The sequence below is a fragment of the Hypnocyclicus thermotrophus genome (assembly GCF_004365575.1).
In the GTDB taxonomy this organism is placed as follows: Bacteria; Fusobacteriota; Fusobacteriia; order Fusobacteriales; family Fusobacteriaceae; genus Hypnocyclicus; species Hypnocyclicus thermotrophus.
Genome location: NZ_SOBG01000006.1, coordinates 1 through 57,671, shown reverse-complemented (window position 1 = coordinate 57,671; position 57,671 = coordinate 1). Strand labels below are relative to the sequence as shown.

Annotated in this window: 63 protein-coding genes and 1 riboswitch (1 of these 64 running past the window's edge); of the genes, 53 read left to right on the top strand and 10 right to left on the bottom strand. The window is 24.8% G+C overall.

The window, feature by feature from the left end:
- The 8 genes from EV215_RS07430 to rpsP form a co-directional block, all read left to right on the top strand.
- A protein-coding gene (locus EV215_RS07430; RefSeq protein ID WP_134113373.1) for a divergent polysaccharide deacetylase family protein crosses the window boundary here: on the top strand, positions 1-361 show its end. The gene continues 662 nt to the left of window position 1, outside the view; the window shows 361 of its 1,023 coding nt (coding positions 663-1,023); the start codon falls outside the window, past its left edge; the stop codon is at positions 359-361.
- A 69-nt stretch (positions 362-430) separates the two neighbouring features.
- Positions 431-706, top strand: coding sequence for an HU family DNA-binding protein (locus EV215_RS07425; protein WP_134113372.1), 276 nt, complete (start codon positions 431-433; stop codon positions 704-706).
- Positions 707-817: 111 nt separating this feature from the next.
- The gene (locus tag EV215_RS07420) at positions 818-1,678 is read left to right on the top strand and encodes a DMT family transporter (protein ID WP_134113371.1); all 861 of its coding nucleotides are present in this window, start codon (positions 818-820) and stop codon (positions 1,676-1,678) included.
- A complete protein-coding gene (locus EV215_RS07415) occupies positions 1,675-2,868 on the top strand; it encodes a 3-deoxy-D-manno-octulosonic acid transferase (protein WP_134113370.1) in 1,194 nt (397 codons plus the stop codon). Before EV215_RS07420 ends, EV215_RS07415 begins: the two co-directional genes overlap by 4 nt.
- A 63-nt stretch (positions 2,869-2,931) precedes the next feature.
- Positions 2,932-3,606 (top strand): tRNA (guanosine(46)-N7)-methyltransferase TrmB, encoded by a 675-nt coding sequence (gene trmB, locus EV215_RS07410; RefSeq protein WP_134113369.1) that lies wholly within the window; start codon positions 2,932-2,934, stop codon positions 3,604-3,606.
- A gap of 59 nt (positions 3,607-3,665) precedes the next feature.
- Complete coding sequence (ylxM, locus tag EV215_RS07405; RefSeq protein ID WP_134113368.1) at positions 3,666-3,983, top strand: YlxM family DNA-binding protein; 318 nt, start codon at positions 3,666-3,668, stop codon at positions 3,981-3,983.
- Positions 3,984-3,996: 13 nt separating this feature from the next.
- Positions 3,997-5,319: a signal recognition particle protein gene (gene ffh, locus EV215_RS07400; RefSeq protein ID WP_134113367.1), complete on the top strand. Its 1,323-nt coding sequence runs from the start codon at positions 3,997-3,999 to the stop codon at positions 5,317-5,319.
- A gap of 45 nt (positions 5,320-5,364) precedes the next feature.
- The gene (gene rpsP / locus EV215_RS07395) at positions 5,365-5,634 is read left to right on the top strand and encodes a 30S ribosomal protein S16 (protein WP_134113366.1); all 270 of its coding nucleotides are present in this window, start codon (positions 5,365-5,367) and stop codon (positions 5,632-5,634) included.
- A gap of 35 nt (positions 5,635-5,669) precedes the next feature.
- On the opposite strand, the gene EV215_RS07390 is transcribed toward rpsP, so the two are convergent.
- Positions 5,670-6,791, bottom strand: a complete 1,122-nt coding sequence (locus EV215_RS07390) for a type III PLP-dependent enzyme (RefSeq protein ID WP_134113365.1) — start codon at positions 6,789-6,791, stop codon at positions 5,670-5,672.
- Between the two features lie 189 nt (positions 6,792-6,980).
- On the opposite strand from EV215_RS07390, the gene EV215_RS07385 reads away from it, so the two are divergent.
- The 25 genes from EV215_RS07385 (at position 6,981) to EV215_RS07265 (ending at position 28,500) form a co-directional block, all read left to right on the top strand.
- Positions 6,981-7,250 carry a co-chaperone GroES gene (locus EV215_RS07385; RefSeq protein WP_134113364.1) on the top strand — a complete coding sequence of 90 codons (270 nt, stop codon included), beginning with the start codon at positions 6,981-6,983 and terminating at the stop codon, positions 7,248-7,250.
- A gap of 40 nt (positions 7,251-7,290) precedes the next feature.
- Positions 7,291-8,922, top strand: coding sequence for a chaperonin GroEL (groL, locus tag EV215_RS07380; protein WP_134113363.1), 1,632 nt, complete (start codon positions 7,291-7,293; stop codon positions 8,920-8,922).
- A 100-nt stretch (positions 8,923-9,022) separates the two neighbouring features.
- Entirely contained in the window at positions 9,023-9,817 is a 795-nt protein-coding gene (gene mreC, locus EV215_RS07375) for a rod shape-determining protein MreC (RefSeq protein ID WP_134113362.1), read from the top strand.
- Positions 9,818-9,829: 12 nt separating this feature from the next.
- Positions 9,830-10,351 (top strand): hypothetical protein, encoded by a 522-nt coding sequence (locus EV215_RS07370; protein ID WP_134113361.1) that lies wholly within the window; start codon positions 9,830-9,832, stop codon positions 10,349-10,351.
- 7 nt (positions 10,352-10,358) lie between these two features.
- Positions 10,359-11,084 carry a DNA repair protein RecO gene (recO, locus tag EV215_RS07365; RefSeq protein ID WP_166667375.1) on the top strand — a complete coding sequence of 242 codons (726 nt, stop codon included), beginning with the start codon at positions 10,359-10,361 and terminating at the stop codon, positions 11,082-11,084.
- Positions 11,071-11,538, top strand: coding sequence for a PTS sugar transporter subunit IIA (locus EV215_RS07360; RefSeq protein ID WP_134113359.1), 468 nt, complete (start codon positions 11,071-11,073; stop codon positions 11,536-11,538). The genes recO and EV215_RS07360 overlap by 14 nt, the downstream gene beginning before the upstream one ends.
- A gap of 8 nt (positions 11,539-11,546) precedes the next feature.
- Positions 11,547-11,999, top strand: coding sequence for a transcriptional regulator NrdR (nrdR, locus tag EV215_RS07355; protein WP_134113358.1), 453 nt, complete (start codon positions 11,547-11,549; stop codon positions 11,997-11,999).
- A 10-nt stretch (positions 12,000-12,009) separates the two neighbouring features.
- Entirely contained in the window at positions 12,010-12,462 is a 453-nt protein-coding gene (gene aroQ, locus EV215_RS07350) for a type II 3-dehydroquinate dehydratase (protein ID WP_134113357.1), read from the top strand.
- Positions 12,449-13,252: a DUF368 domain-containing protein gene (locus EV215_RS07345; protein WP_134113356.1), complete on the top strand. Its 804-nt coding sequence runs from the start codon at positions 12,449-12,451 to the stop codon at positions 13,250-13,252. Before aroQ ends, EV215_RS07345 begins: the two co-directional genes overlap by 14 nt.
- A gap of 31 nt (positions 13,253-13,283) precedes the next feature.
- Complete coding sequence (gene flgB, locus EV215_RS07340; RefSeq protein WP_134113355.1) at positions 13,284-13,688, top strand: flagellar basal body rod protein FlgB; 405 nt, start codon at positions 13,284-13,286, stop codon at positions 13,686-13,688.
- Between the two features lie 17 nt (positions 13,689-13,705).
- Complete coding sequence (gene flgC / locus EV215_RS07335; protein WP_134113354.1) at positions 13,706-14,158, top strand: flagellar basal body rod protein FlgC; 453 nt, start codon at positions 13,706-13,708, stop codon at positions 14,156-14,158.
- Positions 14,159-14,170: 12 nt separating this feature from the next.
- Entirely contained in the window at positions 14,171-14,467 is a 297-nt protein-coding gene (gene fliE, locus EV215_RS07330; RefSeq protein WP_134113353.1) for a flagellar hook-basal body complex protein FliE, read from the top strand.
- A 22-nt stretch (positions 14,468-14,489) separates the two neighbouring features.
- Positions 14,490-16,088, top strand: coding sequence for a flagellar basal-body MS-ring/collar protein FliF (gene fliF / locus EV215_RS07325; RefSeq protein WP_134113352.1), 1,599 nt, complete (start codon positions 14,490-14,492; stop codon positions 16,086-16,088).
- Between the two features lie 12 nt (positions 16,089-16,100).
- A complete protein-coding gene (fliG, locus tag EV215_RS07320; RefSeq protein ID WP_134113351.1) occupies positions 16,101-17,105 on the top strand; it encodes a flagellar motor switch protein FliG in 1,005 nt (334 codons plus the stop codon).
- Positions 17,098-17,925: a FliH/SctL family protein gene (locus tag EV215_RS07315; protein WP_134113350.1), complete on the top strand. Its 828-nt coding sequence runs from the start codon at positions 17,098-17,100 to the stop codon at positions 17,923-17,925. Before fliG ends, EV215_RS07315 begins: the two co-directional genes overlap by 8 nt.
- Before the next feature lie 8 nt (positions 17,926-17,933).
- Positions 17,934-19,244, top strand: coding sequence for a flagellar protein export ATPase FliI (fliI, locus tag EV215_RS07310; RefSeq protein ID WP_134113349.1), 1,311 nt, complete (start codon positions 17,934-17,936; stop codon positions 19,242-19,244).
- A gap of 13 nt (positions 19,245-19,257) precedes the next feature.
- Positions 19,258-19,695 carry a flagellar export protein FliJ gene (gene fliJ, locus EV215_RS07305; protein ID WP_134113348.1) on the top strand — a complete coding sequence of 146 codons (438 nt, stop codon included), beginning with the start codon at positions 19,258-19,260 and terminating at the stop codon, positions 19,693-19,695.
- Between the two features lie 2 nt (positions 19,696-19,697).
- A complete protein-coding gene (locus EV215_RS07300) occupies positions 19,698-20,390 on the top strand; it encodes a MotE family protein (protein WP_134113347.1) in 693 nt (230 codons plus the stop codon).
- The gene (locus EV215_RS07295; RefSeq protein WP_134113346.1) at positions 20,368-20,655 is read left to right on the top strand and encodes a septum formation initiator family protein; all 288 of its coding nucleotides are present in this window, start codon (positions 20,368-20,370) and stop codon (positions 20,653-20,655) included. The genes EV215_RS07300 and EV215_RS07295 overlap by 23 nt, the downstream gene beginning before the upstream one ends.
- 8 nt (positions 20,656-20,663) lie before the next feature.
- Positions 20,664-21,686, top strand: a complete 1,023-nt coding sequence (glpX, locus tag EV215_RS07290; RefSeq protein ID WP_134113345.1) for a class II fructose-bisphosphatase — start codon at positions 20,664-20,666, stop codon at positions 21,684-21,686.
- Positions 21,687-21,760: 74 nt separating this feature from the next.
- Positions 21,761-23,812, top strand: a complete 2,052-nt coding sequence (locus tag EV215_RS07285) for a methyl-accepting chemotaxis protein (RefSeq protein ID WP_134113344.1) — start codon at positions 21,761-21,763, stop codon at positions 23,810-23,812.
- 77 nt (positions 23,813-23,889) lie between these two features.
- A riboswitch (purine riboswitch) is annotated at positions 23,890-23,988 on the top strand.
- 90 nt (positions 23,989-24,078) lie between these two features.
- Positions 24,079-25,617 carry a glutamine-hydrolyzing GMP synthase gene (guaA, locus tag EV215_RS07280; protein WP_134113343.1) on the top strand — a complete coding sequence of 513 codons (1,539 nt, stop codon included), beginning with the start codon at positions 24,079-24,081 and terminating at the stop codon, positions 25,615-25,617.
- Positions 25,618-25,680: 63 nt separating this feature from the next.
- On the top strand, positions 25,681-26,181 hold the full coding sequence (locus EV215_RS07275) for a hypothetical protein (RefSeq protein ID WP_134113342.1): 501 nt from the start codon (positions 25,681-25,683) through the stop codon (positions 26,179-26,181).
- 9 nt (positions 26,182-26,190) lie between these two features.
- Positions 26,191-27,648 carry an IMP dehydrogenase gene (guaB, locus tag EV215_RS07270; RefSeq protein WP_134113341.1) on the top strand — a complete coding sequence of 486 codons (1,458 nt, stop codon included), beginning with the start codon at positions 26,191-26,193 and terminating at the stop codon, positions 27,646-27,648.
- A 12-nt stretch (positions 27,649-27,660) separates the two neighbouring features.
- On the top strand, positions 27,661-28,500 hold the full coding sequence (locus tag EV215_RS07265) for a fumarate hydratase (protein ID WP_134113340.1): 840 nt from the start codon (positions 27,661-27,663) through the stop codon (positions 28,498-28,500).
- A gap of 68 nt (positions 28,501-28,568) precedes the next feature.
- Here the strand turns inward: EV215_RS07265 and EV215_RS07260 are convergent, their stop codons facing one another.
- Positions 28,569-29,360 carry a Cof-type HAD-IIB family hydrolase gene (locus tag EV215_RS07260; protein WP_134113339.1) on the bottom strand — a complete coding sequence of 264 codons (792 nt, stop codon included), beginning with the start codon at positions 29,358-29,360 and terminating at the stop codon, positions 28,569-28,571.
- 9 nt (positions 29,361-29,369) lie between these two features.
- On the bottom strand, positions 29,370-30,248 hold the full coding sequence (locus tag EV215_RS07255; protein ID WP_134113338.1) for a VIT1/CCC1 transporter family protein: 879 nt from the start codon (positions 30,246-30,248) through the stop codon (positions 29,370-29,372).
- A gap of 169 nt (positions 30,249-30,417) precedes the next feature.
- On the opposite strand from EV215_RS07255, the gene EV215_RS07250 reads away from it, so the two are divergent.
- The 3 genes from EV215_RS07250 (at position 30,418) to EV215_RS07240 (ending at position 36,357) form a co-directional block, all read left to right on the top strand.
- A complete protein-coding gene (locus EV215_RS07250; RefSeq protein ID WP_134113337.1) occupies positions 30,418-32,427 on the top strand; it encodes an FAD-dependent oxidoreductase in 2,010 nt (669 codons plus the stop codon).
- Between the two features lie 323 nt (positions 32,428-32,750).
- On the top strand, positions 32,751-35,405 hold the full coding sequence (locus tag EV215_RS07245; RefSeq protein ID WP_134113336.1) for a valine--tRNA ligase: 2,655 nt from the start codon (positions 32,751-32,753) through the stop codon (positions 35,403-35,405).
- A gap of 88 nt (positions 35,406-35,493) precedes the next feature.
- Positions 35,494-36,357: a LysR family transcriptional regulator gene (locus tag EV215_RS07240; protein ID WP_134113335.1), complete on the top strand. Its 864-nt coding sequence runs from the start codon at positions 35,494-35,496 to the stop codon at positions 36,355-36,357.
- Between the two features lie 36 nt (positions 36,358-36,393).
- On the opposite strand, the gene EV215_RS07235 is transcribed toward EV215_RS07240, so the two are convergent.
- From EV215_RS07235 to EV215_RS07225, 3 genes are read right to left on the bottom strand one after another with little or no spacing between them, the layout of a single operon-like run.
- A complete protein-coding gene (locus EV215_RS07235) occupies positions 36,394-36,909 on the bottom strand; it encodes a hypothetical protein (protein ID WP_134113334.1) in 516 nt (171 codons plus the stop codon).
- A gap of 14 nt (positions 36,910-36,923) precedes the next feature.
- Positions 36,924-37,367, bottom strand: coding sequence for a hypothetical protein (locus EV215_RS07230; protein WP_134113333.1), 444 nt, complete (start codon positions 37,365-37,367; stop codon positions 36,924-36,926).
- A gap of 2 nt (positions 37,368-37,369) precedes the next feature.
- Entirely contained in the window at positions 37,370-37,774 is a 405-nt protein-coding gene (locus tag EV215_RS07225) for a SoxR reducing system RseC family protein (protein WP_166667374.1), read from the bottom strand.
- Positions 37,775-37,930: 156 nt separating this feature from the next.
- On the opposite strand from EV215_RS07225, the gene EV215_RS07220 reads away from it, so the two are divergent.
- The 15 genes from EV215_RS07220 to gatB all read left to right on the top strand — a co-directional run bounded on the left by EV215_RS07220 (position 37,931) and on the right by gatB (position 52,401).
- Positions 37,931-39,541, top strand: coding sequence for a hypothetical protein (locus EV215_RS07220; RefSeq protein WP_134113331.1), 1,611 nt, complete (start codon positions 37,931-37,933; stop codon positions 39,539-39,541).
- The gene (locus EV215_RS07215; RefSeq protein ID WP_134113330.1) at positions 39,525-40,106 is read left to right on the top strand and encodes a nucleoside triphosphate pyrophosphatase; all 582 of its coding nucleotides are present in this window, start codon (positions 39,525-39,527) and stop codon (positions 40,104-40,106) included. The genes EV215_RS07220 and EV215_RS07215 overlap by 17 nt, the downstream gene beginning before the upstream one ends.
- Before the next feature lie 11 nt (positions 40,107-40,117).
- Complete coding sequence (locus tag EV215_RS07210; RefSeq protein WP_134113329.1) at positions 40,118-41,164, top strand: rod shape-determining protein; 1,047 nt, start codon at positions 40,118-40,120, stop codon at positions 41,162-41,164.
- 63 nt (positions 41,165-41,227) lie between these two features.
- Positions 41,228-42,499, top strand: a complete 1,272-nt coding sequence (locus EV215_RS07205; protein WP_134113328.1) for a hypothetical protein — start codon at positions 41,228-41,230, stop codon at positions 42,497-42,499.
- A complete protein-coding gene (gene scpB / locus EV215_RS07200) occupies positions 42,483-43,055 on the top strand; it encodes an SMC-Scp complex subunit ScpB (protein WP_134113327.1) in 573 nt (190 codons plus the stop codon). The genes EV215_RS07205 and scpB overlap by 17 nt, the downstream gene beginning before the upstream one ends.
- A complete protein-coding gene (locus EV215_RS07195; protein ID WP_134113454.1) occupies positions 43,045-43,743 on the top strand; it encodes a pseudouridine synthase in 699 nt (232 codons plus the stop codon). The genes scpB and EV215_RS07195 overlap by 11 nt, the downstream gene beginning before the upstream one ends.
- A gap of 7 nt (positions 43,744-43,750) precedes the next feature.
- Entirely contained in the window at positions 43,751-44,197 is a 447-nt protein-coding gene (locus EV215_RS07190) for a GtrA family protein (protein WP_134113326.1), read from the top strand.
- Positions 44,190-44,918, top strand: a complete 729-nt coding sequence (locus tag EV215_RS07185; RefSeq protein ID WP_134113325.1) for a polyprenol monophosphomannose synthase — start codon at positions 44,190-44,192, stop codon at positions 44,916-44,918. Before EV215_RS07190 ends, EV215_RS07185 begins: the two co-directional genes overlap by 8 nt.
- Before the next feature lies 1 nt (position 44,919).
- Positions 44,920-46,362: an ArnT family glycosyltransferase gene (locus EV215_RS07180; RefSeq protein ID WP_134113324.1), complete on the top strand. Its 1,443-nt coding sequence runs from the start codon at positions 44,920-44,922 to the stop codon at positions 46,360-46,362.
- Positions 46,331-46,978, top strand: coding sequence for an MtnX-like HAD-IB family phosphatase (locus EV215_RS07175; RefSeq protein ID WP_166667372.1), 648 nt, complete (start codon positions 46,331-46,333; stop codon positions 46,976-46,978). Before EV215_RS07180 ends, EV215_RS07175 begins: the two co-directional genes overlap by 32 nt.
- Positions 46,979-46,990: 12 nt before the next feature.
- Positions 46,991-47,284 (top strand): Asp-tRNA(Asn)/Glu-tRNA(Gln) amidotransferase subunit GatC, encoded by a 294-nt coding sequence (gene gatC / locus EV215_RS07170; protein WP_134113322.1) that lies wholly within the window; start codon positions 46,991-46,993, stop codon positions 47,282-47,284.
- 10 nt (positions 47,285-47,294) lie between these two features.
- Entirely contained in the window at positions 47,295-48,722 is a 1,428-nt protein-coding gene (locus EV215_RS07165) for an ArnT family glycosyltransferase (protein ID WP_134113321.1), read from the top strand.
- The gene (locus EV215_RS07160) at positions 48,719-49,405 is read left to right on the top strand and encodes a phosphatase PAP2 family protein (RefSeq protein ID WP_134113320.1); all 687 of its coding nucleotides are present in this window, start codon (positions 48,719-48,721) and stop codon (positions 49,403-49,405) included. Before EV215_RS07165 ends, EV215_RS07160 begins: the two co-directional genes overlap by 4 nt.
- A gap of 75 nt (positions 49,406-49,480) precedes the next feature.
- Positions 49,481-50,941: an Asp-tRNA(Asn)/Glu-tRNA(Gln) amidotransferase subunit GatA gene (gene gatA, locus EV215_RS07155; RefSeq protein ID WP_134113319.1), complete on the top strand. Its 1,461-nt coding sequence runs from the start codon at positions 49,481-49,483 to the stop codon at positions 50,939-50,941.
- Positions 50,942-50,958: 17 nt separating this feature from the next.
- Positions 50,959-52,401, top strand: coding sequence for an Asp-tRNA(Asn)/Glu-tRNA(Gln) amidotransferase subunit GatB (gene gatB / locus EV215_RS07150; RefSeq protein WP_134113318.1), 1,443 nt, complete (start codon positions 50,959-50,961; stop codon positions 52,399-52,401).
- A gap of 25 nt (positions 52,402-52,426) precedes the next feature.
- Here gatB and EV215_RS07145 read toward each other — a convergent pair whose 3' ends face one another.
- Together EV215_RS07145 and EV215_RS07140 are read right to left on the bottom strand one after the other, a co-directional pair.
- On the bottom strand, positions 52,427-52,843 hold the full coding sequence (locus tag EV215_RS07145) for a hypothetical protein (RefSeq protein WP_134113317.1): 417 nt from the start codon (positions 52,841-52,843) through the stop codon (positions 52,427-52,429).
- A gap of 88 nt (positions 52,844-52,931) precedes the next feature.
- Positions 52,932-53,150: a helix-turn-helix domain-containing protein gene (locus EV215_RS07140; RefSeq protein WP_134113316.1), complete on the bottom strand. Its 219-nt coding sequence runs from the start codon at positions 53,148-53,150 to the stop codon at positions 52,932-52,934.
- Positions 53,151-53,491: 341 nt separating this feature from the next.
- On the opposite strand from EV215_RS07140, the gene EV215_RS07135 reads away from it, so the two are divergent.
- Complete coding sequence (locus EV215_RS07135; protein WP_134113315.1) at positions 53,492-54,217, top strand: helix-turn-helix domain-containing protein; 726 nt, start codon at positions 53,492-53,494, stop codon at positions 54,215-54,217.
- Positions 54,218-54,287: 70 nt separating this feature from the next.
- Here EV215_RS07135 and rpsT read toward each other — a convergent pair whose 3' ends face one another.
- Positions 54,288-54,548, bottom strand: coding sequence for a 30S ribosomal protein S20 (rpsT, locus tag EV215_RS07130; RefSeq protein ID WP_134113314.1), 261 nt, complete (start codon positions 54,546-54,548; stop codon positions 54,288-54,290).
- A gap of 221 nt (positions 54,549-54,769) precedes the next feature.
- On the opposite strand from rpsT, the gene EV215_RS07125 reads away from it, so the two are divergent.
- Positions 54,770-57,205, top strand: coding sequence for an ATP-dependent DNA helicase (locus tag EV215_RS07125; protein WP_134113313.1), 2,436 nt, complete (start codon positions 54,770-54,772; stop codon positions 57,203-57,205).
- Positions 57,206-57,228: 23 nt separating this feature from the next.
- Here the strand turns inward: EV215_RS07125 and EV215_RS07120 are convergent, their stop codons facing one another.
- Positions 57,229-57,513, bottom strand: coding sequence for a hypothetical protein (locus EV215_RS07120; RefSeq protein WP_134113312.1), 285 nt, complete (start codon positions 57,511-57,513; stop codon positions 57,229-57,231).
- Positions 57,514-57,671 lie beyond the last annotated feature (158 nt).

Sequence of the window (57,671 nt, the reverse complement as noted above, 5' to 3'; positions counted from 1 at the left end):
TAATCATATGGGGTCTGTATTTACTGCGTCAAATGATAAAATGAAAGTTATATTAGATGAAGCAAAATCAAAAGGATTATTTTATTTTGATAGTAGAACTACTTCAAAATCAAAAGGATATAAATTGGCAAAAGAAATGGGAATTAAAACAAATTATTGTATGCATTTTTTAGATAATGATAAAAATATTGAAGCAATAAAAAAAGAGATCAAAAAAGCAATTGAAATAACAAAAAAAAGGAAAAAAGCTGCTTTTATTGCACATTATCATCCTAATGTAGCTAAAGCTATAAAAGAAAGTATTAATGAAATTGAAAAAGAAAATATTAAAATGGTAAGTCTTGATGAAGTACTAAATTAAAAAAAGCTTTACAAAATCAAAAAAATAAGTATAATAAGAAATTGTGACAAAGACTTAAGGAGGAAAGAAATGACTAAAAAAGAACTTATTGAAATCTACGCGGAAAATGCAGAATTAGGTAAAAAAGAAGCCACAAAACAAGTAGAAGGATTTTTAGAAGCTGTACAAACTGCCTTAATAGATAAAGGAGCTGTTCAATTTGTTGGATGGGGAACATTTGAAGTAAAACAAACAAAAGAAAGAATAGGAAGAAATCCTCAAACAGGAGAAGCTATGACAATACCAGCTAGAAAAGTAGTTAAATTTAAAGTTGGTAAAAAATTAGCTGAAAAAGTAAACGAATAACAAATTATAGAGATTCAAAGGTAAAACTTTTGAATCTCAATTTTTTTATAGAAAATAAAAAAGAAGATTAAAAAAAATTTTATAAAATTAATGTATAGTTAGGAGAAATTAATGAATGTTGATAAAATAAAAGGATACGGATATATTTTACTTTCAGTTATATTTTTTTATTTAATGTCGATTTCAGTAAAATTAATAACAAAAAATGGAAATATTCCAGGAGTAGAAGTATCTTTTTTTAGATTTTTAATAGGAATGATTATTGTATGGGGAAATAAAATAAGATATAATCAAAATATAAAACCAGTTAATAAAAAAGCTGTATATGCAAGAGCTTTTTTAAATACTTTTGCAGTTATATTATTTTTTGTAACAATACAACTTACAACTACAACAAAAGCAAATATTTATAATATGACATACCCTATATTTGTGGCTATATTTGCACCTATATTTTTAAAAAATGAAACTTTTAATTTGAAAAAAATATTTGCAGTAATTTTGGCTTTTTACGGAACATATCTTATATCAGGAATACAATTAAACAGTTTTGAGATAGCAGATGTTTTAGGAATTTTAATGGGCGTTGTCGCAGGACTTGCAATAGTTTCATTAAGAGCAGCAAGACTTACAGATAAACCTAGTACAATACTTTTTTATTTGATGAATATAGGAACTTTAGTTACACTAATAATGTTTTTTTATATGTTTAAAATGCCTAATCTAAAAGAATTATTATTATTATTAATAATGGGAATACTATCTTTTTTAGGACAATATACCATTACAAAAGGATATAAATATGTATCAGCAGTTGAAGGAAGCGTACTTTCAGCAACAAGAATATTTATTGCATCTATAATGGGAATAATATTCTTAAATGAAGCAAATAATTTTACAATTTTTTTAGGAGGAACTCTTATATTTATTGCGATATTAATATTAAATCTTAATAAAGTGGAGGAGAAATGATATATAATATTTTTTTAATGATAATATATGCTATAGGAATGCTATTTAAAAGACATAGAATTTTTTTCTTAAAAAGATTTAATTTTAATTTAAAAGAAGATAAAGAGTATATATGGTTACATTGTGCATCTGTTGGGGAAACAAATCTAATAAAACCTTTTATAAATAAAATATTAAATGAAACAAACGAAAATATACTTTTAACAGTAATTACTGAAACAGGATATGAAAATGCTAAAAAAAAGTATACAGATACTAGAATAAAATTAGAGTATTTTCCATTAGATAATCCATTTGTATTAAATAAAATATTTAAACAAATGAAAATAAAGAAAGTATTTTTAATAGAAACAGAAATATGGAAAAATTTTATAAATATTGCATATAAAAATAATGTAAAAATTTATTTGATAAATGGAAGAATATCAGATAAGTCATATAAAATATATTTGAAATTTAAATTTATTTTAAAAAAAATATTTGATAAAATAGATTTGTTTTGTATGCAAAGTAATATAGATCGAGAAAGAATTATTAAATTAGGCGCTAAAAAAGAAAAAGTAGTTAACACAGGAAATCTAAAATTTAGTATAGAACTAGAACAATATGATAAAAAAGAATTAAATGAAATAAAAGAAATGTATAAAATTGAAAATAAAAAAGTATTTGTTGCAGGTAGTACTAGAGACGGCGAGGAAGAAATTTTATTAAATATATTTGACAAACTAGAAAATACAATATTATTTATTGTACCTAGACATCTTGAAAGAGTAGAAAAAATAAAAGAATTAATAAAAAATAGAAATTATAGTTTATATAGTAAAAAAGAAAATAAAAATGTAGATATAGTAATAATAGATAAAATTGGAGTACTTAGAAAATTTTATGCACTTAGTGATATTAGTTTTGTTGGAGGAACACTAGTGAATATAGGTGGGCATAGTTTATTAGAACCATTAGGATATAATAAAACACCAATATTTGGGAAATATTTGCAAAATGTAAAATATATATCAGAAAAAATTTTAAATTATAATATTGGATATAAAGTTGAATCAGAAAAAGATTTTTTAGAGAGTATAAAAAAAATAGAAATGCAGGATAAAAAAGATGTAGCAAAAAAGATAAAAGATTTTTTTAATGAAAATACAGAAGCACTTAATAAAGTATTTAATTTAACAATTAAGTAAAGATAGAATGCTTGACAAATAGATAGAATTTTAATAAAATATAAGTCAATTTGGAGGAATATAATGTGGCAAAATTTTTTTGATAATCCTAAAAAAAACTATAATCCATATATGGAAAAATTAAAGGATTATCCCAAATATATAATGTATGATAAGAATGAGATTAATAATAAAAAAAATAAATGGAAAGATTATTTTGAGAATAAAAATCCTATATATTTAGAAATAGGAAGTGGAAATGGTAATTTTACTGTAAAAAATGCAGAAAATCATAAAAATAAAAATTTTATAGGAATAGAATTAAAATTTAAAAGACTTGTACTATCAGCGATAAAAGCTAAAAAAAGAAATTTAAATAATATTTTATTTATACGTAGATGGGGGCAAGAAATACCAGAATTTATTGGCGAAAAAGAAATTAGTGGAATGTATATTAATTTTCCAGACCCATGGGATGGACGAGAAAAAAATAGAATTATTCAAGAATCGTTATTTACAGATATAATAGATAAAATAATGATAGAAGGTGGAAAAATATTTTTTAAAACAGATCATGAGGGATATTATAAAGATACTTTAGAATTATTAAAATCTGTTAAAGGTTATAAAGTTATTTATAATACAGATGATTTGCATAATGATGAAAAAGGAATAGAAAATATTAGAACTGAATTTGAAGAACTTTTTACTAAAAAAGGGATAAAAACTAAGTATATAGAAATAGAAAAATTAAACTAGTTGTAAAGAAAAAACACTTGACAAAAAATAATAAAAATATTATAATGTAGGAGCTAAAAATGGAGCTAAAAGAGTTTATGGAAACTTCTCTATTACTTAGTTATTATAAAAATTTACTAAGTAATAGACAAAAAGAATATATGCTTAAACATTTTGAAGAAGATTATTCTTTATCAGAAATAGCTAAAGAATATGCTGTAAGTAGACAAGCTGTATATGATAATATAAAAAGAGGAATAAAAATACTTGAAGATTATGAAAAAAAACTAGGATTTTTTCATAGAGATAAAAAAATCTTAAGTATATTAAGAAAAATAGATAAAAAGTATAAAATAGATGAGATTAAAAAAATTATAGAATTATTAGAAGCTCAATAAAAGAGGTGTTTTAATGCTTGATAATTTAGGAAATAGATTTCAAGAAATATTTAAAAAAGTACGTGGAAATGGAGTACTTAATGAAAGTAATATAAAAGATGCATTAAAAGAAGTTAGGCTTGCTTTATTAGAAGCAGATGTGAATTATAAAGTTGTAAAAGAATTTGTAGGAAAAGTAAAAGAAAAAGCAGTTGGAGAAACTGTGTTAAAAGGAATTAATCCAGCGCAACAATTTATAAAAATAGTTCATGATGAATTAGTGGAACTATTAGGGGGGACAAATGCACGCTTAACAAAAGCAAATAAACCACCTACAATAATAATGCTTGCAGGACTTCAAGGAGCTGGTAAAACAACTTTTGCAGCAAAATTGGCAAAATTCTTAAAGAAAAAAGGTGAAAAACCATATTTAGTAGGAGCAGATATATATAGACCTGCTGCTATGAAACAACTTCAAGTATTAGGAGAAAGTATTGGAGTTGGAGTATTTACTATTGAAGGAAGCCAAGATGCTGTAAAAATATGTGAAGAAGGAATAACAAAATCAAAAGAAGAACATGCAACATATATAATTTTAGATACTGCTGGTAGACTTCATATAGATGAAAATTTAATGGATGAATTAAAAGAAATAAAGAAAATGGCAAGACCTCAAGAAATTTTATTAGTTGTAGATGCTATGACAGGGCAAGATGCTGTAAATGTAGCTTCAAAATTTAATGAAACTCTTAACATAGATGGCGTTGTTGTAACAAAGTTAGATGGAGATGCTAGAGGTGGAGCAGCATTATCAATAAAAGCTGTATCAGGTAAACCAATTAAATTTATTGGAGTTGGAGAGAAATTAGAAGATATAGAACTTTTTCATCCTGATAGATTAGCTTCAAGAATTTTAGGAATGGGAGATGTAGTGTCTTTAGTAGAAAAAGCACAAGAAGCTATTGATGAAGATGAAGCTAAAAGACTTGAAGAAAAAATAAAAAAACAAGAATTTGATTTGGAAGATTTTTTAAAACAATTGCAAAATATAAAGAAATTAGGGCCGATTAGTAATTTATTGAAAATGATTCCTGGAGCAAATCAAATTGGTGATTTAGCACCAGCTGAAAAAGAAATGAAAAAAGTAGAAGCTATAATTCAGTCAATGACAAAAGAAGAAAGAAGTAAACCTAAAATTATTAATGCTAGTAGAAAAAAAAGAATTGCAAAAGGAAGCGGTACTAATGTTCATGAAGTAAATAAATTACTTCAACAATTCGAACAAATGAAAAAAATGATGAAAATGTTTAGTGGAGGAAGCATGCCAAAAATTCCTGGTATGAAATTTCCTTTTTAAATAAATATATAATAAATAAATAAGAATAAAGGAGAGATAAACAGAATGGTAAAATTAAGATTAACTAGATTAGGAAGAAAAAAAGCACCTTTTTACAGAATTGCTGCGATGGAAGCTTTAAGTAAAAGAGATGGTAAAGCTATCGCTTATTTAGGTTCTTATAATCCATTAGTTGAAGAAAATGGAGTTGTATTAAATGAAGAAGAAATAATTAAATTCTTAAAAAATGGAGCACAACCTACAAGAACTGTAAAAAGTATTTTAGTTAAATCTGGTGTTTGGGCTAAATTTGAAGAAGCTAAAAAAGGTAACTAATTTAAAATAAAAAGACCTCAAATTTTGAGGTCTTTTTATATTTCATCAATAAAAAATATTTTTGGTGGTAAAATACCATTAAATTTACTTGCGTATCCAGTAGTATAAGCACCAGCATTAATAAAAAATATTTTATCATTAATTTTTATATCATTAGGTAAATGTATCTCCTCATAAAGAGTATCTACACTATCACAAGTAGGCCCAGATAGAGTATAAAGCTTTTCTTTACCTTTATTAAAGGGACAAACTATTTCATATTGAAAACCTTCTATCGCCTCCATTAAAGAATGAAAAATACCAGTATCAATATAAACCCATTCATTTTTTTCTTTTTGAGAAACGAGTATAACATTAGAGCATAAGATAGCACTATTTCCAACCATAGAACGACCTGGTTCAACGGCAACGATAAGATCTGAATAATTTGAAAAATATTCAGAGATAGTATCATTTATTATATGGCAAATATCTTTTATTTTTGGTATTTCTCTAAGATGTTGAACAGGCATTCCTCCACCAGTATTTATAAATTTTAAATGAATATCCTCATATTTTAAAGTTTCAAAGATATCAAAAACTTCTAATAAAGCCTTTTTCCACATATATTTATCATAGCATTGAGAACCCACATGAAAAGATACTCCATATGGAATAAGATTAAGTTTTTTTCCGTATCTTAATAAATCTTTTGCTTTTTCAATATTTGTGCCAAATTTTTTTGTAAGTGGCCAGTCAGAATCAGAATCACTCATTTCAATTCTTATAAATAATTTAGAATTTGGAGCAACTCTACTTATCTTTTTGACTTCATCAAATTCATCAGCAACAAACAAACGAACTCCTTTATCATATGCATATTTAATATGTTTTTCTTTTTTTATTGTATTTCCAAAACTAATATTTTCGGGTGAACTACCTAAATTTAATACTAAATCTAGTTCACCAATTGAGGCAACATCAAAACAAGAATTTAATGATATCAAAGTTTTGATTATACGTTCATGCGAATTAGCTTTTACAGCATAATAAATTTTTGAATAGTTAATATTTTCTTTTAATAAATTATAATTTTCCTTAATAATATTAGTATCAAATATAAAAAATGGTTCATCTTGAGATTTTGAAAAATTTAAAATATTTTCAGTTAATTTCATATATATCCTCCCACATTGAAATAAATAATTTTTTTTATCATAAAAATTTAAAATAATCAATAAAAATTTTCAAAAAAATTATTGACAAGAAATTAAAAATATAATATTATACATATGTAAGTATTTAGCACTCTTTTTAAGTGAGTGCTAATAAAAATAAAATAAAATAAAAAAAGGAGGGTTTTAAAAATGACAATTAAACCATTAGGTGAAAGAGTATTAGTAAAACCTGTTGAATTGGAAGAAAAAACAGCAAGTGGATTAATTTTACCGAGCTCATCTTCTAAAGAAAAACCTACTACTGGAGAGGTTATTGCTTTAGGAAAAGGAGAAAAATTAGAAGATTTAAAAATAAAAGATAAAGTAGTATATTCAAAGTATGCAGGAACTGAAATAAAAGATGGTGAAGAAAAATATTTATTATTAAATATTGATGATATATTAGCGATAGTTGAATAATTTGTTTTAATTCATATTAAGACAAAAGGAGGAATGAAGAATGTCAAAAATATTAAAATTTAATGAAGAAGCAAGAAAAAAACTTGAAATAGGAGTAGATACTCTAGCAAATGCTGTAAAAGCGACACTTGGACCGAGAGGAAGAAATGTTGTATTAGAAAAATCATTTGGTTCTCCTTTAATTACAAATGACGGAGTAACTATTGCAAAAGAAATAGAATTAGAAGATCCTTTTGAAAATATGGGAGCCCAACTTGTAAAAGAAGTAGCAACAAAAGCAAATGATGTAGCAGGAGATGGGACAACAACAGCAACAGTGCTTGCTCAAGCTATGGTAAAAGAAGGATTGAAAATGATAAGTGCTGGCTCAAATCCTGTATTTGTAAGAAGAGGAATGGAAAAAGGAATAAAAAAAGCGGTTGAATTATTAAAAGAAAAATCTAAAAAAATAGAAGGTAATGAAGAGATAGCTCAAGTAGCATCTATTTCTGCTGGAGATGAAGCAATTGGAAAACTTATAGCAGAAGCTATGGAAAAAGTAGGAGAAACGGGAGTAATAACTGTAGAAGAAGCAAAATCTTTAGAAACTACGCTAGATGTAGTTGAAGGTATGCAATTTGATAAAGGATATGTGTCTCCATATATGGTAAGTGATACTGAAAGAATGATTGCTGAAATGGAAAACCCATATATTTTAATAACCGATAAAAAAATATCTAATATGAAAGAATTATTACCTCTATTAGAGCAAACAGTTCAATCATCTAGACCTTTATTAATAATAGCAGAAGATATAGAAGGAGAAGCTTTAACAACTCTTGTTGTAAATAAATTAAGAGGAACATTAAATGTAGTAGCAGTAAAAGCTCCTGCATTTGGAGATAGAAGAAAAGCTATGTTAGAAGATATAGCAATTTTAACAGGTGGAGAAGTAATTTCAGAAGAAAAAGGTATGAAATTAGAAGAAGTAGACTTAGATACTTTAGGAAGTGCTAAAAAAGTAAAAGTAACAAAAGATGAAACAGTAATTGTAAGTGGAGCTGGAGAAGAAAATAAAATAGAAGCTAGAGTTAATCAAATAAAAACTCAAATTTCTGAAACAACTTCTGAATATGATAAAGAAAAATTACAAGAAAGATTAGCAAAATTATCTGGTGGAGTAGCTGTAATAAAAGTTGGGGCTGCTACTGAAACAGAACTTAAAGAGAAAAAATTAAGAATAGAAGATGCTTTAAATGCTACAAGAGCTGCTGTAGAAGAAGGAATAGTTCCAGGTGGAGGTACAGCTTTAGTAGAAATATTAAAAGAAATGGAAGATTTCAAACTAGAAGGAGAAGAAGGAGTAGGAGTAGAAATAATAAAAAGAGCTCTTACAGCTCCACTTAGACAAATTGCTGAAAATGCAGGACTTGATGGTGGAGTTGTTGTTGAAAAAGTTAAAAATTCTGAAAAAGGAATTGGATTTGATGCGGCAAAAGAAGAGTATATTGATATGTTAAAAGCTGGAATAATAGATCCTGCAAAAGTTACTAGATCAGCGCTTCAAAACTCAGCTTCAGTTGCAGCATTAATTCTAACAACAGAAGTAGTTGTAGCAGAAAAAAAAGAAAAAAAAGATGATTTAGGAGCTGGAATGTCTGGTGGAATGCCAGGTGGAATGCCAATGATGTAAAAAAAATTTGAGGGAGCTTAGCTCCCTTTTTTTATTGCTCAACTTTACAAACGAGGTTATTTATTATATAATATTAGAAACTTAATTAGGAGTGCAAATTATGAAAATAAAGGATATAAAAAGAAAAAAAAGATTAAGATTACTCTTGTTTTTATTAATTATAATTATATTATTATTCCAAATGCCTTTGAATATTGTAAAAAATAGTATAAATGGAGTAGTTTTGCCTTTTAAAATATTTTTTTATAAAGTTTCTAGAGGTGCGAAAAATACTGTAGATAATATAAAAAATATAAATTTGATTCTAGAAGAAAATAACAGATTAAAGAGTGAAAATTATAAATTGATTTTAGAAAATAATAATTTAAAAAATGTTCTAGAAGAAAATAATAGATTAAAAGAAATATTAAATATCAAGTCAGAAATAAAAGAAGATTTTGTAATAGCTAAGGTTTCTTTTAGAGATGCACTAAGTGTATATGATGAATTTTTTATAAATAAAGGTTCAGATGATGGAATAAAAGAAGATTCAGTTGTTTTATATAAAAATAATTTATTAGGGAAAGTAAAAAAGGTATATAAAACTAATTCGATTGTAGAAATGATAACAAAAGAAAATATTTATACAAGTGTAATTATAGGAGAAAAAAATATACTTGCAATATTAAAAGGAGCGAAATCAGAAATATTAGAAATCGAGGATGTAACAAGTGATAATAATATTAAAGTAGGAGATAAAGTCTATACTTCGGGAATAAGTGATATTTATAAAAAAGGAATTTATATAGGAAGTGTAACAAGAGTAGAAGATAAGAAAAATGAATTTTTTAAAACAATTTATGTAAAAATTCCATTTAATATTTTTGAAGTATATGAAGTTTTAGTCATAAAATAAAGGAGAGTCATTATGAAAAAAATAATAAGTATAATGTTTATAGTGTTTAATGTGTTTATATATGGAAAAGAGTTAATAAATATAAAGAGTTTTAAGAGTTTTGTAGAAGAAGAGACTTTTATTGAAAAAAATGTTAAAATCAAAAAATATAATTTAATAGTAGAATTTCCAGATAAATTATATAAAGAAGTTATATATCCAGAAATAAATAAAGGAGAAAAATACATTTATAATAATAATGTGAAAAAAACTTATTATCCTTTACTCGAACAATATATAGAAGAGCCAATAGAAGAAGATAATATATTAGACTATATTAATTTTATTAAAAATGATTTTGATATAGAGGAGAATATAAATATTAAAGTAGAGTATGATAATGGATATAGTATTTTAATTAGAGATGTAGAAGAGATAGGAGGAATAAAATTTCCTAAATTAATTGAGATATATGAAAAAAATATTATTATAAAAAAAATTCGTTTTTTTGATATAGAGATAGATAAGAATATAGATGAAAATTTATTTGAATAGGGAAAAAATGAAAAAAATAATAAATACAGAGTGTATAATAATAAAAAAAATAGATATTAATGAGTCAGATAGAATTGTAAAATTATTTTCAAAAGATTTAGGAATATTAGAAATATTTATTAAAGGAATAAGAAAATCGAAAAATAGAGATATAAATGCAACAGAAATAGGTGTTATATCAAACTATTATATCTATAAGAATAACAATAAATATAATATAAAATCATTTGAAATAAATAAATATCTAAATAAAATTTACAGTAATTTAGATAAAATTAATTTACTTTATTATATATTATTTATTTTGAATTCTATTAATGTAGAAGAAAATTTGATAGAAAAAATATATGTTATGACTAAAAAAGCGTTGATTTATTTAAATAAAGAAGAAAATATTAATAATATTTATATAATGCTTACTGTATATTTGTTTAATATAATAAAGTATGAAGGGATATTATTTAGTGTTGAAAAAGGAAATAAATTTGATATTATAAATGGGAAAATAACAAAGCATAATAATTATAATATTATAAAATTAAGTGAGGAACAAGTTATATATTTAGAAAAATTATTTAATATTGACATTGAAGGAATAAATAAGTTAAAATTTGATGATAAACAAATAATTGATATTATTGTTATTTTAGAAAGATATATAAATTACCATTTACATATAAAAATAGATTTTAAGCAGTTAATGAGGAGGAATATTTTAAATGGAATTAGTTAAAATTACTGATTTTATGGAGGAAAAACTTATAAAATTAGATTTAGATTTAGAGGATAAAAAAGAAGCATTAAACAAGTTTTCAGAAATACTATCATTTTCAGAAAATATAATTGATAAAGAAAAGTGTTATAAAGATTTAAATGAAAGAGAGATGTTGGGAACAACAGGAATAGGAAAAGGTGTAGCAATTCCACATGCAAAAACTAAAGCTGCAACTAGATTAACGATTGCTTTTGTTAGTGCTAAAACTCCAATAGAATATGAATCACTAGATGGAGAAAAAGTAAAATTATTCTTTATTTTTGCATCGCCATCTTCAGAAAGTAAAGTATATTTAAAAATATTAGCTAGAATATCTAGATTAATTAGAGAAGAGGTATTTAGAAATAAACTTATTAATGCAAAAACTCCAAAAGAGATATTAGAGTTAATTGATAAAGAAGAAAAAATTTAGGTGATTATATGAGATGTCCATACTGTAAATCTGAGGATAGTAAAGTAATTGATAGTAGAAATTATCAAGAAGGTTTTTCTATTAAAAGAAGAAGAGAATGTATAAATTGTGGAGAACGTTTTACAACATATGAAAGAGTGGAAAGATTACCTATATATGTAATAAAAAGAGATGGAAGCAAAGAAATATTGAATAGAGATAAGATCTTAAGAGGACTTTTAAGAGCAACAATAAAAAGAGAAATAAAAAGAGAAGAATTAGAAAAAATAGTGGATGAAATAGAGGTAGAAATAGAAGAAAATTCAAATAAAAGAGAAATAAAAAGCTCTTTTTTAGGGGAGCTTATAATGAAAAAATTAAAAAAAATAGATGAAGTAGCATATGTAAGATTTGCTTCGGTATATAAAAAATTTGATGATTTAAAGTCTTTTATTAAAGAAATAGAAACTATAAAAAAATAGGGGATAAAATATGAAAATATTAGTTATTAATGGAGTTAATTTAAATTTTTTAGGAAAAAGAGAAAAGAGCCTTTATGGAGACAAAACTTTAGACGATATAATAAATAATATAAAAATCAAAGCTCAAAAATATAATTATGAAATTTTAGACTTTCAATCGAATATTGAAGGAGAAATTGTAAATAGAATTCAACAAGCATATTTTGAAGATATAAATTATATTATATTTAATCCAGGCGCTTTTACTCATTATAGTATTGCTATTCGAGATGCCTTATTATCGGTAAAAATCCCAACTATAGAAGTTCATATGACAAATGTATACAAAAGAGAAGAATTTAGACATATATCTGTTATTTCAGATATTGTAATAGGTAAATTGACTGGTTTTGGAGATATTGGGTATTTAATGGCAATAGAATATATAAAAGAAAAAGAGGAGAGTATAGATGGAGTATATTAAAAACATACTAAAAGGAAGTGCTATAGGAGCAGCAAATATTATTCCTGGTGTTTCAGGTGGAACATTAGCTTTTGTATTAGGAATTTATGATAAATTAACAGAAGCAATAGGAGAATTTTTTGAGGTAGATAATAAAAAAAGAATAGAATTTATTAAATTTTTAATTCAGATTGGTATAGGTGTTATTATAGGAATATTAATTTTTTCAAAAATTATTGAATATATGTATAATAATTATAATGAAGCAACAAATTTTTTCTTTATAGGACTCATAATACCATCTGTTTTTTTTATTTCTAAAAAAGAAAAAGTAAGAATAAAGAGTATTAATTTTTTATTTTTAGTACTAGGGATGCTTATTGTAATAGGTTTAGGATATTTTAATGGTTTTCAAAGAATTGAAAGTGGTATAATTAATATGAGTACTGTATACTTAATTAAATTGTTTTTTTGTGGTATAATAGCTGCAGGAACAATGGTAATGCCTGGAGTATCAGGATCATTAATATTATTATTATTAGGAGAATACCATAATGTAATAGGATTTGTAAATAACTTAAATATATTACCATTATCAGTAATTGGAATAGGTGCTATATTGGGGATAGTAATATTTGCAAGAATTATTGATTTTTTATTAAAAACCCATAGAGAGCAAACTATTTTATTTATCATAGGACTTATTTTAGCGTCAATAATAGAAATTTATCCTGGGATTACTTTTTCTATGCTTATTTTAGATATTATATCAATTATTTTAGGAATGTTTATTGTATATAAAATTTCTTAAAAATAGTTAAAATTTTTTAAGGAGGGAAATCATGAAACTTTTTGATAACAGATTTACTATATTAGAAAAAGGATTAGACGCTTATAATAAAAGAGCTGAAGCGATAGCAAATAATATAGCAAATGTAAATACTCCAAATTATAAAAGAAAAGATATTGAATTTGAAAAATATTTAAATACCGCACTTGGAGAAAATAAATCTTTAGAAGGAGTAACAACAAACTCAAAACATATTAAAATTAATACATTAAATATAAAAGAAATAAAACCATTAGAAGTAGTAGAAAAAAATACTATTATGAGAAATGATAAAAATAATGTAGATATAGAAAAAGAAAAAGTAGAGCAAGCTAAAAATAATATTAGATATCAAACAGCTATTACAAGAATATCTCAAGATTTCACATTATTAAAATCTGTTATAAAATCTAAGTAAAATAGGAGGGACTAAAAATGGGTGTATTTAATATTATGAATAAAGCAGCTTCTGGTATGACAGCAGAAAGATTTAGAATGGATATTATAGCAGATAATATAGCAAATGCGAATACTACAGTAACAGAACAGGGAGGACCATATAGAAGAAAATTAGTTGTATTTGAAGAAAAATTAAAAAAAGAATTAAAAGTACCAATGAATATAAATATAGATAGCAAAGAGGCAAGTATTTCTAAAAGCGAAGGAGTAAAAGTAGCAAAAGTTATAGAGGACAAAACACCTTTTAGATATGTATATGATCCTAATCATCCAAATGCAAATGAAAAAGGATATGTGGCTATGCCAAATGTAAATACAATAAACGAAATGGTAGACTTGATTACTGCACAAAGAGCATATGAAGCAAATGCGACTGTTGTTACTAATGCTAAAAGTATGGCTACAGCAGCACTTCAAATAGGTAAATAGGAGGAGTATATAATGATAGTAAAGTCTACAAATAAAATAAATGGAATTTTCAATAACAACGAGATAAATAAAAACACAAAAAAAGGGACGGAAAAATTTAGTGATTATCTAAAAAATGCAATTAATGAAGCTAATGAATTAAAAATTGAATCAGATAATTTAACAACTGATTTTTTAACAGGGAAAACAGATAATCTGCATGAGGTCATGATAGCAAGCCAAAAAGCTGAAATAGCATTGTTATTTGTAACAGAAGTAAGAAATAAAGTTATTGAAGGGTATCAAGAATTCGCAAAAATGCAGATTTAATATTATTTGGAGGAAATAAAAAATGAATGAGTTTTTCAAAAGAATAAAAAATCAGTTTACAACAATTTGGAAAAATTTAACTAAGATTCAAAAAATTACAATATTTTTTTTATTAGGAAGTTTATTGACTTTTTTAATTTTATTTTTTGTATTAAGTAGTAAAGTTAATTATGAGCCATTATTTACAGAATTAGAATCAAAAGATGCAGCTAAAATAAAAGCTAGTCTAGACAAAAGGGGTATTACATATAGAATTACAGGTAATGGTACAGTAATAGAAGTACCAAAAGAACAAAAATATGCTATTAGACTAGATTTAAGTAAAGAAGGAGTTTTACCAGATTCAGCAGTAGGATTTGAAATTTTTGATAATTCAAAAATTGGTGCTACTGAATTTGATAAACAAATGATGTTTTTGAGAGCACAAAAAGGTGAATTAGAAAAAACTATAAAGTCTCTTAGTCAAGTAAAAAGAGCGGTAGTAAATATAACACCAGCTAATAATAGTCCTTTTGCTAATGAAAAAACAGAAGCAAAAGCATCAGTATTAATAGAACTAGAATCATTTGAAACTTTAAAAGAAGAAAATATAAAAAGTATTATTGTACTAGTAGCAGGAGCTATTGAAAATTTGCCAAAAGAAAATGTAGAAGTTGTAGATACTTCTGGAAATATACTTTCAGATATGGTTGATTTTTCGCAAGAAGGATCTTTAGCATCTAGAAAAAGAATAGAATTACAACAAGAAATAGAAAAAAAGTTAGAGAGAAGTGCTAATGGGGTATTAAATGTTCTTGGTGGTGGAAACTATAGAGTAAAAGTAAGTGTGGAATTAGATTTTAATAAAGAAAGTTATCAAACAGAAAGTTATACTACACCAACTGTATCAGGTGAACAATTAACACAAGGACTTATAAGAAGTGAACAAAATAATTTAAAAGAAGTAAGTGGTGGAGTAAATGATGTAGCTAGTGGAGTACCAGGAACAACAAGTAATATACCAGGATATGTTGGGAAAGAAGAAAGTAATAGTAGTAATTATAAAGAAAATAATGTTGTAAAAAATTATGAATTAGATAAAAAAAATACAGTTTATGAAAAATCTATTGGAAATATTAAAAGAATGACAGTATCAGTTACATTAAATAAAGATTCTGTATATTTTAAAGATAAAGAAAATATAACGCCAGCAGAAATAACACAATTTGAAAACATGGTAAAAACAGCAGTTGGGTTTAATGAAAATAGAGGAGATAAAATAAATGTTACGGTATTACCATTTAATTTTGAAATAGCAAAAAGATATAATGATTCTATTGCAGAAGAACAAAAATGGAAAAAATATCAATTGATAGGAATTTATTTTATTATTATTACTCTAATAATAGCGGGAGGCGCATTATTATTATTTAAAAGACTTGAAAGTAAAAGAATTAAAGAAAGAGAAGAAAAAGCAATTGCTGATTTATTACCTCAGCTTGATGACGTAAATTTAAATGAAGAAGCGATGAGCATAGAGGAGCAAGAGAGAGCAGATCAAGAAAATCAAATTAGACAAATAGCAATCCAAAAACCTGAAGAAGTAGCCAATCTTTTAAGAAATTGGTTAATGGAAGATTAGGGGGAAAGAAAATTGGCAGAAAAATTAACAGGGAAACAAAAAGCAGCAATACTTATGATTGCATTAGGACAAGATGCAGCTGCAGAAGTTTTTAAATATTTAAAACCTGATGAAATAGAAGATCTGACATTTGAAATAGCAAAGGTTAATAAAGTTCAGTTAGATCAAAAAGAAAAAGTATATGAAGAATTTAATGAAATGATGGTAGCTCAACAATATATATCACAAGGTGGTATAAATTATGCAAGAGAATTACTTCAAAAAGCTGTAGGTGAAAATAAAGCTGTAGAGATTATTACAAAACTTACATCAAATCTTCAAGTTAGACCTTTTGATTTTATTCAAAGAACAGAGTCAGAGCAAATACTTAACTTTATATCTGGAGAGCATCCGCAAATTATAGCACTTATAATATCCTATCTTCCTGCAGATAAAGCTGGAGAGATTATGTCACATTTACCTTCAGAAAAGCAAATAGATATTGCAAGAAGAATAGCACAAATGGAAAGAACTTCTCCAGAGATGATAAGAGAAGTAGAAAGAATTTTAGAAAGAAAAATTTCAACAGTTATGGGTCAAGATTATACTATGACAGGTGGTATAGATGCATTAGTTGAAATATTAAATAATGTAGATAGAACAACAGAAAAAACTATTATAGAAGGATTAGAAGAAGCAGAAGCAACACTTGCTGAAGAAGTTAAAAAGAAAATGTTTGTATTTGAAGATCTTATCTTGCTTGATGATAAATCAGTACAGCAAGTACTTAAAAATGTAGAAAATAAAGATCTTACTATGGCTCTTAAAGGATCAAGTGAAGAGGTTGCAGAAAAAATATTTAAAAATATGTCTAAAAGAGCTGCAGATAATTTACGTGAAGATATGGAATATACTGGACCTGTAAGAGTAAGAGATGTACAAGAAGCTCAACAAAGAATTGTTGCTGTTGTAAGAAAACTTGAAGAATCAGGTGAAATTCAAATAGCTAGAGGAAGTGAGGATGAGCTAATTGTTTAATGTAATTAAGGGTAATTTTGTAAAAAAAAATACAGAACCTGTAGTAATTAAACATAAAAAAAATACAGTTGCAAAAGAAAATGAAGACTTAATTAAAAAAAATGAACAAAAAATAGAAAACGAGATTGATTACGAAGAAGAATACTATGATGAAACAGAAGAAAAATCAGATGAATTTGATAATTTTGAACTTGATGAAATATTACTTTCAAAACAAAATGAATTAAAAGAATTAGAAATACAAATGGAAAAATTAAAACAAGAAGCAGAAAATGAAGCTTATAGAATAATAGAAGAAGCAAGAATTGAGGCTGAAAAAGAAAGTAATGATATAAAAGCTAAAGCTTGGGATCAAGGATATCAAGAAGGATATGAAGCAGGGAAAAATCAAGTTTTATTAAATTCGAGTAATGTTTTTTCAAACGTTCAAAGAGTTTTAGAAGAAGCAATGAATGAAAAAGAGATTATGTTAAATAATTCTAAAGAAGAAATAATAAATTTGATAATAAAAGTAGCAGAAAAAGTCATAAAAATAGAAGTAAATAATAAAGAAATATTAAAACAAAATTTATTAGAAGCTTTAAAAAATATATCTGTTTCACCAAAAATTACAGTTTATGTAAATTGGGAACAAGTTCAATATGCAAAAGAATTAAAAGAAGAAATGAAAAGTAAATTTTATAATATAGAAGAATTTAATATTTTAGAGGATAAAACTTTAACTCCAGGAGGGTGTGTAATAGAAACACAAATGGGAAGAGTAGATGCAAGTATTGAAACACAATTAGAAACTATAATAGATAAACTACATGAAGAGTAGGAGAGAAGATGAAAATAGATTTTGATAGATATAATGAAATAGTTGATAGTATTCAAACTATAAAATCTGTTGGGAGAGTAGTAAGAGTAGTAGGACTTACTATAGAATCTTCTGGGCCACTAGTACATCTAGGAGAACATTGTTATATAAAGTTACTAAATTCAAATAAAAAAATAGATGCAGAAGTAGTAGGGTTTAACGATAATAAAGTACTTCTTATGCCACTTGGGGATATGAAAGGAATAGGACATGGATGTGAAGTAATTCCTAGTGGTAGAAGCCTTAGTGTAGGAGTGAGTAAAAAATTACTGGGAAGAGTAATAGATGGGCTTGGAAATCCAATTGATGATAAAGGTAAAATAGAAATAGAAAAATATATGCCACTTGAAAATCAAGCACCTAATCCATTAGCTAGAAAAAGAATAACAGAACCTCTTAATATAGGAGTAAGGGCAATAGATGCTAATATATCTTGTGGAAAAGGACAAAGAATAGGTATATTTGCTGGTTCTGGAGTAGGGAAATCAACATTACTTGGGATGATATCTAGGAATAGTTCAGCAGATATAAATGTAATAGCATTAATTGGAGAACGGGGAAGAGAAGTAAGAGAATTTATAGAAAAGGATCTTGGAGAAAAAGGGATGAAAAATACAGTTGTAGTAGTTGCTACATCTGATCAGCCAGCATTAGTAAGACTTAAAGGTGCTTCTACAGCAACGGCAATAGCAGAATATTTTAGAGATAAAGGTTATAATGTAATGCTTATGATGGATTCACTTACGAGATTTGCTATGGCACAAAGAGAAATAGGACTTGCGGTAGGAGAACCACCAGCTACTAGAGGTTATACACCAAGTGTTTTTGCAGAACTTCCAAAGCTTTTAGAAAGAACAGGAAATTCAGATAAAGGAACGATAACAGGACTTTATACAGTATTAGTAGACGGTGATGATTTAAATGACCCAATAGCAGATACAGTAAGAGGGATTTTAGATGGTCATATAGTTTTATCTAGAAAAATGGCTGAAAAAAATCATTATCCTGCAATAGATGTACTTGCTAGTGTATCTAGGGTTATAAATAATATAGTTTCAAAGGAGCATTTAGAAGCTAACCAAAAATTAAGAGAAGTATTAGCAACATATAATGAAGTTGAAGATTTAATAAGCATAGGAGCTTATAAACAAGGAAGTAATCCAAAAGTTGATTATGCTATATCAAAAATAGAAGAAGTAAATAATTTTTTAAAGCAAGGTATACATGAAGAAAGTAATTTTGAAGATACTAAAGATATTTTAATAAATCTTTTTAATTAAAAAGGGATAAAAAATGTTTAAATTTAAATTTCAAAAAGCATTAGATTATAAACTGGAAGAAGAGCATCAAGCAAAAGATATATATTTTAGAATTCAAGAGAAAAAAAATAAAAAACTTAAAGAAAAAGAAATATTAATTAATAGAAAAGCAGAATTACATCAAGAATTCAAAGCTTATAAAGTTGGGAATATAGATATAAATAGCTTAAAAAATTATAATAATTTTATATTAAAAATAAATAATGAAATAGAAGAATTTAATAAAGAGCTTAATATTATAGAGAAAAATCTTGAAAAAGCGAGAGAAGAATTTTTTGAAATACGTAAAGAAAGAAAAATATTTGAGAAATTAAAAGAAAAACAGCTTGAAGAATATAAAAAAAATATGCAGAAAAAAGAAGATAAATTAATAGATGAATTAAGTAATAATTTATATAATAGGAGAAACTAATAATGGCTGAAAATAAAAAAGAAATAAAGAAAAAAAATAATGGAATGAAATACTTTATACTAACTATTATAATGTTTTTAATTTTTCTTTTTACATTAATAGGAGGAATAATATTTTTAGATATAATAGGAGTATTAAACTTAAGTAAAGTAATATCTAAAGATTCAAATATAGCAAAATTACCTTATATAGGTAATTATATTAGTTATAGTTATAATATTCATTTAACAGAAGAAGAGAGATTAAAAAATACAATGTTGAAATATCAAGAAATTCTTGAAAATAAAAGAAAAGAAATTGAATTAAAAGAATTGGCAGTAACAAAAAGAGAAGAGGATGTAAAAGTATTAGAAAAAGAATTATTAACAAAAGAAAAAGAGCTTCAACAAAAAGAAGAAGAATTAATAAAAAAGGAAGAAATATTAAAAAAATTAAATGCGGAGTATTCAGCTAAAGATGAAAATATAACAAAATTTTCAAACATATATGCTAAAATGCAACCAAATTCAGTAGCAATAGCTGTTAATAATATGGAATTAGATATTGTTTCTAAAATATTTGAAAAAATGGATGAAAAAAAAGTAGCACTTATACTTGATGAGCTTTCCAAAATAAATCCGCTTCGTGTAAAAGAAATAGTTGAAACAATGACTAAAAAAAACGAGGTTCCAAATGTTAGTAAAAACACGAATTAAATTAAAGATTGTGCTTATTATATTAATAATAATAGTTATGATAAAATGGTGGCTATTTCCTATAATAAATGTATTATATGATATAAATAAACTTAATTTGAAAATTAAAAATAATGAATTAAAAATAAATACACTTGAAAAAACATATTCAAAACTACAATTAGAATTAAAAAATATAGAAAATTTAGATATTATAGAAAAAAAAGCTAGAAATTTGTTAGATATGAAAAAGGAAAATGAAAAAATTTATAGAATAATAGAGTAGGAGGAATAATGAAAAGAGAACTAGCGTTAGAATTTGCTAGAATTACAGAAGCAGCAGCCCTTGCAGCATATAAATGGATAGGAAAAGGAGACAAAGAAGGGGCAGATCAAGCAGCAGTTGATGCAATGAGAAATATGCTTAATGAAATTGAAATTGAAGGTGAAATTGTAATAGGTGAAGGTGAGATTGATGAAGCACCAATGCTTTATATTGGTGAAAAAGTTGGTAAATATGAAGAAATTGAAAATATATCTCAAGTAGATATAGCAGTAGATCCTGTAGAAGGAACAAGGATGGTTGCACAAGGGCAAGCAAATGCAATAGCAGTACTTGCAGCAGGAAATAAAGGGAGTTTTTTAAAAGCACCAGATATGTATATGGAAAAATTAATAGTTGGCCCACGAGCTAAAGGTGCAATAGATTTAAATTTACCACTTATGGAAAATATAAATAATATAGCAGAAAAAATGAATAAAAAGGTATCAGAGCTTAAAGGGATAATATTATATAAACAAAGACATTATCAAGTAATAGAAGACTTACAAAGAATGGGTGTGAGTATATATGCACTTCCTGATGGAGATGTAGCGGGGTCATTATTGACAGCTATAGTTGATTCAGGAATAGATTTTTTATATGGAATAGGTGGAGCACCAGAAGGAGTAGTATCAGCGGCAGCATTAAAAGCTCTTGGTGGTGACATGAATGCTAGACTTAAATTAAGACGGGAAGTAAAAGGGATATCATTAGAAAATGATAAAATAAGTAACTTTGAGAAAAAACGTTGTGAAGAAATGGGAATAGATATAACAAAAGTTTTAACAATTGATGATATGGTAAAAGATGATGAAATAGTTTTTTCAGCAACAGGAATAACAAAAGGAGATCTTTTAGAAGGGATAAAAAGAAATGGAAATATAGCTAGAACTCAAACACTTTTAATTAGGGGAAAAACAAAAACTATAAGATACATTAACTCAATACATAATCTTGAATATAAAGATGATGCAGTAAAAGAGTTGTTAATATAGTTTAATTATTATTTAGGGTATGTAATTTTATATACCCTTTTTTATTATAAGTTATTATAAGGAGTGTGGTAAAAATGAAAATAGGTAAAAAAATTAGTATTATTTTTGTCAGTATAACAATATTCATATTATTAATAATTAATATTTTAGTTTATCAATTTGGTAAAGCACTATTAAGAAAGCAAATAATAAGTGATATTGAAAGAATTAATGAATTAACTTATAATATGGTTGATACAAGTGTGAATGTATCAGTAAAAAGCTACTTAAGAGGAATAGCGGAGAAGAATTTAGATATTGTAAAAGAATATTATAAAAAAGTACAAAATGGTGAATTAACAGAAGCTGAAGCAAAAAAAGAATTATCTCGAATTATATTAAGTCAAAAAATAGGAAAAACAGGGTATCCATATGTAATGTCATATAAAACAGGTAAAATATTAATTCATCCTAAAAAAAGCGTAATAGGAAAAGTTTCATCTTTATATAAGGACATTAAAGGAAGAGAACAATCTAAAAATGAATATATAGAATATGAGTATAAAGGGAAAAAGAAAGCTTTATATAGAGTATATTTTAAACCATGGGATTTTTTAATAAGTGCAACTAGTTATAAAGATGAATTTAAAGAGTTAATAAAAAAAGAAGACTTTAGGGATAAAGTATTATCAGTAAAAATAGGAAAAACAGGATATACATATATAATGGATAGTAAGGGTGTACTTGTAATTCATCCAGCAATAGAAGGAAAAAGCATATTAAATGCAAAAGATATAAATGGAAAAGAGTTTGTAAAAGATATAATAGATAAAAAAGAAGGGAATACAATATATTATTGGAAAAATCCAAATGATAAAATAGCAAGAGAAAAAATTGTAAATTCAAAATATTATAAAGATTTAGATTGGTATATTGTAAGTGGTACTTATACAGAAGAAATAATGGGACCAATAATAAATTTTAGAAATTTATTATTTATAATAAATATATTTATTTTAATAATAGTAGCTATAACTTCTAGTATAATAGGAAATACATTTGCAAAGCCAATAAAAAAATTAACAAGTGATATAGATCAACTATCAAATGGAGATTTAACTTTTAAAACTAATATAAAAACAAAAGATGAGATAAATACTATATCAGAAAGAATTAATAATTTAATAGATAAATTAAATATTACAATAAATAAAGCTCATAATTTATCACAAGATATTAATATTCAAAATATAGAATTAGAAGAAGATATGACAACTATAATAAATAGTGAAACAAAAGACAGTATATTTATATTAAAAAATATGATAGAAAACATACTAGATCAAGTAAGGGATCAAACAGCAAGTACAGAAGAAACATTAGCAAGTGTAGAAGAAGTATCTGCATCTGTTAGAACGGTAAGAGAATTTAATACAGAAATATTAGAAAATTCAAAGGTAACGTTAGATGTTGCAAAACAAGGAATTGAGTTTGGTACTATAGTAAAAACTGATATGAATGATGTAACTAAAAAAGTAATAGATACCAATGAAAAGGTAAAAGATTTAGTAAATATATCAAAAGATATAGGGAATATAACAGTAGCAATAAATGCAATATCAGAACAAACAAATTTACTTGCATTAAATGCAGCAATAGAAGCGGCAAGAGCAGGAGAAGCCGGAAGAGGATTTAGCGTAGTAGCAGAAGAAATAAGAAAATTAGCAGAGCAAACAAGTAGTGAAACTAAAAAAATAGATGAAATAACAACTACAATACAAAAAGAAGTAGAAATTGTTGCAAAAGGAAATGAAGTAGTAAAAGAAAAAATAATATATGCTGAAAAAGGAATTATAGATTTAGTAGATAATTTAAATAAAGTGGTTGATTTATCCAAATCAACAGATGAAAAAATAAAAGATATAGACACAAATTTAAATGAACAAATGCTTGCGGTAGAAGAAATAGCAAAAGCGGTGGAGAATATTGCAAATAATTCAACAACTATAGAATCATATGGAATTAAAACAGATGAATTAGGAGAAAATATCAGCTTAATACTAAAAGATAAATTAGAAATAATTAGGGATATATTAGAAAAAAATAGAGATCTAGATAATGAACTAAAATTTTTCAAACTTAAATAATATTATAAAAAGATTTTTAACAATCGAAAGTGTTGACAATGTTTTGTTTTTGTGATATTATCTTATAAATTTAAAAATAGAATAATGAATACTTCATTCATATAAGCCAATAATAAGGATTGGTGTTTCTACGATTGACCGTAAATCAATCTTCTATGAGTGAAAGTTTTTATATTTAGTTAGCCTAAGTATATACTTTCACCATGGGATAAGTATATACTTAGGTTTTTTGTTATAAACAATTTTAATTTAAGGAGAGAAAATAGATGTATAAAGATAGTATACTAATTTTAGATTTTGGTTCACAATATAATCAACTTATTGCTAGAAGAATTAGAGAAATGGGAGTATATGCTGAAATAGTACCTTATTTTACACCAATAGAAGATATAAAATCCATGAAACCAAAAGGAATTATATTATCAGGAGGCCCAGCATCAGTATATTTAGAAGAGGCACCTACATTAGATAAAGAAATTTATGAGTTAAATATTCCTATACTTGGGATTTGCTATGGAATGCAGCTTACTATGCATTTACTTGGTGGTAAAGTAGATAAAGCTGATAAGCAAGAATTTGGAAAAGCAGAATTAATAATTGATAAAAATAAAAGTAAATTTTTTAATGAAATACCTAAAAAATCACAAGTATGGATGAGTCATGCAGATCATGTAGTAGAAATAGCACCTGGATTTGAAAAATTAGCTCATACTGATTCATCAATAGCAGTACTTGCTGATGAAGAAAAAAGAATATATACAGTTCAGTTTCATCCAGAAGTAACACATTCAGTATATGGTAAAAATATATTAAAAAACTTTGTTTTTGAAATAGCAAAATGTGAAAAGAACTGGTCAATGGAAAATTATATAGAAAAAACAATAAAAGAAATAAGAGAAAGAGTAGGAGATAAAAAAGTAATTTTAGCTCTTTCTGGAGGAGTAGATTCATCAGTAGCAGCAGTATTGATACATAAAGCTATTGGAGATAATTTAAATTGTTTTTTTGTAGATACAGGACTTATGAGAAAAGATGAAGCAAAAAAAGTAATGGAAACATATGGTAAAAATTTTAAAATGAATATTGAATGTATAAATGCAGAAGATAGGTTTTTAACAAAGTTAAAAGGAATAACTGATCCAGAAGAAAAAAGAAAGATAATTGGAAAAGAGTTTATTGATATATTTGAAGAACAAAAACAAAAATTTAAAGATGCAGATTTTTTAGCACAAGGAACAATTTATCCAGATGTAATAGAATCACAATCTATAAAAGGACCATCATCAACAATAAAATCACATCATAATGTAGGTGGGCTACCTGAAGAAATGGAATTTGAGTTATTAGAACCACTTAGAGAATTATTTAAAGATGAAGTAAGAAAAGTAGGAAAAGAATTAGGAATTCCTGAATATATGATAGATAGACATCCATTTCCAGGACCAGGTCTTGGTATAAGAATACTTGGAGAAGTAACAAAAGAAAAAGCAGATATTTTGAGAGAAGCAGATGATATTTTTATAGAAGAACTTAGAAAAAATAAATTATATGATAAAGTAAGTCAAGCATTTGTAGTACTTTTACCAGTTAAATCAGTTGGAGTAATGGGTGATGAAAGAACATATGAATATACCGCAGTATTAAGAAGTGCTAATACAACAGACTTTATGACAGCTACATGGTCGCATCTACCATATGAACTTTTAGAAAAAGTATCAAATAGAATAATTAATGAAGTAAAAGGAATAAATAGACTTGCTTATGATATAAGTTCTAAACCACCTGCAACTATTGAATGGGAATAATCCTTTACATAATATAATGAAATATAGTATCATATAAAAAATATTATAAGAGGAGTTGATACTATGTTTTTTTATGAAGATTTGGTCAAAAATGTAGAAAAAAAAGAGGTAAATTTAGATAAAGAAAAATATAAATTTTCTCTTAATTTTAGAACAAAAATTATTAAAATAGGAACAGGATTACCGTTAATTTTAATAGGTTTATATTATATGGCTGATATTGTAAATAAAAAATTATCTATTTCGGCAATACTTGGAGCGCTTATATTTTATACAGGAATATTAATAGTACAAGAAGTATTTACTTTTAGGCTTATTATTGATAAGAAAAATGATGAGATAATTACAAAAACATTTAGATTTAATATTAGTAGTATAGATAGTATAGAGTTAAAAAAAATGGTTATTCCTAGAACTAAAAAAATAGAGGCTTGCTTAGATATTATTACAGTAGAAAAAAAACAATATATAATACCACTTGTAATGAATAAAAAAATAGAATTTTGCGCAATTTTGAGAGAATTAAAAAGAGAGAAATTTAAAATAATAAAAGATGATATTTAAGGAGGAATAATGTTAAACGGGAAAATAATAAAAGAAGCCATAACATTTGATGATGTATTATTGGTGCCACAAAAATCAGAGGTGTTGCCTCATGAAGTATCATTAAAAACAAAACTTACTAAAAAAATAGAATTGAATATACCTATTTTAAGTGCTGCAATGGATACAGTAACAGAAGCAAGATTAGCGATTGCAATTGCAAGAGAAGGCGGACTTGGATTTATACATAAAAATATGACTATAGAAGAACAAGCGGCTGAAGTAGATAAAGTAAAAAGAAATGAAAGTGGGATGATAACAGATCCTATAACACTTCATAGAAATTCAACTCTTTTAGATGCAGATACTATTATGGGCAAATATAAAATATCTGGATTGCCTGTAGTAGAAGATGATGGAACTTTAGTTGGGATAATCACAAATAGAGATCTTAAATATAGAAAAAATTTAGATGAAAATGTAGAAAAAATAATGACTAAAGAAAATTTAATAACGGCTTCCGAAGGAACTACCTTAGAAGAAGCAAAAGAAATATTGTTAGAAAATAGAATAGAAAAATTACCAATTGTGGATAAAAATAATAAGTTAAAAGGATTAATAACTATAAAAGATATAGATAAAGCAGAGGAATTTCCATTAGCATGTAAAGATGAAAAAGGAAGACTTAGAGTTGGTGCAGCTGTAGGAGTAGGGAACGACACTTTAGAAAGAGTAGAAGCTCTTGTAAAAGCAGGAGTAGATATAATAACTGTAGATTCAGCACATGGACATTCTAGGGGAGTACTTGAAACTATAAAAAAAATAAGAAATAAATTTCCTGATTTAGATATTATAGGTGGAAATATTGTAACAAAAGAAGCTGCTCTTGATTTAGTAAAAGCAGGAGTAACAGCTGTAAAAGTAGGAGTAGGACCAGGTTCTATTTGTACAACTAGAGTTGTAGCAGGAGTAGGGGTTCCTCAACTTACTGCAGTAAATGATGTATATGAAGTTTTAAAAGAAATGGAAATAGGAGTTATAGCTGACGGTGGTATAAAATTATCTGGTGATATAGTTAAAGCTTTAGCTGCAGGAGCAAATTGTGTTATGGTAGGAGGATTACTTGCAGGAACAGATGAAGCACCTGGAGAAGAAATAATATACGAAGGAAGAAAATTTAAAATATATGTAGGGATGGGCTCAATGGCTGCTATGCAAAGAGGAAGTAAAGATAGATATTTTCAAAATAATGCAAAAAAACTTGTACCTGAAGGAATAGAAGGAAAAGTAGCATATAAAGGAAGTTTATCAGATGTAATATTTCAAATGTGTGGAGGAATAAGAGCTGGAATGGGATATTGTGGAGCGCCTACTATTGATGATTTAATAAAAAATGGTAAATTCGTAAAAATTACTGGAGCAGGTCTTAAAGAAAGTCATCCACATGATATAAGTATAACAAAAGAAGCACCAAATTATCAAAGATAATTGGAGAATAAAATGAGAAAAATAGAAAAAAAATTAATAATAGAAGAAGTAGCAAAACTTTGTGTAGATGCAAATCATAATATACCATTAGATGTCATAAGCAAATTAAAAATATCAAAAGATAACGAAAAAAATAAGTTGGGTAAAAATGTATTAGAGGAAATAATAAAAAATGATGAGATAGCTAGTAGAGAAAAGATGGCAATGTGTCAAGACACAGGATTAGCAGTAGTATTTCTAGAAATAGGAAGAGAAATATATTTTGACTTTGATATATATGAAGCTATAAATGAAGGAGTAAAAAAAGGTTATAGTGAAGGATATTTAAGAAAATCGATTGTAAGAAGTCCTATATTTAGAGAAAATACAAAAACAAACACGCCAGCAGTTATTCATACAAAATTAGTAGCTGGAGATAAATTAAAAATTATTTTTGCTCCAAAAGGTGGTGGTAGTGAAAATATGAGTACTGTTAAAATGATGAAGCCATCTGATGGTATAGGAGGAATTAAAAACTTTGTAATAGATTTTGTAAAAAATGCAGGTGGGAATCCATGTCCACCGATAATAGTAGGAATTGGAATAGGTGGGAATTTTGAAAAATCAGCTATTTTAGCAAAAGAAGCGCTTTTTAGAAAAATAGATGATATAAATGAAGATAAAGAATTAGCTAAAATAGAAAATGAATTATTAGAAGAAATAAATAAGTTGAATATAGGGCCTATGGGATTTGGTGGTGATACAACAGCACTTGCTGTAAAAATAAAATCCCATCCATGTCATATAGCATCGATGCCAGTAGCTATAAATATAAATTGCCATGCTGCTAGGCATAAAGAGAGAATAATATAAAAATTTGATTAATTTAATAAAAAAAGTGAGATAAAATTTACTCACTTTTTTTTATTAAATTAAAAAATTTATAAATTAAAAAATTTTTTTAAAAATATACCTACACCATTCTCATCATTAGAAATAGTTTTATATTTTATAAGAGATTTTAATTTTTTATTAGCGTTATCCATAACAACACCTATTTTAGCATATTTCAACATTTCATAGTCATTAAAACCATCACCAAAAGCCATGATATTTTCAGTGTTAAAATTTTTATTTTTTAATATTTGTTTTAATGCATTAGCTTTTGAGACGTTTTTATGCATAACTTCAAGAAAATTATCATTAGAACGACCTAAATATATTGTATTTTTGTATTTTTCTTTTAAAAATTTTTCTAAGATATCTATATTTTCTTTTGAAGAGATATACATTAATTTAAGAAAATTTGGATTTTCTAGAGTAGAAAAATCTATATAATGTTCTTGTAAGCCCGAACGTTCTTTGTATTCTTTGGCTTCATTTGTAAACTCCTCAATATACCACTTGAAATTATGAAAAGCATGGAAGTAGATATTTTTTGTTTTTCCTATATTAATAAGTTCTTTAGAAATATTTTTAGATAAAACTTTTTGAAAAATCAAATTATTATTTTTATAGATGGCAGCACCATTATAACTAATAATTTCATTAGTTAGATTTAGTTTATTTATAGTAGGTAGCATAGCCTCATAACTTCTACCACTAGCTAAAATTATTTCAAGTCCATTTTTTTTTAATTTTTTTAATATTTCTATGTTAAAATCAGATATTTCATGATTACTATTTAGTAAAGTACCATCGAGGTCACACACAATTAATTTAATATTTTTCATAAATTTCTCCTATATTTCTACTCCTAATAAATTTTTTACGATTATTCCAATAATAAATGATAAACCTGCAACACCCATACTTAAAAGTGCCATTTCTAAAAATCTATGTATAAAATTATAATCTTTTGCAATAGAAATATAGAAATTAAATACTAAAATAATAAGTAAAGCAAATATTAATGTAAGTATAAGGGCTGAAGAATAACTTTTTAATACAAGATATGGTAAAGCTAGAATTATAACAGTAAAAATATATGCAATTCCTGTATAAATACTAGATTTTAATGCATCATCATCGCCTTCTGCTTTTGTCGCTAAATATTCACTTGCAGCCATAGAAAACGAAGCTGCAATTCCAGTAATTAATCCAGACATAGCGATTAATTTTGTATTTTTCAATGCAAAAGTAAGTCCGGCCAGAGTTCCAGTAAGTTCAACAAGAGCATCATTAAGTCCAAGAACAATAGAACCAATATAATCCAACTTTTCTTCATTTATCATATTAATAAGTAATTTTTCATGTTTGTCTTCATCATCAATCATTTTTTGAATATTAGTTGCTAGATCTTTATCTAAGTTATTTTTTAATATTTCTAAATAAGCATTTTTTCCTTTATCTTCATTTATTTCCATTAATTTTATACCAAAAGTAAGACCTAAAAATCTAGCAATAAAAATATAAAACCATACTTTAAAAATCCTAATTTTAGGTTTTTCATTTAAAAGTGTTTTCCAAGTTTCTAAATGTTTTAATTCTTCTTCTCCTATATTATCTAAAATTTTAGAATTTTCTAGATTTTTTTCGAGTTTTGCTAGTTTTTTATAAACTAAATAACCTTCATACTCTTCTTGCATAAATTTTCTTATAATATTTTTATCGATAGTCATATTTCCTCCTATTTTATATTAGATTATATATTAATTTTATCATTTATAAAACAGGAGTTCAAGGAATAAAAGGATATTATAACTATATAAAAATAAACTATTGACAAAATAAAAATACTGATATATTATAATATTGTAATATATTAATATAGAATAATGGAGGAGATTTATGGAAAAAATATTAATAATCGGAGGAGTTGCTGCAGGAGCAACAGCAGGAGCAAAAGCTAGAAGAGTATCAAGTGACGCTGAAATAACAATATTAGAATCAGGAAATGATATATCATTTGCAAATTGTGGATTACCATATTATATTGGAGGAGATATAAAAAATAGATCAAAATTGATTTTAGAAAGTCCAGAAAGTTTTTATGATAAATATCAAATAAAAGTAGATATTCATACGACAGCTACTGAAATTGACAGAAAGAATAAAATAGTTTATGCTGTAGATTCAAGAACAGGAGAAAAAAGAGAGTATGAGTATACAAAACTTATACTTGCACAAGGAGGACGTCCTATAGCACCTCCAATTCCAGGAGCAAAAGAAAATCATGTGTTTCAACTTTGGACATTGGATGATATGGATAAAATCCATTCATATATAGAGGATGAAGAACCACAATCAGCTGTTGTTGTTGGTGGAGGATTTATTGGTCTTGAAATGGCTGAAGCATTAGTAAAAAGAGGATTAAAAGTATCATTAGTAGAAATGCAACCACATGTAATGGCACTAATGGAAGCAGAGATAGCTGGATTTATTCAAAAAGAATTAATATCGTATGGTGTAGAACTTTATACAAATAAAAGTGTAACTGAAATCTCTCGAAAAAATGTTGTATTAAATGATGGAAATAAAATAGATGCAGATATGGTAATAATGTCAATAGGAGTAAAACCAACATTAAAACTTGCGCAAGAAACAGGGCTTGCTATTGGAGAGGCTGGTGGATTATTAGTTGATTCATATTTAAAAACAAGCGATGAAAATATATTTGCTGCAGGTGATATGGTAGAATTAGAACATAGAGTAAGTGGTAAAAAAGTAAGAATACCTCTTGCAGGACCTGCAAATAGACAAGGAAGAATAGCTGCAGAAAATGCATTAGGTGGAAACCATAAATATAGTGGATCAATAGGGACATCTATTGTTAGGGTATTTGAAGCGGTTGCAGGAATTACAGGATTATCTTTAAAAGCAGCTCGAAAATTTGGAATAAATGCAGATGCAATTACAGTTCATAAAGAACATCATACTTCATATTATCCAGGGTCAAAAGATGTAACTGTAACTATTGTTTATGATAAAGAAACAGGAGTGATTTTAGGAGGACAGACAGCTGGATATCAAGGAGCGGATAGAAGACTAGATGTTCTTGCAGTTGCAACAGCAACAGGTCGTACTATTTATGAATTAGCAGATGTTGATTTTGCTTACTCACCACCACTTGGAACTGCTAATGATGTTATAAATATGGCAGCATATGCAGCAGAAAATAGAATAACTGGATATTCTCCATCTTTAACAGTAGCTGAATTAGATGAATATTTAGAAAATAAAAATGCACTATGGATAGATGTAAGAGACTTATTTGCATATGAAAAAGCAAATGTTCAAGGAGCTAAAAATATACCACTTGAAGTATTTGCTACAAAATTAAATGAAATTCCTAAAGATAAATTAATAATTTTATATGATTATAATGGTAAAAAAGGACATCAAGCATTAAGAACATTAATTGGAGCTGGATATAAAAATGTAATTAATGTAAGTGGAGGATTTATGAGTATAGCTAATTATGCTATGGCAATAACTCCTAAAAATTTTGATGTGAATTTAGAAGAAATAGAAAAAAAAGATATTAATGAAATAGAAAAAGAAGAAATAAAAGAAGAAAAAGTAAAAGAGACTAAAAAAGTAGATTTAAACGAACCTTTAATTGTTGATGTTAGAACAACAGGAGAATTTTTAAGTGGAGCATATCCTGGAGCTATAAATATACCTTTAGATGAATTATTAAATAGAGTAGATGAATTAGGACCTAAAAATAGAAAAATAATATTATATTGTGCTTCTGGAAGTAGAAGTTCATACGCTATATCAATTTTATCAAGATTAGGATTTACAAATCTTGAAAATGGTGGCGGAATAATGCATATGATGATGAATAGAAGATAGTTTTAAAAGAGCTTTGTATTTACAAAGCTCTTTTATTATGAAAACTTGACAAAAAAATAAAAAAATGTTATTCTGATATTATCTTTTAGTATAATTTTTTTGTTTTAAGGAGATAATAAACTATGATAGAATTTTTAGCAGTGGTCAAAGTCGTAAAAAATAATATATTATTTTTAAAATAATAATTATAGAATAGTTATGACTCATGCTAAGAATTGATTTTATCAAAATTTATTAAAAAGTCAATTAACAGCTATTCTATATAGCTGTTTTTTTTATGTTTAATAATTAAAAGTTTAAAATATATTTAAGGAGGAGCTAATATGAAAGATATGGCTAAAACTTATTCTCCAAATGAAATTGAGGATAAGTGGTATAAAAAATGGGAAAAAAATAAATATTTTGCGGCTACATTAGATAACGAAAAAGAGGGATATAGTATAGTTATTCCACCACCAAATGTAACAGGAATTTTACATATGGGGCATGTATTAAATAATTCTATTCAAGATACACTTGTAAGATGGAAAAGAATGAGTGGATATAATACTTTATGGATGCCAGGAACTGATCATGCAGGGATAGCTACTCAAAATAAAGTAGAAAGAAAATTAGCTACTGAAAATTTAACGAAAGAAGATTTAGGAAGAGAGAAATTCATAGAAGAAGTATGGAAATGGAAAGAAGAGCATGGTGGAATAATAACTAAACAACTTAGAAAATTAGGTGCTTCTCTTGATTGGGATAGAGAAAGATTTACAATGGATGAGGGACTTTCAGATGCAGTTAAAGAGATTTTTATAAAATTATATGAAGATGGACTTATTTATCAAGGGGAATATATGGTGAATTGGTGTCCTAGATGTACTACAGCACTTGCTGATGATGAAGTAGAGCATATAGATAAAGAAGGACGAATATGGGAAATAAAATATCCTATAAAAGATAGTGAAGATTATTTAGTAATAGCTACTACAAGACCAGAAACTATGCTTGGTGATACAGGGGTAGCTGTTCATCCAGAAGATGAAAGATATAAACATCTTATAGGGAAATCAGTTGTTTTACCATTATTAAATAGAGAAATATCAATAGTAGCAGACGATTATGTAGATATGGAATTTGGGACAGGTGTAGTAAAAATGACACCAGCACATGATCCTAATGATTTTGAAGTAGGAGAAAGACAAAATTTAGAAATTTTAAATATAATGACAGATACTGGAAAGATAAATGAAAATGGTGGAAAATATAAAGGACTTGATAGATTTGAAGCAAGAAAAGAAATTTTAAAAGATCTTGAAGAATTAGGATTATTAGTAGGAAGTAAAGTTCATAATCACGCTGTAGGACATTGCTATAGATGCGATACAGTAGTAGAACCTAGAGTATCAAAACAATGGTTTGTAAAAATGAAACCTCTTGCTGAAAAAGCACTTGAAGTAGTAAGAAATGGTGAAGTAAAAATAATTCCTAAAAGATGGGAAAAAGTATATTTTAATTGGCTTGAAAATATAAGAGATTGGTGTATTTCTAGACAGATATGGTGGGGACATAGAATACCAGCATATTATGCAGAAGATGGAACGATGTTTGTAGCTAGAAATATGGAAGAAGCTAAAGCTAAAGCAAAAGAAAAATTTGGTAAAGAAGTAGAACTTACTCAAGAAACAGATGTACTTGATACATGGTTTTCATCAGCACTTTGGCCTTTTTCAACTATGGGATGGCCGGAAAAAACACCTGAATTAGATATGTTTTATCCAACAGCAACAATAGTAACAGGAGCAGATATATTATTTTTTTGGATTGCTAGAATGATAATGATGGGATTATATGAAATGAAAGAAGTACCATTTAAAACAGTGTACTTACATGGTATAGTAAGAGATGAACAAGGTAGAAAAATGTCGAAATCATTAGGAAATTCTCCAGATCCTCTTGATTTAATAGAAAAATATGGGGCAGATGCTATTAGGTTTACAATGATATATAATACTTCTCAAGGTCAAGATGTATTTTTTTCTGAAAAACTTATTGAAATGGGAAGAAATTTTGCTAATAAGATATGGAATGCATCAAGATTTGTACTTATGAATCTAGAAGGTTTTGATAAGAATAGTATAAATAAAGATGAGTTAAATCTTGAGTTAGTCGATAAATGGATATATTCAAGATTAAATACTACAATTAAAGAAGTTAATGAAAAATTAGAAAAACATATTTTAGATGAAGCAGCTAAAATAGTATATGAATTTTTAAGGGGAGATTTTTGTGATTGGTATGTAGAAATAGCTAAAATAAGATTATATAATTCAAATGATGAAATAGGTAAAAAAACAGCTCAATATGTTCTTTGGGATATATTAGAAAAAGGGCTTAGATTATTACATCCATTTATGCCGTTTATAACAGAAGAAATTTGGCAAAATTTAAATACTGGAAAAGAAACTATTATGTTAGAAGCTTATCCAGTATTAAATAATAATAAAATTAATAAAAACATTGAAAAAGATTTTGAATATATTCAAACATTAGTAAGTTCAATAAGAAATATAAGAGCAGAAATGAATATATCACCAGCAAAAGATTTAGAAGTTTTAATAAAAAGTAGTGTAGAAAACGAATTAAAAGTATTAGAAGAAAATAGTATTTTTATAAAAAATCTGGCAAAATTATCTAATTTAAAATACGGAAGAAATATGGAAAGACCAGCAAGTTCAGGATTTAGAGTAGCAAATGGAAGTGAACTATATGTACCTTTAGAAGGAATATTAGATTTGGATGCAGAAATTAAAAAAATAACTATGCAAATAGAGAAAATAGAAAAAGAGTTAGCTAAGGTAAATGGTAAGTTAAATAATGAAAAATTTGTTTCAAAAGCCCCAACTGCAATTATAGAAAGAGAGAAAAAAATACAAAAAGAATATGAAGATAAATTATCTAAATTAAAAGCCAATTTGGAAAGTTTTAAATAGAAAAAGAGGAGCAATCCTCTTTTTTCTTGAATTATTAAATAAAAAGTAGTATAATGAAACACAAAGAACAAATTTGGGGGAATTATATATGGATTTACATTATTTAAAAATATTTTATGAAGTAGCAAATGAAGGTAGTTTTACTAAAGCTGCAAATAAGTTATACATAAATCAATCAGCGGTATCTATTCAAATTAAAAAATTTGAAGAGCTTTTAAATACAAAACTTTTTGATAGAAGTTCTAAAAAAATTAAGTTAACTTATTCTGGAGAAGTATTATATAAAATAGCCGAAGAAATATTTCAAAAAGTTAAAAGAGCAGAAAAAGAGATAGAAAGAATTGTTGTATATGATAAAGCAAAAATTGTAATAGGATCAACACATCTTATTGGTGAGCAAATGCTTCCAAGAATTTTAAGACAATTTGTAATGAATTATCCTGAAATTGAATTTGATTTAATAATAAAAGATCGAACACCACTTATTAAAGATTTAAAAGAAGGAAAAGTAGATGTTGCTTTGATGGGAACATATTATGTAAAAGATAAGGAATTAGAAGTTATAGAAATAGCAAATTATCCTTTTGTAATTATTTATAATGAAGAGATAGATGATCCTACTGAACTTGCAGAAAAAAAATTAATTATGAGAAATGATAGCCCATTAACGAGAAAAAATATTGCTAATTTTGAAAAAAAATATAAAGTAAGTTTAGATGATAAAATTTCAGTACAAGGAAGTATTGAAACAATAAAAAATCTTGTTAAAGAAGGATTTGGATATACAGTATTACCTTATTACTCAGTTTATTTAGAGATAGAAAAAGGTGAATTTAAAGTTATAGAAGAATTTGATAATAATGATGGATATCAGTTAGTTGTAACTAAAGATAAATACGATAAAAAAGAGATACAAAAATTTATAAAACAATTAAAAGAATTTAGAATATAAAAAAAGTGAAATTTGAAAAATCAAATTTCACTTTTTTTATGGTAAATAATACCTAAAGCCAATCGCAAATTCGAAAACTAAAAAGTTTCCATATGATGGTAAATAAAAAGTAGGAATAAAATCTCCATATAATTCTAAATTCTCATCAAAATCAGAAAGTCTAATACTAGAACCAACTAATCCTCTAAAACCAAATTTAGTATTATCACTAGTAGTTAATTTAATACCAATACCATAATGAAATGGGATACCAGAATCAATTGTAAAAAAATCATCTTTAGAAATAGAATCAATACTAAGAGCCAAAGTAGGATTAGTAATACTAAGAATCCTACTATCTAAAGTAAGTGAAATGTTATTGTAAACAAGATTTAATCCTGTAGTAGTTCCAAGGTTTAATCCAATAGCAGAAGTAATATTATTATTAAAATAAGAACTTCCAGAATATAAATTTATAGTTTCTTCATAGCTAGAATCATTTTTGAATTCTTCATATGCAGCAAAACTGTATATGAAAATTAAAAAATAAATCCCACAAATTTTTTTTATCACATCTCTCACCTTTTTTAAAAATAGTATCTAAATCCTAAGCCAATTTCTAATGCCAAAAAATTTGTTGTGGCTGCTAAATGAAAAGTAGGATCTAGCTCGATATAAAGTTCTAAGTTTTCATCAATATCTTGGGCAAAATATGATGCACCTAAAACACCTCTAACACCAATGTATTCATCTTCTTTATTTGAGACTTTCATACCAACACCATAATACATAGGAGTAACACCATCAGGCATTAGAGAAAAATAGACTTGATCAAAAGAAAAAATAAAAGTTGTACTAGTATTATTTAAACTCCAAGAAGAGTTTACTTGAACTGCTTTTTCTTGTGAATTATAAATTAAAAGATTTAATCCTTTATTACTTCCTAAATTTGCTCCAATTGCATAGTATTCTGAAAAACTAGAAAGAGAAATTATTAGAAAAAATAAAAAGATTATTTTTATTTTAGACATATTTACTCACCTTTTGAAATTTTTATATTTTGGTTTAAAAAGTTTTTACCATATATTTTTTCTATTACAAAAAGAATAATAAAATATATAATAAGACCTAAAAAACTAAATAAAATATTAGCTCCTTGAGATAATTTTATTAAACTACCTAAAAAATACATAAAAAATAATAAAAATATAGGAAGAATATAAACAGTAAGTCCAAGTTTTAATAATGAGTTGTTATTCATTTCAAAGTCAATTATATCTCCTTCTTTTAATCCAGTAGTATTTGTTTTAAAAGTATATTCACATGACATTTTATCTCCATCACTGCAACCAGAACAATGGCTACAAGCACTATCTTTAAATAAATTTACTTTTATTTCGTTATTATTTATTTCAGTAATTATTCCTTTATTTTTCATTTCCATCTACTCCTTTAAAAATTAATAATATTTTATATTTTAACATATGATAAAAATAATGTAAATAGTATAAAAATCTAACTATCAATTCTTGAAAAAAAGAATTTGATATGATAGAATTTACTTATTATATTTTTTTTTAAAAGGGGATTATAAATGGGTAAAGAACAAAAAAAAATTATAAGTATTTCATTATTTATATCGGCATTATTTTTACTTTCCATTAGTATACTTAATACTAACATTTATAAATTGATTTATAATTTTTTAGGAAGTTACTATAATTTATTAACAATATACTTGATAATTTTTGCTATAATCATTAATTTTAAGAATGAAATATATGATATGATATCATTTAGACTAAAAATATTTTTACTGTTTTTATTTCAAATAGAAATATTTAATTTATATTTGAATCTTAAAAGTGTCATATCGAAGCGAGAAATTATTACTTATATTCTTAATAATTATTGGGAAAGAAAAGGAATATTAGTTACTGTATTATTAAGTACTTTATTTAATATGTTAAGTAAAAACATTATTATTGTATTAAATAGTTTAGTATTTCCCCTAGTTTTTTTAATAGTCTTTGGGAAAATAATAGGCTTTAGTTATAGAACATTAAAAAAAATAAAGAGTAATAAATTTAAGAAAAAAGAAAAAAAAGCAGTAGAATTGAAAAACAATAAATTCGAGGATATTTTTTTAAATGATAAAAAGGAAAAGCTTAGAAAACAAATAAAAGAGAGAACTGAAAAAAAAGAGGGTAAGAATAAAAGGGAAAGTAAGAATAAAAAAAATGAAAAAAAACAATCTAAAAACTCAAATTATGATTTTCAAATAGAAAGAAAGTATTTTAGAAATACTTTTTTTGAATTTGAAAAATCTATAAAAATAGAAAAAGAAGATAAAAAAAATAAAAAAGCAGAAGAAGAATTAAATAGTAAAAGTGAATTAATACAAGAAAAAAATAATTTAATAAAATTTAAAAAACCGAATTTTTTTGAAAGAAGAAAAAAAATAAAAGAATTAAAAAAGAAACATAAAGAAAAAATAAGAAAAGAAAGAGAAGAAAGAGAAAAAAAAATAAGAGAAATAAAAAAAAGAAAAGAAGAAAAAAATAAAATAAACCAAAAAAAAGAACAAATAGAAATAAAAATAATAGACGAGTCATTAAAAAATAAAAAAAATTTAGATAAAAATGAAATAAAAGTTGAAGAATTGAGAGATATAGAAAATAAAAAATTTGTACAGGAAAAAATTTTTAATGAGCCGAATATGATAACTAAAGAATATGAAGAATTGAAAAATATAAAAAATTTAGAAGTTCAATTTTTATTTAATAATGAAAATAATAGAAAAAAAGATATAGAAGAAAAAGAAGTGATTAATAAAAAAATAGATTTTAATTTAAAAAAAGAAGAATCAATTGATGAGAATAAAAAAGAAAAAGAAATAAAAGATAAAATTATAAAAGAAAAGAAAAGAAAATTAGAAAAAAAAGAAAAATTAGAAGAAAAATTAGAAGAAGAAAAACAAAAAAATTTTAATAAAGATAAATTGAGTGAAGGAATAAAAAATAATCAAAAAGAAAATTTTTTTATAGATATTTTTGGAAAAGATATATATGATAAAATATTGTTGGAAATAAAAAATAATCAAACGGATATTATATATTTGCAAAAAAAATATAAAGTAGGATTAGCTATGACACAAGAATTATTAAATTATTTAAAGGAGGAGAAAAATGATATTAGCGTCTAAATCTCCACGAAGAAAAGAAATATTAGAAAAAATATTTAAAAATATTGACATAAAAACAAAAGAAGTAGAAGAAGTAAGTGATAAAAATGATGTTTTAGAACAGATAATGGATATAGCAAATAAAAAAGCTATTGAAGTGGCAAAACAAAATAAAACTAGTTATATATTAGCTGCAGATACAGTTGTAGTATATGATAATATGGTTCTAGGGAAACCCCAAAATAAAGAAGAAGCTAAAAAATATTTAAAAATGTTGTCAGGAAATACCCATAATGTAATAACAGCATATTCGTTTTTAAATATAGAAAAAAATATAAAAATATTAAATTATGAAATAACAAAAGTAACATTTAAAAAACTAGACAATGAACTTATAAAATGGTATATTAACCAAGGAGAACCTTTGGATAAGGCAGGAGCTTATGGTATACAAGAAAAAGGGAATTTATTAGTTGAAAAGATAGAAGGAGATTTTTATAATGTAATGGGATTTCCTTTATCAAAATTTGTTAGTGATCTAAGAGAAAAATTATTATATGATTTATTACAAATAGAAAATTTATAATGAGGTGGCAAATGAAAAGAATATTTAACAACGTATTTGGAGTTTTTTCAGAAGATTTAGGGATAGATTTAGGAACAGCAAATACATTAGTGTGCTTAAAGAATAAAGGGATAGTTTTAAATGAACCATCAGTAGTAGCTATTAACGTAAAAAGTAAAAAAATCTATGAAGTAGGCGCAAAAGCAAAAAAAATGATAGGGAAAACTCCCGCAAATATAGAAGCTATAAGACCTCTTAAAAATGGAGTTATAGCCGATTATGAAATCACAGAAAAAATGCTTAGAGAGTTTTATAAGATAGTTCATAAGAGAAAATTTTTAACAAAACCTAGAGTAGTAATATGTGTACCAGCTGGAGTAACTCAAGTAGAAAAGAGGGCGGTTATGGATGTAACATTAGAAGCTGGAGCAAGAGAAGCGTATCTTATAGAAGAACCTATGGCTGCAGCAATAGGAGCAGGACTTGAGATATTCGAACCAGAAGGTAGTATGATAGTAGATATTGGAGGAGGGACTACAGAAATAGCTGTAATATCTCTTGGAGGGATAGTAAAAACTACTTCTGTAAGAATAGCTGGGAATAAATTTGATGAAGCAATAGTCCAATATGTAAGACAAAAACATAATTTGTTAATAGGAGAAAAAACAGCTGAAGAAATAAAATTAAATGTTGCTACAGCAATGGAACTTAGTGAAGATATAGAATGTGAAGTAAGAGGAAGAAATGTGTTAAATGGATTACCAAGAAATATCACAATAAAAGCAAATGAAATAAAAGAAGCGTTAGAAGAGCTTATATCTCAAATTATAGAAGAAATAAAATTAACATTAGAAAAAACACCACCAGAATTATCAGCGGATATTTATCAAAAAGGAATAGTTTTAGCTGGTGGAGGGGGACTTATTAGAGAATTAGATAAAAAAATATCTGAAAGTTTAAATGTACCAGTAATTTTAGCTGAAAATCCTTTAAATTGTGTTGTGATGGGAATTGAAAAATTATTAAATGATTTTGATAGATATAAAGAAGTAATAATATCACCAGAAACAGATTATTAATTTTAAATATGGGTGACTTTGAAATTTGGTCACCCAATTTTATTGTTTATAGTGAGGTAAATTATGAAAAAAATAGTAATACTTTTTTTATTTGTATATTCAATTAGTTTTGGAATAAGTATATATAGTAATAGTTTACTTCAGTATAAAATTGATAATTTTGATATTATTGATATATATAATATACAAAAAAATAAAAAAATTATTAAACAAATTAAATTTAAAATGTTTCATAAAAATAAGTTTTTAGATATAAAAGAAGTAAAAAAAATAGAGAATAAAGATAATATAGAATTATTATTTTTATTTGAAAACAATTATAAATTAGATGTAAAAATATATCTTTATTTAAATAGAAAAATAATAAAATTAATAACAAATACATATAATAAAGATATAAAGTTGATTACTTTTATAAAACCAGAAAAAGAATCAAAATTGCGAAAAGAAGAAAAATACTATAAATATAATGATTTTTATTTTTTTTCAAATAATTTAAATGCTTATTTTAGCACTATAGAAAATTTTTTAAATAAAAAATTAAAAAATGGAGAAGAAAAAATAAAAGATATTGAAGAAAGTATTGTTATCATAAATAATAATGGAATAGATGAAATAAATATATTTATAGAAAAAAGTGATTTTAAAAAAATAAAAATGAAAGAATATTTTAAATATGAAGGTAAAGAAGATGTTATTATAAAAAAAATATTGATGAATAAAAACTTAGATGGAAGTATTAATTTTTTTTATAATAAAAATTTTTCTATAAATAGAGAAAATATGTTTTTTTCAGCATTATATTTATTAAAAAATGGATATTTAGATGATGTAAAAGAAATTTTAAATTTTGAATTAAATAATGATTTAGGGGAAAATTTATGTTATTCAAATATGCTTTTTTTATATGTTTTTTTAGAATATATTAAAATAACAAATGATACAGAATTTTTAAGTGAAAATCAAGAAAATATAAAAATAAAATATCTTAGTAAAATTTTAGAAAAAATTAATAAAAATGGTTTAATATTTGATAATGGAAGAGATATAAAAAAACCAAAAGGATATTATATTGAAAATATTTTAATTACATATACTATTTTAAAAAAAATAAAAGGATATTATATTAACGATAAAATAAGTTTAGAAATTGAAGAAAAAATAAAATTATTAAAAAATATATTTGATAAAGAATATAAACAAAATTTGAATAAATATAATAAAAAAGATTTATTATTTATTAATGAAAATAATTTATTAGGAGAAAAATATAATATAAATTTTATGCAAGAATTAAAAGAAATATTAGGTGAGAATTATGCAGATGTTAAATGAATTAGAAGCTATACTTTTTTTAAAAGCAAAAGATATATCGATGAAAGAACTCGCTAATTTTTTTGAATTAGATATAGAAGATATGAAAAGAGCTTTATTTCAATTAAAAGAATTAAGAAAAGATAATGGAATTAATGTAAAAATAGAAAATGAAAAAGTCTCATTGGTAACAAACCCAAATTGTGGAGAGGCAGTTTATAGATATTTTAATCCAGAAGTAAAACCTAAAAAATTAAGTAGAGCTGCTTTTGAAACTCTTACGATTATAGCATATAATGGACCAATAACTAAAAGTGAAATAGAAAAAATAAGAGGTGTAAATGTAGATGGAGTTGTTTCTTCTTTGCATGAAAAAAAATTAGTTAAAGTAGTTGGAAAAGCTGAAAAAATTGGGAATCCAAATTTATATGAAGTAACAGAAGATTTTTGTGCATATTTAAATATTAATTCTTTAGAAGAATTACCAAATTATCGAGAGATAAGAGAAAAAATTAAAGAAAATCAAGAAAATAAAAATAATAAAGATGGTGAAGAGATTGGAAAAAATAAGAATTAATAAATTTTTAGCAAGTATAGGTATAGGTTCTAGAAGAGAAATAGATAAAATGATATTAGATAATAGAATAAAAATAAATGGACAATTTCCAGAACCTGGAATAAAAGTAAATTGTAGTGATACAATAGAAATTGACGGGGAAAAAATTAGTTTAGAAATAGAAAAAAAAGTTTATTATAAATTAAATAAACCAAAAGGATATTTATCTGCAGTAAAAGATACAAGAGAAAAAACAATAGTAGAATTAATAAAAACAGATAAAAGAATATATCCAATAGGAAGATTAGATCTTGAAACAGAAGGTCTTATATTACTTACAAATGACGGAGAGATATTTAATAAAATAATGCATCCTAAAAGTAAAATCTACAAAAAATATTTTGTTGTAGTTAAAAATAAATTATCAAAATTTGATATAGACAAATTAGAAAATGGAATAGAATTAGAAGAAGGACTAACATTGCCAGCAATAATTGAAAATGTTGAATATGAAAGTAATAAAACAAGTTTTTATATATCAATAAGAGAAGGAAGAAATAGACAAATTAGAAGAATGATAAAAGCTATAGACAATAGAGTAATTTATTTAAAAAGAGTGAAAATAGGAAAAATTGAATTAGGGGATTTAAAAGTTGGAGAATATAAAAAGCTAACAGAAGAAGAATTAAATTATTTGAAAACACTTTAGGAGGAATATGGAAATAATTAGAATGTTTTTAAAATTTGGAATAGTAGGTGCTAGTGGAGTAATCGTTAATTTATCTGTATTTTCAGTACTTACATATGTGTTTGATGTAACAAATACAGTTTTAACAGCAAGTATTGCATTTTTATTTGCAGTTACAAACAATTTTATTTGGAATTTTTTATGGACTTTTAGAGATAAAGGGATAAATAAAACCATTAAAGAAAAATATATGAATTTTATGATTATAAGTTCAATAAATTTTATAATAAATTTAATATTTTTAGAAATATTTATAAGAGTATTTTCTAATGTTAGCTTTTTAAAAGATCATTTAAAATTTTCAAAAGTTTTAGCACAATTTTTTGCAATAGGAATTGCTACAATTTTTAATTTTTTAGGAAATTATTTTATAACATTTAAAGACAAAAAAATAGAAGGAGATAGTAATGAGTAAAAAAACATTAATAATTATACCTACTTATAATGAAAGTGAGAATATTGAAAAATTATTAGAATTAATATATTCTGTAAAAAATGATTTGAATATATTAATTGTAGATGATAATTCTCCGGATAAAACTTATGAAATAATTGAAAGATTAATGGGAGATAAATATAAAGAAAAACTTTTTTTAATGAAAAGAAAAGGGAAATTAGGGTTAGGGACTGCATATATAGCAGGATTTAAATGGGCCTTAGAAAAAAAATATGATTATATTTTTGAAATGGATGCTGATTTTTCACATAATCCAAAATATATTCCAGATTTTTTAAGAGAGATAGAAAATAATGACCTTGTAATAGGAAGTAGGTATGTAAAAGGTGGAGGAGTAAAAAACTGGGGAATTATTAGAAAATTTATTAGTAGAGGCGGAAGTCTTTATTCTAGAATTATATTAGGAGCAAAAATAAATGATTTTACAGGTGGATTTAAATGTTTTAGAAGAGAAACATTGGAAAAAATAGATTTAGATAAAATTATATCTAATGGTTATTCATTTCAAGTAGAATTAAACTATAAAGTTTGGTTAAAAGGATTAAGAATAAAAGAAATACCAATTATATTTGAAGATAGAACACTAGGAAAATCTAAAATGTCTAAAAAAATATTTTTGGAAGCTGTATTAAAAGTAGTTTGGATGAGATTTAATAAAAATAAATTAAAAGGTGAATAATATGGATATTAAAACAAAAAGAGTACTTTCTTTTGTAGTATTAATAAATATTTTTTTTAATATATTATGGCCTTTTTATAGTGATGAACTTTATTATTGGGTATGGTCAAAAAGATTACAATTATCATATTTTGATCATCCACCTATGGTAGCATATTTTATAAAAATATTTACAATTTTTAGTGATAATAAATTTTTTATAAGATTACCTGCTTTATTTAGTATAAGTTTATCTGCATATATAGTATATCAACTTGCTAAAAAAGCCTTTGATAAAAAAGTTGCAAAATATAGTATATATATTTTTTTATCAACAATAATAGTTCAAGGGGGATTTATGCTAATTACCCCAGATTCGCCGTTGATACTATTTTGGACTTTATCTTTATATTTTGCTTATGAATATATTTTTGAAGACAAGAGAAGAGGGATATATTTAGCTTCTATTTTTATGGGATGTGCTTTTTTATCAAAATATACAGCAATATTAATAGCTATAGTAATGATAATATTTCTTTTAAGTGATAAAGAATATAGAAAAGTATTTTTTAAAAAGGATTTCTATTTAGCTGTAATTTTGGGAATAATAGTTTCGTTTCCAGTTCTTTATTGGAATTATCAAAATGATTTTATATCATTTGGATTTCAATTTAATCATGGAGTAGCTATAAAAAAAATTATTCGATTTGATAAATTTTTAGAATTTATTGGAGGTCAAATTTTAATTTTTCATCCAGTATATTTTGTAACGATTTTTTATTTTATAATTAAATATTTTAAATATATTTGGCAAAATAAAAAACTTAGATATTTTTTTATAAACTTTATATTTGTATTTATATTTTTTGCATATAATGCATTATATAAAAAATCAGAACCAAATTGGACAGCACCAGCATATATAAGTGGAGCAATATTTTTAGCTTATTTTTATGTGAAAAATAATATGAAAAAAACTTTAAAAGGAGCTATAATATTTACTGTTATTGTAGTAGGATTAGTTAAAACACCAGAATTTATTCCAATTTTACCTAAACCTATAAAAATATTACAGTATAGATTAAAAGGTTTTGATACGGTATATAAAGGTTTAGATAAAAAAATAAATTTAAAGAACTATGAATATTTATTAATAGATTCTTATCATGGCTCTGAAATTGCATATTATTTAAATATGCCAAAAAAAACTTATATTTTAGATAGTACTAGATTCTCTCAATATGATTTATGGAAAAAAGATTTAAAACATCCTATTAAAAGAGCTATATATATTGGAAAAATTAATTTTAAAGAAAAATTGGAAAAAAGATTTAGTAAAGTAAATTTATTACAGAAATTAAATTATAGAAATGATTTAATAAAAAAAGAATATTTTGTGTATGAATGTATAGATGAAAAAGAGGAGAGTTTTAATGAAAGAAAAAATCTTTTTAGTAGACTTTGATAAAACTATAAGTTTAAAAGATAGTACTGATGAATTATTAAAACAGTATAATAAAGAACTTGTATATGAATATCAAAAAAAATTTAAAGAAGGAAAACTAAGAGTAAGAGATTATATAAAAGGACTTGTGGAAAGTCTTAATATTGATGAAGAAGAGTACAAGAAAAATGTAATTAAAAACATAGTATTAGATCCATATTTTAAAGAATTTTTAGAATATATTAATTACAATATAAGAGTAGTTAGTGCGGGAGCTTATGAAAATATATTACCGAATTTTGAAAAAAATGAAATTAATATACCAATTGAACATATTTATTCAAACAAAGTAAATTTTACTAATAATGGGATAAAAGTAACATTTCCATATGATGTAAATGAGGCATTTGAAGGAATTTGTAAGAAAAGTATAGTTGAAAAATATAAGACAGAGTATAAAAAAGTAATATTTATCGGAGATGGAAGTTCTGATATACCGTGTGTAACATCTGCAGATTATGTATTTGCAAAAATAGGACATAATTTAGAAAAATACTGTTCTGAAAATAATATAAGACATTATAAATATAATAATTTTAATAATATAATAGAAATATTAAAAAGAGAGAGAATTTAAGGAGGAATTAAAATGGCATTATCAAAAGAAGAAGTATTAAAAATAGCAAAATTATCAATGCTAGAATTTGAAGAAAAAGATATTGAAAGATTTCAACATGACTTAAATGATATTTTAAAATTTGTTGAAAAATTATCTGAGGTAAATACAGAAGGAGTAGAACCTCTGGCACAAATAAATGATATTTATAATGTATTTAGAGATGATAAAATAGTAAAATCTATTTCAAATGAAAAAGCTTTAGAAAATGCCCCAGAGTCTTTGGAAGGATCTTTTGTGGTTCCTAAAATAGTTGGCGAAAATTAAGGAGAGTAATATGTTTGAAAAAATATTAAAAAAAAATAGAGTATTAATTGTACTTTTAATATTTTTTATAATTAGGTTAATATGGGGGACAGTACTTAATTTAACAGATGATGAAGCGTATTATTGGATGTGGTCAAATCATTTAGGTATAAGTTATTATGATCATCCTCCAATGATAGCATATTTTATAAAAATATTTACATTAATATTTGGAAATAATAATTTCGCAGTGAGATTACCTGCAAATATTGGAATATTAATAGTATCATTATTAATATATAAAATAAGTATATATTTATTTTATGATAAAAAAAGAGCATTTTGGAGTGTAATTTTATTTAATATAATACCACTTTTTGCTCTTGCAGGAATAATGAGTTTGCCAGATACACCATTACTTATTTTTTATACATTGAGTTTATATATTTTTATTAAAATAATAAAAGAGAAAAAAGAAAAATATTGGTATCTACTTGGGATTGTAGTAGGGCTTGGATTAATTAGTAAATATAATATGTTTATGGTATATCCTGCAATATTTTTTTATTTGATATTTGATAAAGAAGAAAGATTTTGGTTTACTAAAAAAGAAGTATATTTAGGATTTGTTCTATCTTTACTTCTTTTTTTACCAGTAATAATATGGAATATACAGCATGATTTTATATCTTTTTCGTTTCATTTAGTTGAAAGACAAAAAAAAGTATATAAATTTAGACCATATTTATTTTCACAATTTCTATTTGGACAAATAGCAATAGTATCGCCAATTATTTTTGTCGGATTATTTAAAGAAAGTATAAAAAATTTTAATAAAAAATATGTTAAATTATTAATTTTTTATGCATTACCTTTAGTAGCTATATTTACTATAAGCTCTTTTTCAAATCCATCAAAAGTACATTGGTTGGCTACAGCATATATTCCACTTTTAATTGTATATACTCATAGTGTTAATTTAAGAAAAAAAAGTTTTAATATAGGATGGAAAACAGCTTTAGGATTATCATTGATAATATATATACATTTAATTTATCCTATATTGCCAATACCAGAAAAAGATGATATAACAACTGATATGTATGGATGGGATAAAGTAGGGAAAATAGTACAAAATATGTATACAGATAAAAATAATTGGTTTATATTTGGTTCTAGATATCAAACAGCATCACAGCTTTATTTTTATTTGCCAAATAAAGATTATGTATATTCATTAAATAAAAAAATAGAACAATTTGATTTTCTACAAAACGAAAAAAATCTTATAGGAAAAAACGGTATATTTATAGCACATAGTTTTTATAATGATGATCCAAGAGGAATATATGATTTTGATAAAGTAAAACTTATAAAAACTATAGATATAAAACGAAAAAATAAAGTATATAGAACATTTTATATTTATAAATGTTATAATTATAAGGGACTAAAATGATGATATTAGTTTATATTTTATTATTATTTTTTATTTATAAAATAATAAAAGAGGGATATTTAAAAATAACAAAACACTTTTTAAATAATCTTTTTAAAAATATATCAACATATATTGTATTATTTTTTGTAATATTATCAATTTTTTTATTAGATAAGAAAATTACTATGTTATTTTGGAAAAAAATTAATAATATAGATTTAGGGAATATTGCAGTTTTTTTTCAAAATTTAGGCAAGGCAGATATTATATCAATACCATTAATAATATTATATTTTGTAGGAATTAAATTTAATAAAAATTTATCTAAAATATCTATATTAGCCCTTGCAAGTAATTTATATTCAGGAATTTTTGTACAAATATTAAAACATATAATACTTAGAGAAAGACCATTTGTTAGTTTTAATGAATTGAATTTTTTTAAATTTAATAAAATATTTAATTATACAAATACAAGCTTTCCTTCAGGTCATACAATTACAGGATTTTCAGTGTGTTTTATATTTTTTTATTTTTATAAAAATAAAAAAATAAGAATTTTGTGTATAATAGTAGCAAGTTTAATAGGAATATTTAGAATCTATGAAGGAAAGCATTGGTTAAGCGATGTAATAATAGGGGCATATTTAGGTATAATAGTAGCAAAAACAATATATGAATTAAATAAAGAAAATATTTAATTTTCTATAAAAATAAAATAATTAATTTAAGTTAATAAGTTTAAATTATGTATTTGATTTTAAAAGGAGGAATAAATGAAAAAATTATATAAATTAACAGCTAAAGAACTTTCTAAACTTTTAAAAGAAAAAAAGATAAAAGCTGTTGATATAGTAAATAGTATTTTTGAAAGAATAAATGAAGTAGAAGATAAAATAGGTAGTTTTGTTTATTTAGATAAAGAAAACGCTTTAGAACAAGCTAAAAAAGTAGATGAAAAAATAGAAAAAGGAATAGAATTAAAACCACTTGAAGGGATACCAGTAGCAATAAAAGATAATATGGTAAGCAATGGTGAGCCAACTACTGCTTCTTCAAAAATTTTATCAAATTATAAGGGTATTTATGATGCAACTGTTGTTAAATTAATAAAAGATGAAGGTATGATTCTTATAGGAAAAACTAATATGGATGAGTTTGCTATGGGTTCGACAACAAAAACTTCATTTATAAAAGAAAGTAAAAATCCATGGGATTTAGAGAGAGTACCAGGTGGTTCGTCAGGAGGATCCGCTACAGCAGTAGCAGCACAAGAAGTAATCCTTACTCTAGGAAGTGATACAGGAGGAAGTATAAGACAGCCAGCAGCGTTTTGTGGAGTAGTAGGACTTAAACCAACTTATGGAAGAGTATCAAGATATGGACTTATTGCATTTGGTTCATCACTTGATCAAATAGGACCTTTTGGAAAAACTGTAGAAGATGTAGCTATGTTTATGAATGTAATAGCTAAACATGACGAGATGGATACAACTTCTTTAAATATAGAAACTCCTGATTATACAAAAAATTTAAATGAAGATATAAAAGGACTAAAAATAGGAATTCCAAAAGAATATTTTATAGATGGTATGGATAATGAAGTAAAAAAAGCAATAGAAAATGCTATTGAAGAATATAAAAAAATGGGGGCTGAAATAGTAGAAATTTCACTTTTGCATACAGAATATGCTCCATCAACTTACTATATAATTGCTCCAGCTGAAGCTAGTTCAAATCTTGCTAGATTTGACGGAATTAGATATGGATATAGAACTGAAAATTATAAAGATATAAAAGATCTTTATATTAAAACTAGAAGTGAAGGTTTTGGAGATGAAGTAAAGAGAAGAATTATGATAGGTACATATGTACTTAGTGCAGGATATTATGATGCATATTATAAACAAGCTCAGAAAGTAAGAAGATTAATAAAAAATGATTTTGATAAAGCTTTTAAAAATGTAGATGTAATACTTACACCAGCTACTCCAAATACTGCATTTAAATTAACAGATAAAAAATCACCTGTTGAAATGTATTTAGAAGATGTATTTACAATATCAGCAAATTTAGCAGGTATTCCAGGGATTGTAATACCAACAGGAAAAAATAAAAATGGATTACCGATAGGGATGCAATTATTAGGAAAACATTTTGACGAAACAACTTTATTAAAAGTAGCAAATAATTTTGAAAAAAGAGCTTATAGAATAGAATTACCAGATAATATTTAATAGGAGGTTTAATATAGATGGCAAGAGAATGGGAAGCCGTAATAGGATTAGAAGTACATTGTCAATTAAAAACAGGTACAAAGGTATGGTGTGGATGTAGTACAGATTATGATAATGCAAAACCTAACACACATGTATGTCCAATATGTTTAGGGCATCCAGGAGTATTACCAAAACTAAATGAAAAAGTATTAGATTATGCAATAAAAGCAGGACTTGCTTTAAACTGTGACATAAATAAAGAAAGTAAGTTTGATAGAAAAAATTATTTTTATCCAGATACACCTAAAAATTATCAAATAACTCAATTTGATAAACCGTATGCTGAAAATGGATATTTAGATATAAAATTAAATTCTGGTAGAGAAAAAAGAATTGGAATAACTAGAATCCACATAGAAGAAGATGCAGGAAAATCTATTCATACAACAAATGAATCATTTGTAAATTTTAATAGAGCATCAATGCCTTTAATTGAAATAGTATCAGAACCAGACATAAGAACACCAGAAGAAGCATATGAATATTTAAATACACTTAAAACAGCTATAAAATATACGGGTATAAGTGATGTAAGTATGGAGCTTGGTTCTCTTAGATGTGATGCAAATGTATCTGTAAGAGAAAAAGGAACTGAAAAATTTGGAACAAGAACAGAAACTAAAAATTTAAATTCTTTTAAAGCAGTAGCAAAAGCTATAGAATATGAAATAGGAAGACAGATAGAATTAATTGAAAATGGAGGAGTAGTAGAACAAGAAACATTGCTTTGGGATGAAGCAAATGGAGTAACAAGAGTAATGAGAAGTAAAGAAGAGGCAAATGATTATAGATATTTTCCAGAGCCTGATTTAGTAAAAGTAATTATAGATAATGATAGATTAGAAAGATTAAAAGCTGAAATGCCAGAATCAAAAATAGATAAAGTAAAAAGATTTATTAAAGAATATGATTTAAAAGAAAAAGATGCTGAAATATTGTCTAATGAAATAGAATTAGCAGATTATTTTGAACAAGTTGCAAAATATAGTAATAATTCTAAATCTAGTTCTAACTGGATAATTACAGAAGTATTAAGAGTATTAAAAGAAGAAAACAAAGAAATAACAGATTTTAGTATTAGAGCAGAACATTTAGCTAAAATTATAAAATTAATAGATAATGGAACTATATCTAGTAAAATAGCTAAAAAAGTATTTGAAATGAAGTTAACAGATAGTAGAGATCCAGAAGAAATAGTAAAAGTAGAAGGTCTTACTCAAGTAAGTGATAGTTCAGAAATAGAAAAAATAGTAGATGAAGTAATAGCAAATAATCCTAAAATGGTAGAAGATTATAAACAAGCTGATGAAGGAAGAAAGCCGAGAGTATTAAAAGGTTTAATGGGTCAAGTAATGAAAATAACAAAAGGAAAAGCAAATCCAAAACTTGTAACAGAATTATTTGAAAAAAAATTATAATTATAAATAAAATCACTTCTTAATTTTAAGAAGTGATTTTATTTATATTAGAAGATTCTAAAGAAATATTTTTAGATAATAATTTTTTTAAAAAATCATGAAATTCTTTTTCTTCAATAATTAGTTGTTGGATAAGTTTTAAATTATATTTATTAAATTCATTATTTTTATAAAATATTTTTAAAATTAATATTTCAAATTCTTTAAAAAGTTTATTTATTTTGAAAAAGTTATAATTATTAATTTTTTCAAATAGTAAAGATTCGAAATGATTATTTTGACTAATTAAAGAGTAATAAAAAGCTCTAGTTTGAAGTGTTTTAAACATGTTTTGATATAAAAGTTTAAGATTTTCATTAGATAATTGCTTTTCAAAAATTTGAATAAATCTATTTTGTGATGAAAACAAATTTTTTAATTGTTTTTCAAATAAATTAGACATTGAAATTCCTCCTAAATTTATAAATATAAGAGAGTGCATAAAATATTTAGAAAAAATATTTTACTCTCTCTTATAAAAAAAGATGATGTTACATGAGTTCTTCTATATTAATATTTAAAGCTTCTGTTATAGCTATAAAACAATCAAAACTAAGGCTTTGATCTTGGTTATTCTTTTTCATTTTATATAAAGTATGTTTCAATGATTTTGGCGAGTAGTTTATCATGTGCGCAAGTTGGTTAATTGAAATATTTTTTTTGTTAGCAATTTCTTGAATTTTATCAGCTAAAATAACTTCACTTATCATAAATCCCACCTTTTCCGTTTTTAATCGAACATTTCCTATTAATAGTGTAATATATTTTTAAAAAAAAATCAAGGTTATTTCCAAAAAAAAATGGATTTTTTTGATTTTTTTCAAAAAAAAATGTATAATATATTTGATAAGAATAATTAAATATAATAAAAAACAAATTACAAGATTATTAGAGATAAATACAAAAAAACTTTTATATGAAAGTTAAAATATTTAAAAGCTATACTTAGGTGAATTATATAATTTGAAAAATTAGATATTTTATATAGAAGAAATTTTTTATAAATTTAATTAAAAAAATATAAAAATCAAATAAATAAGGAGGGAAAATTTTGAATACACATGGGGAATATTTTAAAAAATTAAGAATAGATAGTGAATTAACTCTTACTGAACTTTCAAAAAATACAGGAGTATCAAAATCATACTTACATGATATTGAAAATAATAAAATTGTTCCATCAGATAAAATTTTAAATAAATTGTTAAATTATTATGACTTAAAAAAAGAAGATGAGAGTAAATTAAGAAGAATTTTAGCATTTGCAAAAACTCCTAATATCGTTTTAGAAGAAATGAAAACATTAAAAAAAGAAATTAATAGAAAAAACAGTATTATAGAAAAATTAAAAAAAGTAGAAAATGTAGAACAAAATATTAGTTTTATACAAGATAATGACTATAAAGAGATACCGGTATATTCTTATGTACGAGCAGGTTATAACGAAATCGAAAATTATCCAGAACCAGAAGAAAGTATTAAAATACCACTAATAGGTGCAAGAGCAGATATAGTAGGAGTAAAGGTAAAAGGAGATAGTATGGAACCTAAATTCCATGAAGGAGATATCGTACTTATAAAAGTGGGGATAATGCCTGAAAATCGTGAAATAGGGGTATTTATAGTAGAAAATAAAACAGTAATTAAAGTGTATAATAGAGATAAAACAGGAAGAGTTATATTAACAAGTTTAAATATTAACCATGAGCCTATAATAATAGATAAAAATATAGAGTTTAGTATAGTTGGGAAATTTTGGAAAGCAATAGTAAGTTAAACAAAAAAATACAATGATAATTATCATTGTATTTTTTAAATATAATAAAAGACTGTTTTCAGCCTTTTTATTATAATGAATTTACTTTTGCAGCTAATCTAGATTTTTTTCTAGATACAGTTTGTTTTTTTAATACACCTTTAGAAACAGCTTTATCAAGTTCTTTATAAGCTACAGCTAAAGCAGCTTTTGCAGCTTCTACATCATTAGCCTCTACTGCTAATAATACTTTCTTAACCATAGTTTTTACTTTACTTTTTATTGCTTGATTTCTTACTCTGTTTCTTTCTGCGATAACAACTCTTTTTTTTGCTGATTTTGAATGAGCCAAAGTTCCATACCTCCTTAAAAAATTAAAAATTCTTTCAATAATCTAACATTTTTGTTAAAATAAGTCAAGATATTTTCTTGACAACACGATATTCAAGGTTATGGACTTTTTTCATTGAACATGGACCATATATATTATATCAAAAATAAAAACAAAAATCAACTTTAAAAATTTTTTAAAACATAGTAAAATTATATAATGAATAAATTATGAGGTGAATAATGAATATTTTAGATAGAATTACACAAGAAGCGTGCGAAAAAATAAAAAAAGAGATACAGAATGCCTTTGGAAATGAAGTGTTTTTTAGAGGGATAACAGATGAAGATATGATGGTATATGATATAGAAGTAATAGCAAGAGGGAATGAAAAAAGTGTACCGGCTATAATTTCATATATGAAAAAAAAAGAAGTTATAATACATAATCATCCATCTGGTTATCTTTATCCTTCTGATGCAGATATAGCAGTAGCATCAATGTATGCAAATAAAAAAAAAGGTGGGGCATATATAGTAAATAATGATGTTGATGACATATATGTAATAGTTGAGTTAAAAGAAGAAATTTTGGAAAAAATAGATGTTGTTCCTTTTTTTGAAAAAGAAGGAGTTTTAAGTCAAGTATTTAATGAATTTGAATATAGATATGAACAGTTAGAAATGGCAAAAATTATAGAGGAAGGACTTAATAATAATAAAAAAGTTATTGTAGAAGCGGGAACAGGAACAGGAAAAACTCTGGCATATCTTATCCCTGCTATTGAATGGGCAATAAAAAATGAAAAGAAAGTAATAGTAACGACAAATACAATAAATTTACAAGAGCAGCTTTTAAATAAAGATATACCTATAATAAAAAAAGTAATTCCAGAAGATTTTAAATATGTTTTAGTAAAAGGAAGAGGGAATTATGTTTGTCTTAGAAAATATATAAATTTAAATAGAAATGGCGGAATAAATAGTGAGGATTTTAGTGAATCACAAATCCAAGAAATAGAAAAAATAAAAGAATGGATTACAAAAACAAAAGCTGGTGATAAAGCAGAATTATATTTTGAACCATCATCAAATGTATGGGAACTTTTTGCAAGTGAAACAGATATTTGTACTATGAATAAATGTCCGAATAAGCATAAATGTTTTTTTATGAAATCAAGAGAAGAAAAAGAAGAGGCAGATCTTCTTATTACAAATCATCACATGTATTTTTCTGATTTAGCAATAAGAAAAGAAGTTGGATTTAATACAGAATTTTCTATAATTCCAAATTATGATTTAGTGATATTTGACGAAGCACATAATATAGAAAAAGTAGCAAGAGATTATTTTTCTTATGAAGTATCAAAATATTCATTTACAAAAGCAATGAATAATATATATAGAATAAAACCAGGGAAATCAAAAAATTTAGGACAGATATATAATATAAGCTATTATATAAAAAAGAAAAATAAAAAAGAGTATGAAAAAATAAAAAAATATATTAATGATACAATTATCCCTATTCATGAAGAATTATTTAGAAAAGGGAATGATTATTTTATCAAATTAATGGAATTATATTCTGGAACAGGAAGTATAAATTTAAGATTAAGACCAGAAAAATTATTAATAGATGAAAATTGGAATAATTTAAAAAAATTTGAAGCAGAACTATATATTTCATATAATACATATATTAGAAAACAGAGAGAATTTAATAGAGTTTTAAAAGATTATGAAGATGAAGAAGGTATTATTAATGATTATAAAAAATATGTAGATAGAATTGAAAATTATTTTATGAGTTTTAAATTTATTACAGAAATGGAAGATGAGAAATACATATATTGGCTATCTACAAATATAAAGAGAGGAAATGCAAAATTAGTAGCAACACCACTTAAAATAACTAATGAATTAAAAACTACTCTTTATGAAAATTTAGATAAAATAATATTTACTTCTGCTACTATTGCAATTGGAAAAGATTTTAATTATTTTAAAAAATCAATTGGATTAGAAGAAGAAACTTATGAAAAAATAATACATTCTCCATTTAATTATGATAAACAAATGAAAGTATATATTCCAAAAGATATTCCAAATCCAAATGATAGAAATTTTTTGGATGAAATAAAAGATTTTATAATAAAACTTATTGAAAAAGCAAAAGGGAATACATTTTTGTTATTTACATCTTATTCAAGTTTGAATTATCTTTATTATTTAATAAGAGATAAATTAGAAAAAGATGGATATGAAATTTTTTTACAAGGAAGTGCTCCAAGAAACAAATTGATTAATATGTATAAAATAGCTGAAAAACCAGTACTTTTTGGAACAGATAGTTTTTGGGAAGGAGTAGATGTAAAGGGGAAAAAATTAAGTTCAGTAATTTTAGTAAAACTTCCATTTAAAGTACCTAGTGATCCAGTAGTAGAAGCAATAATTGAAAATATGAATAAAGAAGGAAAAAATGCATTCATGGAATATCAAATTCCAGAATCAATAATAAAATTTAAGCAAGGAATAGGTCGACTTATAAGAAGTAAGGACGACAGAGGGATAGTAACAATACTTGATAATAGATTATATACAAAAAGATATGGCAAAATTTTTATAGATAATATTCCAACAAAAAATATACATTATAAAAAAATAGATGAAATATAAAAATGGACTTAAAAAGTCCATTTTTATACGTTAATAATTTCAACCTCTACATCATAATAAGGGCCTTCTTCATCTTCGCCGTATTCAAAATTAAATGTAATATGATAATCGCCTAAATAAAATCCAACAAATGATAATTCATCTTTATCACCAAAAAGTTTTATTTTCTTTACTTTTATATCTAAAAGTAGATTAGCATATTCTTCTTCTTCGAAAAATTCTGTTAATTCTTCTAAAATTTCAATTCCGAACTCTTCTTCAATTCTTTTACTTAATTTAAGAATTTGTTCTTTTAAATCTTTTACCATAAAAATCACCTCAATGCATATTTTAACATTTTTTTAAAAATAAGTATATAAATTTTAAGGATATGAAAATTGCAAGTTTAATTGCACACATCTACCCCTATGCTAATTTAACTAATTTTTCTTCATAAACTTCATTTGGACTTTTAAATCCAAACATT

What these genes read in the sequence shown, in the direction of transcription:
- EV215_RS07425 (WP_134113372.1), top strand. Translation starts at nt 431, where the DNA reads ATGACTAAAAAAGAACTTATTGAAATCTACGCGGAAAATGCAGAATTA.
- EV215_RS07420 (WP_134113371.1), top strand. Translation starts at nt 818, where the DNA reads ATGAATGTTGATAAAATAAAAGGATACGGATATATTTTACTTTCAGTT.
- EV215_RS07415 (WP_134113370.1), top strand. Translation starts at nt 1,675, where the DNA reads ATGATATATAATATTTTTTTAATGATAATATATGCTATAGGAATGCTA.
- trmB (WP_134113369.1), top strand. Translation starts at nt 2,932, where the DNA reads ATGTGGCAAAATTTTTTTGATAATCCTAAAAAAAACTATAATCCATAT.
- ylxM (WP_134113368.1), top strand. Translation starts at nt 3,666, where the DNA reads ATGGAGCTAAAAGAGTTTATGGAAACTTCTCTATTACTTAGTTATTAT.
- ffh (WP_134113367.1), top strand. Translation starts at nt 3,997, where the DNA reads ATGCTTGATAATTTAGGAAATAGATTTCAAGAAATATTTAAAAAAGTA.
- rpsP (WP_134113366.1), top strand. Translation starts at nt 5,365, where the DNA reads ATGGTAAAATTAAGATTAACTAGATTAGGAAGAAAAAAAGCACCTTTT.
- EV215_RS07390 (WP_134113365.1), bottom strand. Translation starts at nt 6,791, where the DNA reads ATGAAATTAACTGAAAATATTTTAAATTTTTCAAAATCTCAAGATGAA.
- EV215_RS07385 (WP_134113364.1), top strand. Translation starts at nt 6,981, where the DNA reads ATGACAATTAAACCATTAGGTGAAAGAGTATTAGTAAAACCTGTTGAA.
- groL (WP_134113363.1), top strand. Translation starts at nt 7,291, where the DNA reads ATGTCAAAAATATTAAAATTTAATGAAGAAGCAAGAAAAAAACTTGAA.
- mreC (WP_134113362.1), top strand. Translation starts at nt 9,023, where the DNA reads ATGAAAATAAAGGATATAAAAAGAAAAAAAAGATTAAGATTACTCTTG.
- EV215_RS07370 (WP_134113361.1), top strand. Translation starts at nt 9,830, where the DNA reads ATGAAAAAAATAATAAGTATAATGTTTATAGTGTTTAATGTGTTTATA.
- recO (WP_166667375.1), top strand. Translation starts at nt 10,359, where the DNA reads ATGAAAAAAATAATAAATACAGAGTGTATAATAATAAAAAAAATAGAT.
- EV215_RS07360 (WP_134113359.1), top strand. Translation starts at nt 11,071, where the DNA reads ATGGAATTAGTTAAAATTACTGATTTTATGGAGGAAAAACTTATAAAA.
- nrdR (WP_134113358.1), top strand. Translation starts at nt 11,547, where the DNA reads ATGAGATGTCCATACTGTAAATCTGAGGATAGTAAAGTAATTGATAGT.
- aroQ (WP_134113357.1), top strand. Translation starts at nt 12,010, where the DNA reads ATGAAAATATTAGTTATTAATGGAGTTAATTTAAATTTTTTAGGAAAA.
- EV215_RS07345 (WP_134113356.1), top strand. Translation starts at nt 12,449, where the DNA reads ATGGAGTATATTAAAAACATACTAAAAGGAAGTGCTATAGGAGCAGCA.
- flgB (WP_134113355.1), top strand. Translation starts at nt 13,284, where the DNA reads ATGAAACTTTTTGATAACAGATTTACTATATTAGAAAAAGGATTAGAC.
- flgC (WP_134113354.1), top strand. Translation starts at nt 13,706, where the DNA reads ATGGGTGTATTTAATATTATGAATAAAGCAGCTTCTGGTATGACAGCA.
- fliE (WP_134113353.1), top strand. Translation starts at nt 14,171, where the DNA reads ATGATAGTAAAGTCTACAAATAAAATAAATGGAATTTTCAATAACAAC.
- fliF (WP_134113352.1), top strand. Translation starts at nt 14,490, where the DNA reads ATGAATGAGTTTTTCAAAAGAATAAAAAATCAGTTTACAACAATTTGG.
- fliI (WP_134113349.1), top strand. Translation starts at nt 17,934, where the DNA reads ATGAAAATAGATTTTGATAGATATAATGAAATAGTTGATAGTATTCAA.
- fliJ (WP_134113348.1), top strand. Translation starts at nt 19,258, where the DNA reads ATGTTTAAATTTAAATTTCAAAAAGCATTAGATTATAAACTGGAAGAA.
- EV215_RS07300 (WP_134113347.1), top strand. Translation starts at nt 19,698, where the DNA reads ATGGCTGAAAATAAAAAAGAAATAAAGAAAAAAAATAATGGAATGAAA.
- EV215_RS07295 (WP_134113346.1), top strand. Translation starts at nt 20,368, where the DNA reads ATGTTAGTAAAAACACGAATTAAATTAAAGATTGTGCTTATTATATTA.
- glpX (WP_134113345.1), top strand. Translation starts at nt 20,664, where the DNA reads ATGAAAAGAGAACTAGCGTTAGAATTTGCTAGAATTACAGAAGCAGCA.
- EV215_RS07285 (WP_134113344.1), top strand. Translation starts at nt 21,761, where the DNA reads ATGAAAATAGGTAAAAAAATTAGTATTATTTTTGTCAGTATAACAATA.
- guaA (WP_134113343.1), top strand. Translation starts at nt 24,079, where the DNA reads ATGTATAAAGATAGTATACTAATTTTAGATTTTGGTTCACAATATAAT.
- EV215_RS07275 (WP_134113342.1), top strand. Translation starts at nt 25,681, where the DNA reads ATGTTTTTTTATGAAGATTTGGTCAAAAATGTAGAAAAAAAAGAGGTA.
- guaB (WP_134113341.1), top strand. Translation starts at nt 26,191, where the DNA reads ATGTTAAACGGGAAAATAATAAAAGAAGCCATAACATTTGATGATGTA.
- EV215_RS07265 (WP_134113340.1), top strand. Translation starts at nt 27,661, where the DNA reads ATGAGAAAAATAGAAAAAAAATTAATAATAGAAGAAGTAGCAAAACTT.
- EV215_RS07260 (WP_134113339.1), bottom strand. Translation starts at nt 29,360, where the DNA reads ATGAAAAATATTAAATTAATTGTGTGTGACCTCGATGGTACTTTACTA.
- EV215_RS07255 (WP_134113338.1), bottom strand. Translation starts at nt 30,248, where the DNA reads ATGACTATCGATAAAAATATTATAAGAAAATTTATGCAAGAAGAGTAT.
- EV215_RS07250 (WP_134113337.1), top strand. Translation starts at nt 30,418, where the DNA reads ATGGAAAAAATATTAATAATCGGAGGAGTTGCTGCAGGAGCAACAGCA.
- EV215_RS07245 (WP_134113336.1), top strand. Translation starts at nt 32,751, where the DNA reads ATGAAAGATATGGCTAAAACTTATTCTCCAAATGAAATTGAGGATAAG.
- EV215_RS07240 (WP_134113335.1), top strand. Translation starts at nt 35,494, where the DNA reads ATGGATTTACATTATTTAAAAATATTTTATGAAGTAGCAAATGAAGGT.
- EV215_RS07230 (WP_134113333.1), bottom strand. Translation starts at nt 37,367, where the DNA reads ATGTCTAAAATAAAAATAATCTTTTTATTTTTTCTAATAATTTCTCTT.
- EV215_RS07225 (WP_166667374.1), bottom strand. Translation starts at nt 37,774, where the DNA reads ATGAAAAATAAAGGAATAATTACTGAAATAAATAATAACGAAATAAAA.
- EV215_RS07220 (WP_134113331.1), top strand. Translation starts at nt 37,931, where the DNA reads ATGGGTAAAGAACAAAAAAAAATTATAAGTATTTCATTATTTATATCG.
- EV215_RS07215 (WP_134113330.1), top strand. Translation starts at nt 39,525, where the DNA reads ATGATATTAGCGTCTAAATCTCCACGAAGAAAAGAAATATTAGAAAAA.
- EV215_RS07210 (WP_134113329.1), top strand. Translation starts at nt 40,118, where the DNA reads ATGAAAAGAATATTTAACAACGTATTTGGAGTTTTTTCAGAAGATTTA.
- EV215_RS07205 (WP_134113328.1), top strand. Translation starts at nt 41,228, where the DNA reads ATGAAAAAAATAGTAATACTTTTTTTATTTGTATATTCAATTAGTTTT.
- scpB (WP_134113327.1), top strand. Translation starts at nt 42,483, where the DNA reads ATGCAGATGTTAAATGAATTAGAAGCTATACTTTTTTTAAAAGCAAAA.
- EV215_RS07190 (WP_134113326.1), top strand. Translation starts at nt 43,751, where the DNA reads ATGGAAATAATTAGAATGTTTTTAAAATTTGGAATAGTAGGTGCTAGT.
- EV215_RS07185 (WP_134113325.1), top strand. Translation starts at nt 44,190, where the DNA reads ATGAGTAAAAAAACATTAATAATTATACCTACTTATAATGAAAGTGAG.
- EV215_RS07180 (WP_134113324.1), top strand. Translation starts at nt 44,920, where the DNA reads ATGGATATTAAAACAAAAAGAGTACTTTCTTTTGTAGTATTAATAAAT.
- EV215_RS07175 (WP_166667372.1), top strand. Translation starts at nt 46,331, where the DNA reads ATGAAAGAAAAAATCTTTTTAGTAGACTTTGATAAAACTATAAGTTTA.
- gatC (WP_134113322.1), top strand. Translation starts at nt 46,991, where the DNA reads ATGGCATTATCAAAAGAAGAAGTATTAAAAATAGCAAAATTATCAATG.
- EV215_RS07165 (WP_134113321.1), top strand. Translation starts at nt 47,295, where the DNA reads ATGTTTGAAAAAATATTAAAAAAAAATAGAGTATTAATTGTACTTTTA.
- EV215_RS07160 (WP_134113320.1), top strand. Translation starts at nt 48,719, where the DNA reads ATGATGATATTAGTTTATATTTTATTATTATTTTTTATTTATAAAATA.
- gatA (WP_134113319.1), top strand. Translation starts at nt 49,481, where the DNA reads ATGAAAAAATTATATAAATTAACAGCTAAAGAACTTTCTAAACTTTTA.
- gatB (WP_134113318.1), top strand. Translation starts at nt 50,959, where the DNA reads ATGGCAAGAGAATGGGAAGCCGTAATAGGATTAGAAGTACATTGTCAA.
- EV215_RS07145 (WP_134113317.1), bottom strand. Translation starts at nt 52,843, where the DNA reads ATGTCTAATTTATTTGAAAAACAATTAAAAAATTTGTTTTCATCACAA.
- EV215_RS07140 (WP_134113316.1), bottom strand. Translation starts at nt 53,150, where the DNA reads ATGATAAGTGAAGTTATTTTAGCTGATAAAATTCAAGAAATTGCTAAC.
- EV215_RS07125 (WP_134113313.1), top strand. Translation starts at nt 54,770, where the DNA reads ATGAATATTTTAGATAGAATTACACAAGAAGCGTGCGAAAAAATAAAA.
- EV215_RS07120 (WP_134113312.1), bottom strand. Translation starts at nt 57,513, where the DNA reads ATGGTAAAAGATTTAAAAGAACAAATTCTTAAATTAAGTAAAAGAATT.